The organism is Bdellovibrio bacteriovorus, assembly GCF_001592745.1.
In the GTDB taxonomy this organism is placed as follows: Bacteria; Bdellovibrionota; Bdellovibrionia; order Bdellovibrionales; family Bdellovibrionaceae; genus Bdellovibrio; species Bdellovibrio bacteriovorus_B.
The window spans coordinates 472,409-530,079 of sequence record NZ_LUKD01000008.1; the positions used below are offsets into that span (position 1 = coordinate 472,409).

Genomic DNA, 57,671 nt, shown 5'->3' on the forward strand with positions numbered 1-57,671 from the left:
AGAACTCTTTGGATGTTCTAGATCCGAAGTCGACGATCTTAGATGAAGTTCATGCGCGTATGCCAAACGCAGGATTAGGTTTTGTTAGAAGTCTGTTGGGCGCGTTCAAATTTTCGGGTGAAGAGGCTGAAAAGAAAATCTCCATTCTTTCAGGTGGTGAAAAGTCACGCGTTGTTCTGGCGACAATCTTAGCTCAGCCCGTGAATCTTTTGATTCTGGATGAGCCGACGAATCACTTGGACATCAAGTCTCGTGAGGTTTTATTGGAAGCAATCAAGAACTTTCCGGGTACTGTGATGATCGTAAGCCATGATCGCCACTTCTTAAGAGAAATCACGACACGCGTTTTTGAAGTGGATAAAAACCAAATCCGTATCTACGAAGGTAATTACGAATATTACACTCGCAAAAAACAACAAGAGGCCCTGGCATAATGAAGGGCCGCATCCTGGATCTTCGCACATTTAAAATTCCACTGGGAAAGTTAGCTCCCTTGGAAACTTTTAAAACGCGACAGGGTGCCTCACTTTCCTATCGTATGTATCCTGCCTGGTGCGAGGACTTGATTGTTCTGTATCACGGTGTTGGAAGCGACAGTCGCTATATGTGCGTACTGGCTTCGGCTTTAGCGCAATCCGGTGTTGCGAATGTCGTGACTCCGGATTTTCGTGGGCATGGTGCGAGTCTGGGCATTTCCGATATTATTCCTGAAAATCAACTTGAGATCGATCTTGAAGAGTTGATCATTCACATGAAAATGCAACGGGCAATTTCGCGAATCACCTTGGCGGGTCATTCCCTCGGTGGCGGTTTTACGTTGCGAGTAGCGACTTCGGAGTTGCGTAAGCAGTTTGCTAAATTTGTAGCGTTGGCGCCACGTCTACCAGCTCATTTGCAGGCTTTCTATCCCAGTTACGGTGGTTGGATCACTCCGAATGAGGATGGAAGTTTTGTCGTCAATATGCCCGAAGCCATGCGCAGCGGTCAGGAAAAGATCACGTATTCAAAAGAATTTCTTAAAGCGGCATCGCCAGCTGATGACTTAATGGAAAAGCTAGTGAAGCTTTCTCCGCCGTTGAAGGTTTTTACCGGCGCAGATGATGAAGTCGATATTCCCGAAAGACATTTGGAGCTCTTTACTAAAGCAAATATTCCAGTTGAGATCCTCCCAGGCCTGAATCATCTTACTATCGTCTCAAAGCCAGACAGCTATCTATCGCGGTTTTAATTTTTCTTATTTTAGAGTTCCAAGATGAGGCGGGAAAATTAAAACTGTTTTTCTCTGCTTCCAGAATCAGGAACTCCCATCAAGCTTCACGAAAGTCCTGCCGAAGAGTTCTACAGAATAACCAAATTATTGAACGTAGGTGGTGGTTATGAATTCAGAGGTAGGGGCCTTTGCCCTGCGCCAGGTCTTAGCGTCGACCGCTGTGGTCGGCCCGATCTTGATTCTGATCGGGCTGTGTTATTATCTCTTTAAACAGGATAAAAGAAGCGTATTGCTTTATCTGTGCGCCGGAGTGGTTTGCACGGTGGTGGGCGCGATCTGCTTGTATTCGGAGTTCAGAGCCGAATCTGGTGCCGCTCCTGAGGTGCAGCGAGCGGCAAAATAGCAACCTACTGGGTTTTAATTTCCGTCCAGGCATCTTCAAAGAGTTTATTCTTCTCTCCGAGATCTTGGATGCGTTCCAGATTTTTCAAAGTAGCCGCTTTCGGGAAGAGGGCTTCGTTGTTTTGCAACTCTTTTGGAAGATCCGATTGAGTTTTGCTCAGAACGGGTCCTCCCAAAATCGTTTTTACCTTATTGATTTCTGCTTCATGACTTAAAAGAAAATCGATCAGCTTATGGGCTGCTTCAATGTGTTTTGCACCCTTGGCGATCACTAAATTGTCGATAGCCACGGTCGCACCTTCTGCCGGAATGATGTATTCAATTTTTCCTGGCGCGCGGGCAGCGGCTTGCAAAGCATCTGATGAGTACGCTTGGGCTGCCGCCACTTCTTTATTCCCTAAAATGTCTATCGTGTCGGACGAGAACATCTTTACGTTCTTCTTTGCCTCAAGCAAAGTGGCCTTGGCTTTGGCAATTTGTGAGGGATCAGTGGTGTTCACGCTGAAGCCATGAAGCTTAAGAGCGGCCCCCATGGTTTCGCGAACATCGTCCAACAACGCCATTTTACCTTTCAGCTGATTGTTCGTAAGAAGATCCTTCCAGCTATTCATCGGTCCTTTGTAAAGCTCACGGTTGACCGCAATGCCCACCGTCGTCCAAATGTAGGGTACGGAGAATTCGTTCTTAGGATCGAAATCCTGTTTTAAGAATTGTTCGGCGATAAGCGCTTTGTTGGGAAGAAGTTCCGCTTTTAAGGGCTCAAGCAGGTTCATCTTACGCATGATATCGACCATGTAGTCGGAGGGAACGGCCACATCAATCCCTGATGAACCCATTTGCATCTTTGCTAAAAGCTCCTCATTTGAGGAATAGTTGGAAATGTTGATCTTGATACCGGTTTGTTGTTCAAACTGCGCCTGCATTTCCGGAGAAAGATAGTTGCCCCAAATTGAGAGGTTCACCACTTTGCTTGAAGTGTCTTGAGCCTCTTTTTTCGTACAACCCGCCAGCAAAGCGAAAAGAACAGAGATCGCGATCAATATTCTCGACATTTTTTTAAATCCTTCTTATTGTTAAAACAATGTTAGAGCTTCTGAATATCGGTAAAAGTTTTTCCAGTCAAACGGCGTTAAAGGGAATCAACCTTTCCATCGCAGAAGGAGAGTTTTTCTCTTTGTTGGGGCCGAGTGGTTGTGGAAAAACGACTCTCTTACGAATCATCGCCGGACTTGAGAAAGCCACGTCCGGGCACATTCTTTTGGATGGCCAGCGCGTTGATACACTTCCGGCTCAGAAACGCCCCTTCAACATGGTTTTTCAACGACATGCTTTATTTCCGCATCTTTCCGTGAGTGAAAACATCGCTTTCGGACTGAAGCTGAAAGGGCTGAGTAAAGACCTTATCGAAAGCAAAGTCGCCGAAGTTCTAGCTCTGGTTGATATGACGTCGTTTCGGGATCGGAAGCCCGAAACTCTTTCCGGCGGGCAAAGTCAGCGCGTGGCGGTGGCGCGGGCTCTGGTGAACGAACCGCGAGTCTTGTTGCTGGATGAACCTCTGTCAGCGTTAGATCTAAAAATGCGCGAGCACATGCAAAAAGAACTTCGAGCCTTGCAAAGAAAGCTGGGATTGACCTTTATCTGCGTCACCCACGATCAGGAAGAGGCGCTGGCCCTTTCGGATCGCATCGGCATTATGAACCACGGGGTTTTAGAGCAAGTCAGTTCGCCACGTGAAATCTATGAAAATCCAGAAAGCATTTTTGCTTCTCACTTTATTGAGTCTACTAGCTGCCTCAAAGGGGAGCTCATCGAAGTCAGCCAGGACTTGGCGACGATTCGTTTGGGTGATGGCAGTCTTATTAAAAGCAAAATCGGTGTGCCACCGGATCAACTGCGCGTCGGCATGAACCTAGACGCCTACGTGCGAAAGGCCATGGTGTTTGGAGAACGAAGCAAATGAGGCTTCGCGATTTTTTTCTTCTTCCGGCACTTTTGTGGTTCCTTACTTTTATTCTAGCTCCTCTGATGATTGTCGCTGTTGTCAGTTTTGCCACTCGCGGGACTTACGGGGGCATTGAGTGGACTTGGACGCTTCAGAACTATGCGCGCATTTTCAACGGTCCTTACTTGGGAATCTTTTTTGAAAGTGTGGTGCTGGCGTCGCTGACGACCTTACTGTGTCTGGTCTTAGGAATGCTTGTCGCTTGGGCCATGGCGACGTCACCGGCTCCTCTTCGTTCGCTTTATGTGATGGCGATGGCTCTGCCTTTCTTAACCAATCTGGTGATTCGTATTTATGCGATTCGCTTGTTTGTAGGGGTGGAAGGACCTTTGCAAAGTGCGCTGATTTTTTTCGGCGTTCCGTTTGATCCTTATGCTTTGACCCAGAATAAATTTTTAGTCCTTTACGGCATGGTGACCACTTATCTGCCTTTTATGGTTCTGCCTCTTTATGGCGCTTTTGAAAAATTGGATTTCACTTTGGTGGAGGCTTCTGAAGACTTAGGAGCGGGGCCGTGGCGCACGCTTTTTCAGGTGATTCTTCCGAACTTAAAGAAAGCTTTGTGGAGCGGGTCCCTTCTGGTGTTTATTCCTTCGCTCGGAGAGTATGTCATTCCTGATCTTTTAGGTGGGGCAAAGAACATGCTCTTCGGAAATCTTATCACCGAGCAGTTTTTAAAATCCCGGGATTGGCCTTTTGGTTCAGCTCTTTCTGTGCTGCTGATGATTCTTTTGCTTGGAGTCGTTTTCGTTGTTCAAAGAAAAGGAAGGGCGCGTGAGTAAAGAAGGAGCTCGCCCTGCGGCGCCGGTCTTGGCAAAAGTAGTTTTGGGACTCGTGCTGGCGGCGCTTTATATTCCGATTGTGGTGATGCTGTTCAGTGCTTTTTTAGATAAAACAGCAGACGAAGTTCATTTCACTGTCCGCTGGTTTAGAGAGGTGCTTCAGGATGCCGCTTTGATGCAGGCTTTGATGAACAGTCTTCTGATAGGTGTCGCTTCAAGTTGTGTGGCGACCGTTCTGGGAACTTTAGGCGCTTTGGGATTACGTCGTAATCAAAAATCCTGGCGTCACAGTGTGGAAGCTCTTTCGGTGGTTTCCCTGATCTTTCCAGAGATCGTATTTGCGCTGTCATTGCTTTCTTGGTTTTTCGTTTTGCAGTTGGAGCTGGGCAGAACCACGGTGATTTTAGCTCACGTGAGTTTTTCAATTTCCTATGTGATGATGACGGTGAATGCGCGTTTAGTTAATTTGGAGGCGTCTTTAGAAGATGCTGCCCGCGACTTAGGGGCGAGTTCCTGGCAAATCCAACGGCGTGTCCTATTGCCGCTTTTAAAGCCTGCAATCTTGGGTGGTTTTATTTTAAGCTTCTTGCTTTCGTTTGATGATTTTCTTATCACTTATTTTGTGAACGGTGTCGGGCAAGACACTTTGCCGGTGAAGCTTTATACGGCCATGAAAATGGGCGTCTCGCCCAAGCTCAATGCTTTATCCAGCATTATGTTTTTAATGACTTTGTCAGTGCTGATTTTCTTCTTCCGTTCTGCTTCTTTCCGTGTTCTCTTTGAAGAAAGCCGGGGGAAGAATGGATCAAACTCAGAAGAAAAAAATCTTTAGCTGGGCGCTTTATGACTGGGCCAACAGTGCTTATTCCACGACGGTCATGGCCGGTTTTTTTCCGATCTTTTTTAAGTCTTACTGGAGTCATGGCACCGACGCCGTCGTTACAACCGCACGTTTAGGCACGGCCATCTCAGTTTCAAGTTTGGCGATTGCTTTATTGAGCCCCACATTGGGCGTGATCGCCGATCTGAAAGGCTTTAAGAAACTGTTCTGTATGATCTTTACGGTTGTCGGGGTGCTTTCCTGTGCTGCGATGGGCTTTATTCCCATGGGCGATTGGTTAGCTGCGATAATCGCTTATGGCGTGGCGATGGCAGCATTCAACGCAGCCAGCGTCTTCTATGATTCGCTTCTTCCCTATGTCGCCCAAGGGCGCACGATGGATTATGCTTCTTCGTTAGGTTATGCGATGGGATACCTAGGGGGAGGAGTTCTCTTCCTCGTCAACGTGCTCATGTATCTTTTTCCAGCCACGTTCGGAATCCCTGACGGTGTGACAGCCGTGAAAATCTCTTTTGTGATGGTGGCAGTGTGGTGGCTTGTTTTCTCGTTGCCATTAGCTAAGAATGTCCCTGAGCCGCATGTGCAGATTTCTCCGCACAATATATGGCGTCTGACTCAGGAAAGTATAAAAACTCTACGTCGAACCTTTAAAGCACTCTTGCACGAAAAAAATCTTCTTATTTTCATGATTGCTTACTGGCTTTATATCGACGGTGTTTACACGGTGATGACCATGGCCGTGGATTATGGAATTTCAATCGGATTTGAAGCTAAAGACCTGATTGCCGCTTTGTTGATCACACAGTTTATTGGATTTCCATGTGCGTATTTCTTTGGGACTTTCACGAAGCGCTGGGGAACGAAAGCTCCGATTCTGGCGTGTATTGTGATTTACGCCTTTACGGTGATCGCTGCGACTTGGATGTCCCAAGCATGGCATTTCTATTTGCTTGCGACGGTGATTGGAATGGTTCAAGGGGGTGTGCAATCGCTCAGCCGTTCGATGTTTGGTCGAATGATCAAACCTGAAGAAAGTGGAGAATACTTTGGCCTCTTCAATCTCGTGGGCCGTTTTGCCTCCATCCTGGGGCCATTAGTGGTGGCTGTCGGCGTGACCGTGACGGGGAATTCTCGTATGGGCATGATGGGGCTTTTGGTGCTATTCGTTCTTGGTGGAGGCCTTCTCGCATTAGTGCGGGAACCAGCTCGCGAAAGTGCCTAAAAGAGTGAATCTTTTTTAAGCCGAAGAGCCAAAGTTAGCATGCTTCCAAGAAGTGATAGACTTTGGCCTTTGAAAGCCCGATAAACCTCCGATATGACTTACAATCCTCGCGATCACTATTTCAAAAAAGCCAAGCAAGAAAACTTCGCGGCACGTTCCGTATTTAAACTGGAAGAGATCGACAAGAAATACAAAATCTTTAAGCCCGGCCAAACCGTTTTGGATTTAGGTGCGTCGCCGGGCTCTTGGTCTCAATACGCTTCCAAGATGGTCGGCGAAAAAGGCAAAGTCTTGGGCGTGGATTTAAGCCCGGTCACGGTGAAACTTAAAAACGCCGTTTTTATTCAAGCTGACCTTCGCGATTTGAACCTGGAGGATATTTTTAAAGAGCATGGCTTCGAACCTCCGTTCGATTTAGTGATGTCGGATATGGCTCCCAAAACAACCGGCATTCGCATGACAGATCAGGCCCGCTCGATGGAGCTTTGCGAACTTGCGTTGGATGTGGCTCGACGTTTTCTTAAAAAAGACGGCCATTTTATTTGCAAACTCTTTCACAGTGATGACTTCACCAAACTTCGTGACGAAATAAAAAAATCTTTCGTGAAGTGTGAAGCGGTGAAACCGGACTCTACGCGAAAGATTTCTAAAGAGATCTTTCTTGTCGGTATCAGTAAAAAATGATTCACATTATTTTTGAGAACGAAAATTTCGTTGTCTGTGACAAAGAAAGCGGAGTGCTCACGACTCCCAGCCGCTTTGAAGAAGACGATGAACGTCTTTGCCTTGGAACGGCCCTGCAAAAAAAGTTAGACAAACAGATTTTTCCTATACACCGATTGGATTTTGAAGTTTCAGGTCTTGTTATGTACGCGAAAAATCCAGAGGCTCATCGCAAAGCCAACGCATGGTTTGAGCAAAAACAAGTGCAGAAAACATATCGTGCGCTTACAAGTAAGCAAGGGTTTGAACATATTCCTGCAAATGTTCCGAACAGCCGTGAGTGCTTTCAAATCCGACCGGGGCAGAGGTTTGAATGGAAATCACGTATACTTCGTGGCAAGCGTCGAGCTTTTGAGAGCCCTCAAGGGAAGCCAAGTTTGACAATCGCCATTTTTCTAGACGAGACCGCAAATGCCCACCTGGCTTGGGATTTAAGCCCGGTTACGGGGCGTTCCCATCAGCTTCGTTTTGATTTAAGTCGTCACGGATTCCCCATATTAGGGGATTCACTCTACGGTTCGACGGTTTTTTTTGGCGAAAATAAAATTGCACTTCGCTCATATAAAATCGATTTTTCGAGTGCAAAAGGCGCATCAATGCTCGGACTTCCTAGGGTCATCGAAGTGTCATCGTTGTGAGTTTTCGCGGACTTTGCAAAACGTCATATATGTGCACTCATATAAAATAAGTTTGATTATTAAATATGAGTCTCGTTAAATGAACTCATGAACAATGCACCGCTGTCGTCGTATCATTCTGAAGTTGCTGAAGTCATGGATTGTATACGCTTTATTTTTAAAGCTTTAAGGGTCGCTTCTAGCCAATCAGAAAAAGATCTTGGACTAAGTGCTGCCCAAATTTTTGTTCTAAAAAAACTCCAAGCTGAACCTGGTCTTTCCATCAATGATCTTGCGTCTCGCACTACCACTCATCAAAGTTCTGTTTCTGTCGTAGTAAAAAAATTAGAAGAACAAGGTTTCGTGTCTCGTACAACCTCCAAAGAGGATTCTCGTCGTGTGGTGGTGTCATTGACTCCTGCGGGAGAGCAGAAACTGCGTGAGGTGCCTCGCACAGTTCAAGAAGAGATGATTGAATGTCTTCACAAAATGGGTCCTGAGAAAACAAAGCAACTAGCCTCTTTGATGAAGGAATTTGTCAAAGCTGCTGGTTTTGTCGAGGGCGGCTACACTCCCATGATTGGTGAAAAGTAAGAACACACTTCCTGCTTATATCTCTCTTTTAATTTGTTCTAAGTAAGTTTTGATGAAGGCGATGCGATGTTCGCCTTCTTTTTTGGCGGTCGGTGTATTCAAGTGATCGACTAATTTAAAAAGCTTTTGGAAGAAGTGATCAATGCCGTAGCTTTTGTCATCCAAACTGCGGGATTCAGCCCAGGGATCTTCTTCTGCATAAAAGGGTCTGCTCATCATCGTCGAGGTGGCAAAGCATCTAGCAATGCCAATGGCCCCTAAGCTGTCCAGTCTGTCTGCATCCTGAACAATCTGCGCTTCTAATGTTGTCGCCTTGATATTTGCGCTATAGCTGTGGGCTTCAATGGCATGGCGAATGGCTTCATAATACTTCTCTGGATATCCGACGGACTTCAAGTACTCGATGGCTGCTTCAGCGGAAAGCTGTGAAGCATAGGGGCGGCGAGGATCGCCCTTAGGGACATTGATATAGTCATGAAAGAAAGCCGCTGGTAAAACCACGTTCCAGTCCGCTTTTTCATGAAGGCATAAGTTCTTCGCGGTGTTCACCACGCGCATGATATGAAGGTAATCGTGAGCAGGATCCGTGGGAGGATACAAGACTCGCGCCTTATTGCTAAAGAGCTGAAACCATTTTTTTTCGTCGTGAACGGTGGGGGTGTGGTTTTCCATGACTCCCATCTTAAACCGCTCACTCTGCTTCTGGCAAATTGATCAAAGTCTCTTTGTGATGAGCGGGTTCCCAGAGTTCAATCCTATTCCCTTCAGGGTCATAGACCCAGGCAAAAAGCCCATGCTCGGTTTCTTCTATGCGATCATCAATGCGCACGCCGTTTTCTGCCATGGAGGTCAGAAGAGCGGCCAGATTGTCGACCTGGAAATTAAAGAGGTTGCGGGTGTTGGAAGGAGAGAAATAGCTGGTGTCGTAAGGAAAAAAGCTGACCGGCTCGGAGTTCGCTAAAAGACGCTCACTCGGAATGACGAAGGCTCCGTCAGAGTCCTGCATCAGGCCTAGGTTTTGTTGATACCAAGAATAAAGGTTTTGGGGGACGCCATTGATTCTCATGGGCCCATTTTGCTTTGGTCTCCTAGGAAATCAAGAAATCCCCGGAACTGTGCAAGGAATCAGTGATTGGCCGGCTGACGCAGAACCTTGCACCAATCGGGATGTTTTTTCGTTCCACCGTCATAAGTGTAGGCCAGGTTGTTCTTTAGCAGAATCTCTTTCAGGGAACGACCATCTACTATGACATCCGCCAGAATGCGAAAGTACTTATCGCGCTGGACATTGTGCAGTTCAACGGTCTTGGCATTTCTTAAAGTACTAGCCACCAAATTGCGGGCAATCTTACCTGCCTCTTTTTCGCAGCCATTTTTTGTTTTTACCTCGGGCGTATCGATTCCCGAAACGCGAACTGAAATGTTTTTACCGATCAATGCCGGCACGTTTGGAATATTCACCGTCAAGGTATCACCATCGTAGTTCTTTAAAACCTTCACACAGCGAAAGGTGGTGTCATCATGTTGGCACACTTGAGCCTGGAGGGTGAAGGGAAGGGACGTGATGGCAAAACAGAAGATAAGTCGAAGGTGAAATCTCATGATTTAAGCTTATCTTCTGTTTTGTTGCTCGTCAAACTAAGGGGTGCTGTGCAAAGACGCCAAGCTTGATATACGGGATTGAGTTCGAATTTTCTTAGTCAGCATGCGGTCCTTCGTCGCACTTTGCTCCAGATACCTTTTTATATCTTCGGGGCGCAGAGATTTCTCTGAGCGTGCCAGTAAAGAAGCCACCAGGCCGCTCACCCACGCTGTTGCTTGTGAAGTCCCCGTCATAAATCCATAGCGGCCGCCGGGGAGGGATGAAAAAACGTTCTTACCTGGCGCCGCTATGTCGACAGACTTGGAACCATAGTTACTGCTCGCTAAAAGACGCTTACGAGAATCGACGGCGGCAACAGAAATAATGTTGCTTAATCGGTAGCCCGCTGGATAGTAGCCGACGCGGTCGGTGTCGCGCCCTTCATTGCCGGCCGCCGCTACAAAAACGATTCCCTGTTTTTGAGCGTCACGAATAGCAGCTTCTTCCAGCGGGCTTCTTGAGTCGCCACCACCTGAATAGTTAATAATGTCCGCTTTCATTTTCGTTGCATACCGAATGGCTTTCACCGTCGCTAGCAAGTTGTCATCCCCTGACTGAAGCGGGTCGTAGTATTTCAGAATCATGAATTTCACTTTTTGAGTTTTCGCTTTTTGCAGGATAATTCCCGCGACGTGGGTGCCGTGCCCGTGATTGTCTGAGATATCACTATTGTTTGAAACAAAGTTCCATCCATGGAGGTCATCGGCATATCCATTGCCATCATCATCTAAAGTATTTTTCTGATCGTTCGGATTCACCCACAAGTGATCCCGAATAAGGGGATGATTTATGTCGACCCCAGTATCAATGATCGCTACGACAATGTCGCGATCCTTAGGTGCAGTCGTGTCTGCTTGCGCTTGAACAGCGAGGTTTGCAAAAAGAAGAAGCACTAAAAGTTTCTTTGGAAGTGTTGTCGTCATCATGACTGACGTACAAAGCAAAGTGAAAGCCAACTCTGCGTGCGTTGATTTCGATTTCGTTTTGAAATTCGCTGCGAGTGTTTAGATTTTTCAGAACACCCCGAAATTTACGGCGTGTGATCAGAAAATTCCAGTCACCAGAATTCTCTGGGCAACTGTCTAAAGTTTGGACAGGGATTCTTGAGTCTTTTTAAGAAGCTAGGCGGGGAGGGAAAAAGAAAAGGATCCTTGCGGATCCTTTTTAGTCTCAGTTAGATTCCTTATTATGCGACCCGTTTCATTCCGGGGGCTTTTGCTAACGAGTATTTGTTGCGGCCTGTTTGCTTGGATTCGTACAGGGCTTCATCGGCACGCTTGTACCAGCTATCCGCCGATTCTCCCGCGGTGATTTCTGCAATCCCCATAGAGATGGTGAAACGAATCTCAAGTTTATCTTGCACAAAGACTTCTTTGCGGATGCGGTTCATGGCCTCTTCTGCCATCTTGATCGCGGCTTCCGTATTACAACCCGGAAGAATCACGGCGAACTCTTCACCGCCTAGACGGGCGATAAAATCTTCTTCGCGAGAAAAGCTTTCTTGCAGCAGGCGAACGCATTCTTTTAGCACGAAATCGCCAATATCGTGTCCGTAGGCATCGTTGATCTTTTTAAAGAAGTCGATGTCCAAAAGAATCAGTGTCATCGGGTCTTTGTCGATGTCATGCAATTGCAGATAGCGGCGTACTTGCTCATCGTAACTGCGACGGTTGTGAGCTCCCGTCATGTGATCCCGGCGCATGGTCTGATTGGCTTCCATCAATTGCTTTTTGACCGTGGTTAGATTCTTTTTAATGGATTCCATGCGTTTAGAGCGGCGTTCGTTCGTTGAATTCTGATGCTTCAAATAGAAGTTAATGAATTCTCTGGAGCGCGCGCGCAGCTCTTCAATAGAGTTTGATTCAACGGCTTCACGCAAGCCCTCAAGGCTTTGATTGATATCTGCTTGCGAAGCATCTTCGACTTGGGCTTCTTCGCTTAAGTGATCCGCGAAATCCCAGATGATGCGTTTAAAATCGTCAAACGTGTTTTGCACGTAAGTGTATTCATCAATGCGGTAGCTAGAGATAAACTGACGAAGGCGGAACAGAGTTTTTTCTGTTGCTTCTGTATCGGCTTGTACTAGCTCTTTAGCGAACGTATCCAATTTCGCGCGCACCTTGCGCACCGAATGATTTTGAATTTCAAAGAGGTGCTTGTTGTAAACATCAAGGATGTAGAGCAACGTTGCGCGATCCTCGGTCAAAGAGGGACCTGCAGAGGCCGCTCCTTTTTCGTGGGATGAAGTGCCCCAGTCCATATCAAACTGCTCAACAAGTTTTTTCATCCATTGTTTCAAACGTAGCCTCCTGGCGACTAAACAACCACCTTTCTCATCGGAATTATAGGGTCTTGATTGAAGGTCCCCCGCCGATTTTTAATCGAGAGTCCTGTTTCAGACTGAGACAATCAACACAATTGCCACTCCTCAAGAGTGATTTTCAGAACGCATTGTTGTTTTTATGCACAACTTCCTGACACTGCCTGCGACGCCTTCTGAATGGGACTATCATCGAAGTCATCAAGGAGATTTGTCATGGCTGTAAGTGCAAAAGTCAGCGGACCAGATTTCTCTAAGGGAGTTTCTGAAGAAATACTTAAAGACAATGAAAGCCTGCTTGGTCATATCGGTGATGAACCGGTTCTTTTAGTTCGTCACGAAGGCGATTATTTCGCGGTGGGTGCAAAGTGCTCTCACTATGGAGGCCCCTTAGAGGCCGGCATCGTGACAGGTGATAAAGTCATGTGTCCGTGGCATCACTCTTGTTTTGATTTAAGAACGGGGGAAGCTTTAAAAGCGCCGGCTTTAAGTCCCATTCCAGCTTGGCATGTTGAAGTCCGCGATAACAAAGTTTACGTCACCGATAAGAAAAGCCCTGTGATAACTCCACGTAAAGGCACAGAAACTCAACAGTATGTCATTGTCGGCGCCGGGGCTGCGGGGACTGCGGCTGCTGTGATGTTAAGAAGAAAAGGTTTCTTGGGAAGCATCACGCTGATCGGTGAAGACAAAGAACTTCCGTATGACCGTCCTAATCTTTCAAAAGATTTTTTGGCGGGGAATGCCCCTGAAGAATGGATTCCTCTTTTTACCGAAGATTTTTACAAACAAAATCGCATTCGTCTTGAATTGGGTGTCAAAGTTGAAAAAATTGATACGCATAGAAACTCTGTATTTATCTCGAATGGAAAATCTTTGAAATATGATCGCTGTTTACTCGCGACCGGAGGGACTCCTCGAAAGCCGCGCATTCCTGGAATTGATAAAGGGCATGTGTATTTGCTGCGAACATTGAAAGACAGTCGGCGCATTATCGCGCGCACGTCGTGGGCCTCTAGGGTCGTTATCATCGGGGCGGGTTTTATTGGGCTCGAAGTCGCGGCCTCTTTGCGCTTACGAGGGATGGAAGTTCATGTTGTGGCTCCAGAGGAAATGCCACTGATGAATGTCGTGGGCGTTCACGTCGGAAGTTATCTTAAAAAATTGCATGAACAGCATGGAGTGAAATTTCATCTAGGACACGGAATTAAGGAAATTCGCGATCGCAGCGTGGTGTTAGATAACAAGCAAAGCATTGATGCTGACTTCGTTGTAGTAGGAGCCGGAATACAACCAAACACGGAACTAGCCGAACAAGCGGGCTGCTTTACAGACAACGGAATTTTAGTAAATGAATATCTAGAAACCAGTATGCCCGGCATATTTGCTGCCGGAGATATCGCCCGTTGGCCCGATCCTCGCAGTCAAAGGCCGATTCGAGTCGAACACTGGGAGGTCGCTGAGCGCCAAGGGCAAGTGGCAGCGCTAAATATGATGGGTGATAAAGTGCGCTTCCAAGATGTGCCGTTCTTCTGGACAACACATTATGGACTGACCTTGTGTTACATTGGACATTCGGATCGTTTTGATCGCATGGATGTTTTGGGCGACATGGAGCAAGTGGATTTTGCCGTCGCCTATTACGAAGATCGAAGAATTGCGGCCTTGCTTACGGTGGGGCGTGATCAGGAAAATCTGAAAGTGGAAGAAGCGCTTTCGCATTTAGATGATGAAAAGGTACACGAAATCTTGGCTGAGTACGAACATCGTTTTGAACGGATTCAATCTTCGCCCGGGTTTATGGAGCCCTCACCCTGATGCGAGACTTCACGGGTGACTTTGTTAATCCACGTATTCGGGAAAAAACTTGAATAGGTCAGTTCTTTATTACAGACATCTGTCGCGGCGACCAGGGGTTGCCAATCTTCAGTATTTTCGTAACGAACGGGCACGTAAAGATCGACTTGAACAATAGAGACATCCTTCTTCGTCCAGCTGCAAATATTTTGCGCCAAACGCCAATACACCATCGCATCACACTTCGTGCGGGTGATAAGCCAAGGCGGTTGAAGTGGCATTTCTTCTTTTTCCTTATTCTTTTTCCATAATGTCAGATAAGGCTGACACTGAGTCCGACCGTCATACATGATCATAGCGTACATGCGTCCTTCGCCGGTGAGGGCAGCATCACCGGGAATTAAGTACTGCGGAATCTGCAAAAGAATAAAGAATGTGGTTAAAAGTTTAGCTTCTGCTGAAGAGAAAACTCTTTGGAATGTTTCTTTAAAACCCAGGGCCGGGGCCGTGGATCGAACAACTAACAAAATCCCCAACAATGTCAGCATCACCGTCGGATAAAAGAAGCGAGTGAGATGCCAAGAATAAAGATGGAATAAAACCAACTGAGCAAAAATAAAATAGAACCAGCGATTCTTTTTACTGAATAAGAAGAAAATGAAAGCAAGTTCAAGGACTAAGACATACCATACGCCGATTTTATTGATGATCGGAGGCAGCAGTCGCTCGTTGATGGCTTCCGCGTTGAGCCATGTTGGATTCAGTTTTAAAAGTCCCGCTGTAAAATAAATAACGAAAAAACTAAATGTCAGGGCGTACGGTCGACCGGGAATAAGTAAAAAACAGACCGTTATAAGAGTCGGAAGATAATGGTAGTTTCCGGTCAGGCGATAGTCTTGAAGAATGATCAGGCACTTAATCGCAACCAGCACCCAAAGAGCGATAATGCCCCAACGAAAATTCTTGCGCAGCCAGAAGTACATCGCCACTAAAGCTGTAAGACCGTAGATGGCTAAAATAATTCCTAAGACGACGGAAGACGGTTTAAAGTCAGCACACGCCGAAAAAAGCGGCCAGCACACCGAGGGGTTCGAGGGAGAAAGAACCCATTGCACGGGCCTTTCTGTGAGCCAGAAAAATAAAGTGAGCAGATGTTCGAAGCTTAAAATCACTCCGACAAAAAGCAACTGAGGATAGGTTTTTAATTCTTGAAGTAACGACCTCATAGCTGCTCTTTCATACCCAATGCCAAGGCCGTTTCATGAGAGAAGGGGAGCCGCGTATTTTTATCGAACAAAGCGCCGTCCAGTTGAGCCCCATAAAGCAAGGCTTGAGAAAGATCTGTGCCGAGAAGTTTACTTCCGCGCAAATCTGCAAAACTTAAGTGAGCTTTAGAAAGATTTCGATTCGAAAGATTGGCTTCACGCAAGCTGACAAAAGGAGCATACAGACGCTCTTGCAAAATAACTTCCGAAGCAGGGAAGAGGGGTTGCACCCCGGGATTTAAAATAGGAAAAGCAGGAGTGAATACCTGCTCTTCTGATGGAAAATAAAGTCTATTTACTTTGGGAGGAGGGAACATGCGCTGACCTAAATAGGTCAGCTGCAAAAGTCCCACGAAGGTGATTAATCCTGAGTAGTAAAAAGCCAGGCGTTTCATTAGAAACCGTCGCCATCTCCGTCGCAGGAGCTTGGAACTGAGAATGTTCCCACCGTCACTGTACTACCGTTCACACATTGAGAAATTGTCGCGCTACTACAGCTGCTGGATCCGACCCAGGCTCTTCCGTGCAGATTTCCACCACAGGAAGCATAACCCGCATTTACCGCTACGTTATTGACGGCTGTAATGCGTCCGTAAGAATCGACATAGAATTGCGGAACGTAAGAACCGTTACCATACCAACCTGCACCGACACCTGTATTATTGAGTCCGATGGAAACACCACCAGAGGAGCCGCCGCCCCACATGCCTGGGCCTACGCTTACGCTCGTGATAGTACCACCAGAGTTATTATCTGCTTGCGGAACCCATTGTCCGCCGTCCCACTTCAGCACTTGGCCTACGCCCGGATTGACGTTAGCAACCCAACGACCTTGTACACGCTGAACTGTCGTACCGCTCTGACCACCGACGACGTCACCGGCTAAAGCGCCATAGAACCCAGCAGCGTTACCAGGAATATTTCCAGTTACTTTTGAGCCCGAGACAGAAGCTATTTTTGCGTCAGTGACATTTCCGTCAGCGATCTTCGCTGTCGTCACGTTGGCATCGGCAATTTTTGCCGTCGTCACGTTGCCATCAGCGATCTTCGCCGTAGTTACAGCGGAGTTTGCAATTTTAGCTGTCGTTACATTGCTATCAGCAATTTTTGCCGTCGTTACATTTTGATCAGCAATTTTATCTGTGGTGACATTTCCATCTGCAATTTTAGCGGTGGTCACGTTCTGATCAGCGATTTTCGCCGTCGTAATATTACTATCCGCAATCTTCGCTGTTGTCACCGCACTGTTTGCTAAATCGGCTGTCGCAATACTTCCATCCAAGATTTTTGCAGAGTTCACAGCACCATCAACGATTTTGATTGTACTGATAGCACCGTTTGCAATTTTATTAAATGTAATCGCACCGTCGGCGATTTTACCGTTCGTTACCGAGTTATTCATTAGTTTATCACTGGTAACGGCTTCGTCCGCCAGCTTATCGGTTGTCACGGCGTTATTTAAGATTTTTCCGCCAGAGATCGCATTATCAGCAATGTCTGCGGCTCCCACAGAACCGTCTTCGATATTGCTTGAGCCGACTCCCGTGTTTCCAGTCACCACATTTTGCCAAGTTCCTCCAATAGAAACTTGAACTGTCTGCGTGGCTTCATCGTAGCGCATAAGACCGTCACGCACGGGCGCTGTCGCTGTACCATCAGAAGATGGAATACCGATAGAGCCTGTTGTCGGAGAGCTTGCACTTGGATTTAAAAGCGCAAGAAGTCCGTCGAAGTTAGCAGGTAATAAAAGAGTCTCAACACGATTTTGCGTCACGTTGGCGGAAGCTTGAATAAAGTCAGCGGCTTTCTTTCCTTCTAACGCCACGGCATTTTCAGATTCCATAGCATAAGGAACCGAGCGCAAATCAAAGTCCGGAGACAGAGCAACGGTTTCAGAACCCACCGTAAATGTTACGCGCACTTTTCTAGAGTCACCGGCATTGGGTGCATAACTGGTCTGACCACCAGCGCAGCTTGCAAGACCGGCAATCGTTCCTGAGTTTTTAAGAATTTTATGAAGTGGCAAAGTATGGCCCGAAGGTACTACTGTCGCACCAGCCTCACCAGCTCCGATAGCAAAGTTGATAACACCTTTACTATTCGTCATGTTGACGACCCGGTTTTCTTCAAACAGCACGCAGGCTTCTGCGCCCGGTGAAAGAACCTTGATGTTGAAGTGGACGTTAGAGTCTTCTAATGGAAGACCATCCGGCTGAATTATGCGACCTTGAATTGTCAGGCCTTGAGGAACCTCTGACACAGACATCTGTGCCCAAGCGGGTACCGCTAGTAGAAGTGCCGAAGTTATTTCCAGAGTGCTTCTAATCGAGAGCATACCAAATTCCTTGTTAAAGTTACGTACAGAACAAAGAACAACAAATTATCTCGTTACCAAAACATATCGGATAAACTGGCCGAAAAGATAAGTGGACTCTTAGAAAATTACAAAATTTTATCGGAATCGTTTTAAACTGAGACACTTATTTGCGCGAAGACTCTTTTATATTAGCCTGGCAGCTTTGCGAAAGCTCATTGAACTTGGCTTTCAAACAAGAAAAGTAGCGACGTTGCTCAGAACAGAACTTTTGAATATCTGAGGAGCAGTCTGCTCTAAATTTATCTTGAACAGCACCGACCTGATTGGCGCAAGCGCGCGATATCTTTTCTTTATTAGATCGCAAACACGCTAATGGATGTTCCGCCATAAAACGATTGCCGGTGCAAAGCTCTTTATAGTCCTCTTCGCAAGCAGGTGTTTTCTTTAAGAGTGTTTTCACCACATCGTCGGGACGAAGTGGTTTGCGCGAGTCATAATTTGGATCGAACTCTTTCGGAGGTATAAGGGCCTCCATACCCAGAGATGTCTGAGTATCATTGCCAGCTAATTTCGCCGCAGGCACGGGAGTTGGCGTCACAGGAGGCGGTGGTGGCGGAACTTGAGCCGTAGGTGACAGCTTGATCATGGTCGAAGTTGGGGCCACGGCCCCTTGTTCTGCACTTTGTTCAACTGGTTTGGGATTTGAAGACGCAAGATTCGGTTGAACCATGCGCACGGTTACTAGAGCCGTTGTCACAGAAACAACCACAGTTCCCAATATAATAAGGAGGACGTTCCGGATATTCATATCATTATAATACTTCGGCTGATCTTCAGAAGAACTAAAGTCGCATATAGAAGAGTTGAAAATCTGTCATTTAAGAAATCCCGGACCGGGGCCGATAATAATATATAGATATTTTGGAGGCAGGTATGGTTTGGTACGTCTTGACGCCTTTACTTACGCTTCTGCTCACAGGTTGCGGAATCGAAGCCAGTCTGGAAAATCTTGCGGGACTCAGTGGTCCAAAACTTCCACCAGGCATCGTATTGCCGGAACGTCCTATTGCGGGCGTTATCACGGATCCATCAAAAGCCGATTTTGAAAATACCGAGGTCTTAGTGGGCTCACATGGTATTTCTGACGGAAGCTCTCAGCTGCTAGTTGTTGTGCGTTTAATGAACTCAGACAACACCGTGGTGCAAGGGTATCGCCCTGATTATTCCGTGACCAAAGGTACTGGCGTTGTGAAAGCAGACTGTAGTTTGAGTGATAGTTATGGAGTTTCTATCTGCGCGATCAAAGCCACAGACTCTGGCGTAAAATCCATTCGCTACGAAAACCTGGCCGATTTCCATCCCGAAAAGGATGTTGTGTTTAATGCTCCCGCAAAAGAAACAACAACCGTCGGCGTTGGTGGCGGTGGGGGCGGCGGAACTCATGAAGCCTCTAACCCCAAAGGCTGGCGTATGACAGCCACAGTGGGAGCACAATACGACAAAGTGATAGCTCAGAAAAACGGCTATAAACTTTTAATGGGACCTGTGGGCGCAACGGTTGAGTAAGCCGCGCCTTAGTTTTTAAGGACCAAGAGTCCGTCTTTTCCTGATGTTGAAATGAAAAGATGGTTTTTGAAATAGACGGGAGAGCCAGAAAACGGGCTCTCCATTTTTATTTCTTGTAAAACCTTCCCCGAATGAAGGTCATGCACGCATAACGCTTTTTCTTCACAAAGAAAGACGGCCACTTCCTGTTGAGTATAACTGATAACAAGAGGACTTGATTGTGCGCGCGATTTGAGTCCCTTGATTTCAGAGGACCAAACGATCTTCCCTGAAGGACCATGTACGACGAAGTTTTTATTAAAACCCGTGACTGCAATCAGAGTTCCGTCTTTATTTATAGAAGGGCAGCTCATCGCCGAGCCGTCTAAAGGCAAACGATATTGCAGAAGACCTGTTGTAGTATTAAGCGAATACAAAAAACCATCCCAGGACGTAAAGTAAGCACTTCCTCCATGAATGGCTGCGGCACATTTAATATCGTCATTGGTTGCAAAAGACCATTTTGGTTTTCCATTTTTTAGGTCATAGGCAACCATCGCGCCGGTGTTAGATCCCATCAAAATCTGAGCGTTAGGAACATCCAGGGTCGGAGATGAATGCGGATGATTTCCAATTAACGGAGACGTCCAAGTCCATTTTCCAGTTTTTGCCTCGAGAGCGAGTAAAAATCCTTCGGGTTCTGGAAGTTCGATCCCCACATAAAGAATTCCATTATGCATAAACGGTGAAGATCCGACGGTTGTGCCTGCCTTTGTGATCCAGCGAAGTTTTCCATTTTCTTTGTTCAGGGCATAGACGTAACCAGCATAATCTCCGATATAGACACTGTCTTTATCCGTCAATGGAGTGGAGTGCATGCCGCGAGGACTGACTCCACTATAAAACTGCCAGCGCAGTCGTCCCTGCCAATCATAAGTTCTTAAAAAACCTGTATCATCAGCAACATAAAATCCCTGTTCATCTGCCGCCGGAGAACTTTTGCTCGCGCGATGAATGCCATTATTAACTTCGGCGACTTGCCACAGAATTTGAAACGGAGTGAAGCCCGAAGCATCCACCTCGTGATGGCCTGACCGGCGGTTGTCGCGGCGATAGGTTGATAAACTTTCTTTTTTGTCTTCTGTACTTAAATCATACTGAAGGACCTCTGCTTGCTTCGGCTCTTTCGACTTCTGAAGGCGAAGACCGCTATCAAGCATCGACCAGGTTTTAAGTTCAGCCCGTGCTAAAAGAACCAGAACGACGATACTGTAAATAGCGAAAACATATTTCATCATAAGATTTCCGCCCAAAGAATTTCAGCTCTGGATTTAGAGCAAACGTCAGGAATGAAAAGGCGTGTTTTAAAAACATCTCCCGTAGTTCTTCTTGAGGAAAGCCAGAAGTCCATTTTTTCCGAGCGGTCTTTACAGACGAGTTGAATCTGCGACAGGAACACCAAAGGATCACACTGCGTTCGTGTTGATGGCGCTTTTACAAAAGGATCGTAAGTTTCCTCTGAAAAGGGGGCGTGGCGAATCAAGAGCGTGTCGCATTCCATTCGGGCATCAAGCATATTTAGCGAAAGAATTCGAGGTGCTCCGCTGGCGGCGGGGTCTCCCGCTAAAAGGCTCGGGACGATTTGCAGAAGCGCCAAAATTAAAATAGGAATCAGCGTGCTCTTTTTTTGCCAAAGACGGGAATCAATAACGGCTTGCCATCTCTCTTTATAAAGAGGGATTAATATGAAAATTCCTAAAAGCAAGAACATGGTCAAGGGATAGAAGTACCCGACGATATGCCATGAAAAGGCATGAAAAAGAATAAATTGGAAAAGGATAAGCCCTCGAATCCATCTTTTTTTGCTAAAAAATCCAAATACAAAAATGCACTCTAAGATAACGGCATAAATAAGACTGATATGTTCAATTGATGACGGAAGAAAGCTAGGCGTGATGAGGGCGGTTCCACTGAGCCATTCCGGATCAAACTTCAAAATGCCGGCACCCCAATAGAAGATCCCAATGAAAAAGGGGATGGTGATGTTTTTTGTCGGAAGAAACAAAAAGGCAAGATGGGTGAAGAATACCATATAGTGATAGTTGCCCATCAAGCCATAAGATAAGCTTGTGAAGTAGACCTTTAAAGCCAGTAACCCCATCAATCCAAAATACGCATATTTCAATCGGCGGAATAAGAAAAGTCCGGCGACTCCCAGTGAAGCCACTGCATACACTTCTAAAAATAAAGAAGCCTGCGCGGTCGAAGAAAAACGTATCACATCGCAAGCAGGGAAAAACGGCCAGCATAATGAAGCTGAAATCGGGGAGGCCTTCGTGACCAGATCCAAAGATCGGTCCATCCAAAAGTACGCGCTCAATAGATGAGTCAGCGCTAATAAAGCACCATAGACTTGCAAGGCGCGGGAGCTTTTTATTTCTTCAAGTTGAGACTGAAAATACCTCATGGGGTCTCCTTCACTTGAAGCTTCCATTTTTGCAGTTTTTCTAAAGAAAGGTGTTTTGCTGTTTCAGAATCCACGGTGCAATTTTGAAATGAACTTGCGACGAAATCGACGCGTCGAAGATCACTTTTAACAAAATGAGTATTAATAAAGACGGCACCTAAAAAGTGTGCTCCATCCATTTTTACATTTTCGAAAGTGACATTCTTTAGGCTGCAGTGGTTGCATTTAAACCCCGAAAGATCCGAGTGCCTAAAGTCCACGTTTTCGAACTCAACCTTCGTAGATCGAGTGCCGGCTAAATTTGTATCTTTCCAAGTCACGTTTTTAAAAGAAACTTGATACCAATTATTGAGAAGAAAAGAGCTGTTGGTAAATTGGGCGTTGATCACTTGAGCCAGACTTAAAGGCTTTTCGCTATAGTCGAAGCTGGGATGAGTTTTTCCACTGAGGGGCGACGCACTCAATGTTAGTCCAGAACTAGATTGCACAGCTGTTAGACTGAAAATGAAGACGGTCCAGAAATTGCGCCAATGTCTCATCATGGAACAATGATACCGATTTTTTAACCAGAAACAATGGAGAATTTTCAGTAGTATCCGATACGTATATATATGCATCATCTGGAACGTCTTGTTTTGCTACTAACAGTACCGCTGTTTCTGGCGAGTTGTATGAACGCCAGTCTAGAGGCTTTTAGTTCTCAGTTGAGAGCGACGGGCACTTTGCAACCTGCGTATAAACCTTCAGACATCGTTCCGATTCGCTGGGCCACGGCTCATGGCACCATGGAACCTGACTACCTAACATTAGAAATGTCCTCCGACGGTGGTTCTACTTGGACCATGATTGAATCGCGACTTGAAAACGACGGGGAATATGACTGGAACATTTCGACACTGACTCCCACAGTTTATAGCGTTCGTTTAACGGCCGTGATTCGCGCGTCGCAAGACATCGTTGAAGTCGGAAGTTTTCTTCTCGACAACCAAGTTCCTGTTGTTGGTGCCGATCAAACAATTGTGGTGACGGAAGATACACCTCAAAGCTTCACTTTGAATGCCCCGACTGAAAACGATCAGTACCGTATTGTCTTTGTCTCTAGTCCCACGCGCGGAACCTTGACGGGCTGTGTGGCAAATTCGAATGTACTCAACTGCCTCTATTCTCCTAATCTCAATAATGAGATTGATGATAGCTTTACATATAAAATAGTCGATCGTGCCGGCAACGAATCGGCCGTAGCGACAGTCACCCTCGATGTAACGCCGGTTAATGATATTCCGGTCATTCAAACTTTGGCTTGTCCAACGACGATTGGCGAAAACTACAACTATTCGTGCACGATCGCGGCGACGGATGTGGATCTTCCAAGTCCTTTGACGCTTACTTATCATCTGGATGGAACAACGACCTGCGGAGGTTGGTTGTCCATTGATGCCAACACGGGCGAAGTCAGTGGAACTCCAGGGGCTGCCGAAGTGGGAACGAACTGTCAGGTTGATGTTTACGCCGAGGACAACGTTGCCGGACAGAGCACTCGTTTCTCATGGAATATTTCGGTCACGAACTCGGCACCTATCATCAATGTTACTGGCGGACCTTACAGTCTTTTAGAAGACGCCGCTTTTGCCGTGATTATTCCAGGGGCAAATGTCTCTTCGATTGAAGAAAGTGGAAGCACTTACAGTTTAGTGACGCCGACGGCTTCTGGCGATCATTGCGTTGATCATGTGGCTTCTCCCGCAGCGTCTAATCTGACGATTGACGCCTCTACGGGCGAAGTGTCTTTCAGACCAGCTCCCGACTATCAAGGTGTCTGTTATATTCGTATTGCCTTAACGGACAGCTTTCCTTCCACGGGTTACACGGAAGTCGCGTTGACAGTAACAAATGTTCAGGATGCGCCGGTCGTTGCTACAAATCTAACTCCATGTTCGGCGTCTGCGACTGAAGACGTGGCTTATTCTTGTACGGTTGCGATCACGGATCCTGATCCAGAAAATCTCACAGTGATTCGTGATGGCTCCGACGATTGCGTTTGGTTGACTGAAACTCCGTCCTCGGATGGCCGAACAGTCACTATCTCGGGAACGCCCGATAATAGCAACGTCGGAGGATGTCAGTTAGAAATACGCGCTACCGATCCGAATGCGGCTTCACATATGCAGTCCTTGGCAATCACTGTTGCGAACGCAGCGCCCACATTGACGATTGCGACACCCGATGTTCTGACCGAAGATGATGCAAGTTTTGCCAGCAGTGTTGTTGAAGTGCTTTCCGATGCTGACGTAAGTTCTTTGGATGAAGGACAAGGCGTATACTCTTTAGTTTATACAGGCCTTTCGGGTACAGCATGTAATGACACCAGTGTCGTTGCAACTCCGGCGTCAGATATTCTGATCAACACCACCACGGGCGCGGTGAGTATCAAACCTCGCGCACATTACTTCGGATCTTGTTTTGCAAAAATTCGCTTTAACGATGGCAACGGTGCTGGAAATTCCATCGTAGATCAAGAAATCGAGATCATTGTGAATCCGGTGAACGATGCTCCGACAATCACGAGTGTTCCCACAACGTGGGAAATTTTACTAGATCCTTCCGGCAATAAAGTCGAAAACGTCCCATTGACTCTCTCAGTGGGGCCGGCAAATGAGAGCGCCCAAACGGCCTCGCTTATTTGTACAAATTCAAATCCGACAAGACTTAACGTGAATTGTTCTGCAACGCGCGTGGGTGACGGCAGTGTCAATATCGTATTAACAGCGACTCCTGGTGTGGATTCATCTGCCGTTGTGACGGTGAAAGTAAAAGATGATGCGGGTGGCACGGATGAATCTACGGTCGCAACAATCAACGTTTCCTTGACCGATGCTGTCGTTCTTGCGCCGATTGCGGTAGATACACTGAACTATGATATTTGGTCCAAAGCCTCCACAGAATATAGTACGGCAGTTGCCAACTCCAGTCGTACTTTCGTTGTGCGTGTGAATCCTGGCGTTAAAGTTTATAGTAATGATCCTCAATATGCTGCAATGGTAACTGGAACTTCTTCAGGTGCATTATCGACGACAGCGCGTGTTCGACTCATCAATCAAGGAAGTATTATTGGCGCTAGTGGTGCAGGCGGTGCATCGGCGGCTTCCGGTGATCCGGGGCCCCTTCGTCAAGGACAAGACGGCGGCACAGCTTTCCAAGTTTACGCTCTTCACGCCAATGTTACGATCATCAACGAAGGCTTCATCTTCGGTGGCGGCGGCGGCGGTGGTCGCGGAGGAACTGATAACAACGACGGTGCTCAAGGACAAGGCGGCGCCGGTGAAGGACCCCTTGCTGCGGCTGTCGCAGGAAGTGCCGGAGCTTCAAGTGGAGGCGTCGGTGGTGGAGCTGCAACCGCAGTCGCTGTTGGGGTTACAGTTCATGACTACATTCCTTCAAATGGTGCTGCGCAAATCAATGCTTCCGCTGGCCAAGGTGGAAGCAGCTGTTTGATCGGATCTGCGTTAGGTAATGACCCGGGGCAGGCTAAATTCGGTCGTGGCGGTTTCGGTGCCGGCTTCGGTGGTGGCGCGGGAACATGTTCTCTCTCATACGGCGGCGGCGGCGGTGGTGGTTACTTCGGTGGCGGCGGTGGATCCGGTGGTCTTTCCGATGTCAGCGACGGGGCAAACGTGAACACCGACGTGAACGGTTATAACGGTGGTAATGGTGGTGCGGCGATTCAAGTGCCGAACTCGGTCGTGAATCCTGGCGACGTGAATATCGTGATTCTTCCTGAAGCAGGATCGCAGATCGCAGGTTGCGTGTGGAATGATATTTCTCAAAGATATCTGACGGGCGTAACAGGGGATAGTGATGTCAACACACGAACACTGACGTTTTCTTCAACCGCTGCACAAAGCGTGAATGCTCCAAGCAGTGTCCGTGTTTGGAATAACGGCCGCGGTAAAGCCTACCGCTAATAAAGCGAATTATAAGTTCAGTTTTCCTAAAGCCTGATCTAAGTTTTTAAAGGTCAGGCTCAATGCTTCTTCGTAAGCCTTCGTGACATCGGCACTTAACTTAAATCCAAAGGGATGTTTCATCTCAAAGCAGCTTGCTGCTTCGGCATTGAGTTTTGCCTTTTGGGGAATCGTCAAATGACTGACGATTTTCACACAGCCTTCTTTAAATTGACCGGTAGAGTAATCTTGGATTGTCAGCACTAAAGAATTAGCACCCGAAGTTTGAACTTTAATATTTTCTCGAGCTAAAGCATCCGTCACGGCACGAGCGACTTCAGCACGTAACTCTGTAGATTGAGTTTTCATTTCTTCAGCGCGGGCATCAATCACGCTGAGCGAAACGGTTCTTTTTGCAAGTCCGCTCATAGGGGACACTTGAATGTTCTCGGCCTTGATTGCCGGAACGTCCTTGATGGTTTTACCCGTCATGGCACAAGAGCTAAGAAATAAACAACCTAAAACAGCTAGGGAAAGTCTCATGATGAATTCCTTCTTTTAGGAATTATTATCGATTAAGACTTTCCCCGAAAGCAACGGAAGATTCTGCGCTTTAACAAAAAAATTACGTCGTAGCGCTGGCACCTCTTTGCGACGAGCGGAACTCGACATCCAAAGTGATGTTCGCTTTTAAAAGTTTCGAAACAGGACAACCGGATTTAGCTTCTTCCGCAATCGTTTGAAACGTCTTAGAATCAATGTCTGGAACTTCGGCGATAAGTTTTAATTTTGAAGAGGTGATTGTGAAACCTTCGCCTTCTTTTTGCACGGTCACAACCGCAGAAGTTTCCAGGCGATCCGCCGTGAACCCCTTTTTCATCAGGGCGCCACTTAAAGCCATTGTGAAACAACCAGCATGGGCCGCCCCAATCAATTCCTCAGGGTTCGTTCCCAACTCGGAGCCGAAACGAGTGTTGAACGTGTAGGGTGTGTTTCTTAACGCCCCACTTTCTGTCGTCAATTCGCCTTTTCCATTTTGAATATTGCCCTTCCATACTGCCGTGGCTTTTCTATCCATAAATTCCTCCTGGTTTTGTCGTATTCTATGTGCCCAATTTCCGGGCGTGAAGACTGTCGTCAAAATACAAAACAGCTTTAATACTTGGAGAAATTCCAAAGTTTTGATCCAATGAAGGCATGAGTCTTGATAAGTTCTTCCAGGGGTTGATACAAAAAGTCGAAGAGTCCGAAGATGTCGTGACGAATGCAGGAAAGGACGCTGAAGGGTTTTACAAGCCCACGCGCACGATTCTGCTTCGCCATTTGAACCTATTAAAGGACTTGCATGCTAAACCCTTGGCAAAGCCGATGGTTCTGGCTTCTTGGAAATATGCAGTTGAACATCTTCCGCCCGAGTGGCTGGTTCCAGATCCCGAAGATCGTGAGGCCCTCAAGAATCTTTTAGGCAGCGGTTGAGCCCGCTGGGAATATGTGTTGAAGCGCAAGTCGTTTGATGACATTCTTCTTTCGTGAATATGCAAAACATCCAAAAAATTTCTGTCGTCGGAAACGCAGGCGGAGGTAAGACCGCGCTCAGTCGTCGTCTTTCAGAAATTCATCATTTGCCTTTAACTCACGTGGACAGCATCCAATTTGTTGCAGGAATGAATATACGTCCGCACAAAGAATCTATTTTATTGCTGACGGAAGTTCAAAATAAAGACTCGTGGATCATCGATGGGTACGGACCATTGGATATCATCGAAAAACGATTTCGCGCTTCAGATCGTGTGATTTTTATCGATTTCCCGATATGGCGTCATTATTGGTGGTGCACGAAACGCCAAATTCAAAATCTTTGGTCGCGCCGAGAGGAATTGCCAGAAGGATGTAACGAAGCGACTTGGGCGCATACAAAAAAACTTTATAAAACCTTGTGGCAAGTGCACACCAAGATGCGGCCCGAGCTTTTAAGAATTTTTGCACGAGAGAATTTAAAAGAAAAAGTGATCTACGTCAGGACTCTCCGTGAGTGGAATGAGATCTTCACCCACGGAGTTTCTTAAGAATTAATCTTCGGAATTGTAAGTCACAGGTACAACCTGAGACTGAGAGTCTTCAAGAACAGTGTCACGAACCGCTCTGTTTTGAGGAGCGTAAAGAACCAGGCTTTCAGCGCCATAACCTTTGACCAAAGAAAGGCTTTGGCTTGTACCGCCAGCAAGTTCGATTTCCTCTGGCAGTTCTGCATAAGCTTGCGCCAAAGAGTTGACAGAAACTTTCTGCCATTTTGTATCTTGGTTTTCCAAATAGTCATCGTACTCGATCACGCCATTATCTTGGTGAGTGGTTGAGACTTTAATATTCAACTCTCCGGTTTCAGCTAAAGCGAGTGCGGAAACATCAGCTTCAATAATCGCTAACGTCGAGTTATCAAACACATACATCGCTTGCTGATCTAAAACCGCTGATGAGTAGTCTTCTTTCGCTTTCTCTGGATTTGCTGCAAAGTCGGCTTCAAACTTTTTACGAAGTTCGCGGGCTTGTGCGCCATCAAGAAGCAAAGTCGCAAATTGCTCGCCAGTCAGACCTGGAACGTCTTCGGCAGGAAGACCTGCAAGCTCCTGATCTGTGACGCCGTCTCCGTCAGCGTCGATTTGCACGTTCACTTCGCAGGTGTTCCAAGTCGTCATGCCTTCAAAAAGCTTGATCGCCACTTGCAATTTTTTGACACCGTCTTTTTCGATAATGCGGTATCCAGCTGATTGCATGTCACAGTTGCGGTTGTGAGCTAAATCGGGCTTTGGATCTTTCTTGCGTGAGTCGGAACCCAACAAGTTAAATAGGTAAGCATAACCTGTGTTGACGCCCTTATTCAGAATTTCAAGCGTCGCCACGCTGCCGGCAGCATCTGCCGCTGAAGTTGCGTGCACCGTCAAAGATTTTACGCTCACTTGCGAAATTTGACGAACCACTGCCAACGCTGGAAGTTTTAACGCCACAGTTTCTGAAGTTTTGAATTTCAAGAAGCCGTCCAATTCATCTGTTTGATTTTGCATCAAAGAGCCGATGATTTTTGCCGTCACAGTGATAGTTTTAGATTCACCCGCAGCCAACGTCACAGAAGGCGCACTCACTTTTAAAGCAGCAGATCCTGACCACTCTGGAGTCAAAGTCAAAGCCGCGTCGCTGATGTTTTTCAAAGTGATCTGACGGCTTAAAGTTTTTTGCTTTTCAACGTCCGTAATTCCCAAAGAAACCGTCGCGGGAATTGAAACCACTTGGGCTTTCAAAGACTCAGCTACTTGCACACGGCCGGCACCTTGGCGGCTGATTGTGTAGGTCTTTTTATTAGCATCAGAAATCACTTTCCCATGACCCAAAAGAACAGATTTCAATTCCGCCGGAGTCAAAGTGTTAAACTTCTGCTTTAGAAGAGCCATCACACCCGCCACATGAGGAGCGGCCATGGATGTTCCCGAGTTTGCAACGCCTTTCGCGCCTAAGCCCATGTCTGCGGAAATAATGTTTGAACCTGGCGATGAGATTTCAGGTTTAATTAGGCCATCTTCAGAACGGGGACCGCGAGAAGAAAACGGGGATGCGGTATCCGCCAACCACGGTTTTTCAATGATAGCTCCAGATTTTAAATCAACGATCACAGAGCCTTTTGCCATTTCGGCTTTTACTGCCGTTGCGCTTTTCTTCGTGATCATAATTCCAGGGATGTCGTAAGAGCCCTCGCCGCCCATAACGATCATCTCGCCATCGGCGTTGTTTGCTACGATCACGGCAATGGCGCCAGCACCGTGAGCTCTTTTGATTTTGTCAGCAAATGCGACAACACCACGATCGATGAGCGCGACTTTGCCTTTGATTTGTGCTTTCGTCGCTTCGTCGAAGTCTTTATCGGCCACGCCTAGAAAGATCAACTCTCCTTTAAGCGCTGGTACATCTGCCAAGGGCTTTGTGATCGCGCCTTCTAGGAATTCTTCTTTCAAAACTCCGCTGGAAGTCGTGAAGGCCGCTGCTGGAAATTGAACGTTTTGATTGGAATCATCAATCACGGAAGCCACGGAGATCGCATCATCAGAAACGCCAGGGGCGCCTACGATGTAGCTCTTATCTCCGTTGTTACCTGCTGCTGCGACTACAACTGTGCCACCAAGAACCGTATTTTTGATCGCATGATTGTACATGATGTGGGGGTTGCCATAACCGCTTCCCAAAGAAAGGTTCACAACGTCCAATTGATCATCGAAATTCAAATCTCCGTTAGGATCAACAGAGTATTCCAAAGCCGCAATGACGACTTCATCGCTGGTTGAACCTTTCGCTCCGAAAACTTTGATCGCATAAAGGTCCGCTTCAGGAGCAACGCCACTGTAAGTGTTTACATTATCACCGATCCCCGCGACAGTTCCCGCAACATGGGTTCCGTGACCACCTTCATCCAACGGATTGACGTCGGGACGAGGAATGCGTTTTTCATAGTTAGGAGAGCCAGAGTTGTATTCCGTTCCGACAAGGTCGATGCCGCCGACAACTTTTTTATTTGGGAATCCGGCATTGGCCACGGAAGGATTGTTTGCTTTATAGGCTTCTTCTGTTCCTTCACCCAAGAACATAGCGTGAGTATAGTCGATGCCGGTGTCAATGATGCCGACCTTCATGCCTTGACCGCGAATGTTCAGCGCGTGAGCGGCTTCACTGCCAATGAATTTAACAGAAGTGTTCGTTCCCAAGCGGCCCGCGACCTCAGTGGCTTGAATAATAGGACGAGAAAAATGACCTGATTTTTCCGTCATGACGACGTTAGGCAAAGACTTGATCGCATCAAAGGCTTTCGCAGGTGCCCAGATCGCAACACCGTTTAAAACAAGTCGGTAGCGAATAAGAACTCGAATGTCTGGAGAAATTGCGGCAAGTTCTTCGATAGTCGCTTTCTGTTCGGCTTCAATGGCCGCCAAAAGTCTTTTGTCAATTTGCAGTTTTCCATCCTTACGCTGAGCGGATTCAAGAAGCGCAGGATTTTGGAGTTTTAGGATGGCAATAAAAGGCTCTTCCACTTGTGGGCGAGTTGAGTAAAGTCCATCCAAAAATCCGTTATTAGAAATTTCTCCCGGAGCCGTTTTGGAGGCCGTACAACCCGCAATCCCCAATGAAAGAAGAAGCGTGATTAAAGACGATCTAGCTGCAAATGACTGAAGTTTCATGATTTCCCCCTGGCGACCGAAGGGCCATTTCGACCCCAAAAGGGCGGCATTCGGTCAGCCAAGCGGATATATCCAATAACCGTGCCGAAAGATACAAAAAAGCGAACCCGATTTTGAGGTCAGAACGGCTCTGGTTTCTAGAAATGATTGTTCCATACCTGGAACAATCTGTCCTTATTGTGTCCCGAACCCACAGTCAGTGAGGAGTGCTATATTGTACGTTAACGAAAGGATGTCCTTATGAAAAAACTTCTCTTCTCTCAGACTACAGAACAGCGTCATTGGGTGGGTGATGGATTTCCGGTTCGTTCAATCTTCTCCTACAATGACCGCGCAAAAGAAATGTCACCATTTCTTTTGATGGACTATGCAGGCCCTGCAAATTTTCCGGCATCTTCCAGTAAAGAACGTCGCGGTGTCGGCGAACACCCTCATCGCGGTTTTGAAACGGTCACAATAGTTTACGACGGTCAGGTGGAACATCGTGATTCAGCAGGTGGCGGCGGAATTATCGGCCCCGGCGATGTGCAATGGATGACAGCGGCTTCTGGATTGGTGCATGAAGAATTTCATGGTCCCGACTTCGCGAAACAAGGTGGACGCTTTGAAATGGTTCAGCTTTGGGTGAACCTGCCTCGTGCTTACAAAATGTCTTCTCCTCGTTACCAAGGAATTGTCTCAAAAAACATTCCTTCGGTGGAGTTGGCGGATGGGGCCGGGGTTGCGCGAATCATCGCTGGAAATTTTGACGGGCATAAAGGCCCTGCTATGACGTTTACATCGATCAATCTTTGGGATCTTAGATTGAAAGCAGGGCATACGACAGAATTCAAAGTGCCTGCAGGACACACGGCTTCGGTCTTTGTCCTTAGCGGGAAAGTGCGTTTAGGAACAGGTGAGGTTTTGCAAGAAGCCTCGCTAGCCGCTCTTGATCCGGTTGGAGATGTTTTCTCTTTAGCCGTGGAAAGTGACGCGAAGGTTCTTTTCATGGGTGGTGAAGCCATTCATGAACCCGTTGTCGGTTACGGACCTTTTGTGATGAACTCGAAAGCCGAGATCATGCAAGCTATCACCGATTATCAACTAGGTCGCATGGGTCAGTTGGCTCAAGAAGTTGTACGATAAATTTATATAGAGCGTTTCAGGGAACGTTTTGGACGGCCCGAGGATTCTTTGAGTCCTCGGGTTTTTTCTTTTAAGCGCATTGGTTGAGTTTGAAGCTCCGGACAGTGTCGAAAGATTTTACGCCGGGTCACCTTTTTCTAAGATAAAAACCCATGCTAGAGCTCTCGCGGGTTTGCGGGTAAAGTCCCTCTACCTATTGGGGGCTCTATGCGTAACTTCGCGATATTTGTTTTTCTTCTTATAGCATCATCATCGGCCTTTGCAGATTTGGCGGAAAGTTTTGAAAAGATCAAGTCTCATGCGCGCCATTATCGTGATCCCGGTGCTGTGTGTGAAGAAGTGGCGCAAATCGAATTCTCAGAGCTTTATCCTGTGCCTCAATACGAAGTGATTGTCGGTGTTGCTTACAACGTCAAAGGCCGCACGGTGGGCGAGCTTGATATGGTTTTGATGGATAAGAACACGCAGAAAGTGGCGATGGTCGGTGAAGTGAAATGCTACACGGATCTCAAAAACGGTCTTAAGAAAGCCAAGCAACAAAGAAAACGCTTCTTGACGGTGTTAGGCTCGGGGCAAAAAATCGACTTCGTGAATACTTCGAGTGGAGAAAAATACGATTACGAACAATTCCAGTACGTGACTCAATTTATTTCTGTCTCTCAAAAAGGCGGTAAAGCTGTCGGTTTTGATTACGAGCTTGAGCACACTTTGGACGAAATGTCTCAGTTGCGCGATCAAGTGATTCACTGTCAAAAAGACGGTCTTTGCCCTCGTCCTCAATAAAATTATTTAAGCTTTTGAAACTCACTTGTCAGTACGTCTCTAAACCATTGCTTCAGAGGATCCTTGTGCGTGATACCATGCCAGATCATTTGAAGCGTGATTTTAGGCATCTCCACAGGTGGTTTTTGAATGTGGATCGGAAAGTATTCTTTGTATTTTTCTAATAACACTGTGGGCGCCGTGAGTACGATGTCTGTGTTTGCTAGCGTCCATGCGAGTCCGGTAAAACTGTACGAACCCAGGACTATGTTTCGTTCTTGAATTTTAGTGCCGACTTTTCTTTTCAATCCGTCTTTAAAATCCCCCTGAAGAGTGATCAAAGCATGATCGCATTGATAAAACTGAGACGGCGAAAGCTCTCCGCGAATAAATCCGTGGCCTTTTCTGAAGGCTGTTGAAAATCCGCCTTCCCAGAGTTTTTTTTGATAAAAGCCTTCGGGCAGATCTTTATAAAATCCAGCAATGGCAAAGTCGTAAGTCCCTCTTTCCAAATCTTTGACGGGGAGTTCTCCGCCGGTGGGCCTGATGGAGATTTGCAGGAGGGGAGCTTCTTTTTTCAAGCGTTTCAACAAAGCAGGCATGATCATCACCTCTACGAGGTCCGTTGTGGCGATGGTGATGCGTCCTTTCGCTTTGACAGGATCAAAGCGTTCTAATTTTTGCGAAAGATCCCGAGCTTGTTTTACGAATTCCTCGACGGACGGCCGTAATTTTTTTGCTGTCTCGGTTGCTGCCATGCCTTTAGAGACTCTAACGAACAAAGCGTCATCAAAATGGGCGCGAAGTCTTGCAAGCGCGTGACTGACGGCAGACTGACTCATATGAAGTTCTTTAGCTGTTTGTGAAACATTCAGCGTTCGGTAAAGGCTTTCGGCAATAAAGAACAAATTGGTGTCTAGGTTTGGTTTCATAAAACTCCCTAGTATGAATATATCAGATAGCTAATATGAAAGCTATGAATTGGATTTATATAGAGTCTGAAGGCATTATATGTGTATCGGAGGCTTTATGAGCTATATCGCTTTACTTGCATTCATTTTTAATTTTCAGACAGCAGAGGCTGCCACAAAAGGAGACGCCGTTATGAAAAAGGCTCTTATCGTTATTACGAATCATGATCAAAAAGGTGACACGAAACAACAAACCGGATGGTTTCTATCAGAGGTAACACATATTTATTATCCCCTGGTGGCAGCGGGATATAAAGTCGATTTCGCAAGTCCTCGAGGTGGTGTCGCCCCTATGGATGAATCAAGCCGCGACCTCAAAGATGCAGATAACAAACGCTTCGTTGAAAACAAAGAGCTGATGGCTCAAACACAGAATACACTGGCATTAGCCAACGTAAATCCTAAGGACTATCAAATCGTTCACTTTGCCGGGGGCCATGGTGCTATGTGGGATTTCCCTGGAAACGAGGCGGTCAATAAGGTGGCAGCGGGAGTTTATGACAACGGCGGGATTGTCGCAGCAGTCTGCCATGGGCCTGCAGCTTTAGTGGATGTCAAGTTGGCGAATGGGAAGTACCTCGTGGAGGGAAAAGATGTCAGTGCCTTTACGGATGCGGAAGAAGCCGAAGTGGGGCTAGCGAAAACGGTTCCGTTTTTACTTGAGTCGAAGCTGCGCAGTCGTGGGGCGAAGATGCATCCCGCGAAGAACTGGTCGGATCAAAGCAGTGTTTCTGAAAGATTGGTAACCGGTCAGAATCCTCAGTCTGGTCACAGTGTTGCTAAGAAGATTGTCGAATTAGCAAAAACTCTGAAGTAAGAAAAAAAAGCCCGCCTAAAAAGCGGGCTTTTTAATTTACTATTTTTGTAAAAGTTCTTCTAACTTATCAAAAGATCCTGTCCAGCCCATGGTCATACTTGGTTTGTGCTGAACAAAGATGGCTATCTCTTCCGGAGTGGCGTTCTGCGGTTCCCACGTTACTGTCACACGAGTTTCCTCAGGTCCCTCTTCCGCCAACTGAATTGTCGTAAGCATGATTTGTGGCCATACCGGCAAAGCGGGGTGGTGAGATCTATTTTCTTTTTCATCCACAAAAGCTGTCGTGTAAACGATGCGATGAGGTTTCTCGATCTCAAGATACTTGATGTGGTTGTACATCTTGATATCTCCATTGGTCATCATGCTAAAAGTTGTAGAGCCCGGCTTGATTTCTGATCGAATGTACTCCATCGAAAATCCTGTCGGCGCCAACCATTTTGAAAAGTGTTGAGGATTCGTCCACATCTCAAACATGGTGTTGATGTCGGTTTCGAACGTGCGATTGATAACGAACTTTTCTTTGTGATCGATCTCGTCAGAAAGATATTCTGCCAAGCGGTCCCAAGTGGAATTTCCGCTCGCCTGTTTAATAAACTTGCGAGTTTGCTCTGCCGCTTCTGGTGTAGGCAGTGTCATCGTCATATCCATTTTCGTCTTGCCATTATTCAGTTCTGAAAAAAGAACGGTCACGCGAAAGAGGGGAGGGCGATCATCATTGCCTCCATGGTCATAAACGAGCTTCGCGTGTTTTTCCACCTCGTGATAGAGGGTTTTATTTTCCCAGTTCGTGCCATCAGGTCCGTGCATGGTGTAGGCCCAGTGCCCGCCCGGTTTTAAATCTTTACTGTGTGTCGTGATCGTGAAGCCTCGAGGGCCCCACCATTTCGCGACTTTTTTGGGATCTGTCCATGCATCCCACACCAATTTTACGGGAGCGTCATAGATGCGGATGATTTTAAGTTCGTTGGATTTATTTTTTGCGCCCATTTTTCTTTCCTTTCGATTTCTTTTTAGCCGTTACCGATTTTAAGTATTCATCTAAGCGATCAAAACTTTCTTCCCAGAAGACACGGTACTGTTCCATCCAGTCGGAGGCGGTCTTCAAGGCTTCGCCATTCAATTTGCAAGGGCGGTACTGAGCCTCTTTGGATTTTGTGATCAGACCTGCTTTTTCTAAAACCTTTAAGTGCTTCGTGATCGCAGGCAGACTCATCTCTTTTAAAAAAGGTTCTGCGAGATCGGATACGTTCGCTTCGCCTTTTGATAGACGAGCAAGCATCGCTCGCCGTGTGGGATCCGCAAGGGCCGAGAATGTTTGACTGAGTTGATCTTGCATAATTTACCTTTCGGTTAATTAACTAATAAGTTAAATATAATCGCAACATAATACTTTGTCAATGGGGGCCTAAGCATTCGAAATAAAACGGAATTTCATGGATTAACAGCATTGTAACGAAGTCCCGAACTGGCGCGTGCTCTTTCAAGATTCGGTCAAAGAAATCGCGAGTCGCTCTTCAGTTCGATAAAAACTGTGTCGAGAAGTAGGGGGTTCTAAACAACTAACAAGGTGAACATATGATGAAATGCGGTACGTTTAGTGTCATAGCGGTTTCTCTATTAACAGCTTTTTTAGTCGGCTGTAATGCGCCTGAAAGTGACGACAGTGGTTCAACGGCTCCAGACCTCAGTGTCTCTTGGCTATCTGGAAAAGCCTTTGAAACAGCCTGCTTAGCCGGGAACGACCCCGTGACGGGCGCAGATCATTATCAAGCGCAGATTGAATTTGATGGGACAGATTTTAATTATACCGAGCTTTGGTATACGGGTACGTGTACAGGTGCTAACTACACCGTCGTGTACTTAACGGGAGGAACCGTTGCTATTTCGGGATCGGGAACTACACGCAATATCGACTTCCAACTTGATGATCTCTTTATCATGCCTATGGTGACGGCAGCGCAGACAGCTTACAATAGTGACTGTGGAGGATCCAGTCCCTGGGCTGGCAATGCTGCTAACGGCAACAACGGTGTCGCGGAATCCGCCTTCATGATGACGTGTATGAACAAAGACTTTCCAAGTCTCGCGAACAAAACAGTGTCTAACATTATCAGTTTATCAGGCACGAGTCTGACTGTGGGCTTGGGCGATTCAGGAATGCCGGGAGTTCTTTCCGGTGGAACTGTTCCCGCATCAGCGACGGTGCAGTTGGTTCTTCAGTAAATAGTTTCAATCCATTTTAAATTCCGAATAACCACTGAATAGGTTTGAAAAAGTGGTGTTGTTCGTGGATGCAGTAAACCAAAAGCCGCTAGAGATAGCGGTTTTTTTTGTATCAGTTCACTGCCACGGTGGCAGTGAAGCAATCAATAGTTCAGGCTTATTCTGCTTTTTCGGCGCCTGCAGGCTCTTAGTAAGTAAAGCGGCCCACTGTCATTGAAAAAGATGGGCAGTTTCGTCTTCATTCGAAGGCCAAGGCATAGCAAAAATGATTTAAGTATTACGGAACGCAAAAATCTTCTCTGAAGGCGACCTTACGTACGGAACTTAAGGGAATATCCACGACTCCTTCGAGTACGGGTTCTCCCGCACTTGTAGAGTTTAGGACTGATTTCGGACGCAGGCTGTAATAGATACGAAGGCTGGTCTCTGGATTGACTGCGGAGTTTCCACAGGCAGACCCAATACATGAAAATGAAGTGACCGCTTCATACTCACAATTTTTTTTACAGTAACGTCCTGTAGTATCGTAGACTCTTTTGCCACTGATGAGGACATCCCGTTCATCATACAGTGAAAAGGGCTTTATAACATTCGGAGCGCAGTTCTTTTTACCGCAAACACAGTGAGCAATCGCCTTATTTAAACGCACAGATCTAAAAAGAGACCTAGCATTAGCTGCGTTGGACACGACGATTTTTTCGAGGCCTCGTATATGTTCAATTTTGGAACTTCCCTGAGCGAAACCTGGGATCACAAACATCGTCGTCAATAAAAGTTTTTGAAAGAGGCTGATTCGGATCATTTCAACTTATCGGAGAATATGTCCAAATCTTAATGTCACTTCAAAAATAGGTGTTCTGAAGAATGTAGAACGACGAGCTAATCGGAAAGACTGACAGTCTCGACCTTTTTAGTCATGGGAGTGAATCCGATGTTAAGAACGTACACCTCGTCTTTCGGAACGTTGAGGCGGCTTAAATACTCGTGACATTCCTGTACGAATTCGACGGCCTTGGTTTGTATGTAATCCATGTCTTCGCTAGAGCAGGCAATGACCATATTGCTCCAAAAGCGCTCATGTGGAGGCCGCTTTGTGAAAGAGTCTTGGGCTTTCTGTAAATACTCTGTAGCCGTCTTTATCATGATAGTGCGGCTTGTTTCGTCGGCGACTTTAATACAGTTTTTATTTGTAGAGATGATTTTGTTGAACTGATTTCTCTTAAGCTCATTAATGTTAAGAAGGTCGTTCAGGGCTTTTTGCGCTTCCTCCGGCGATATTCCTATGCGTGCGGAGATCCACTCGGCATTATCATTAAAATCTTCTGTCGAGGTTAATTCGAGAATAACATAGTGATACCACGAAGAAGCTATGGACGTCAGCTCGTTCGTGGCCACGCAAAAATTAGAGAAGGGTGGCAGCGGGCTTTCTAATATCTCCAAAAAATCAGCATCGCCTTCAAGGGCGATCTTTAGTTTCGCGATCGTCTTTTTGGAAAGTTTTCTTTTGCCACGCAACGTCTCGTTGAGTGTCGATGCCGACAATCCTATTTTAGTGGCAAAGGCCCGTTGTGAAAATCGTGGATTTTTTTTCTTTTTGTTTTCGATGACCTGAACCAGATATTCTTTGATGTCGTACTGCAAGAGTTGTTTCCACTTACTCATTCTGTGTCTCCCAAGATGCCCACACCAAAATTCTTATAGCTTTTCAGGGTGATTTTCCAGAGACGACGGGCAGTAATTGTTCTGCCTTTTTTTTTAAATAGAGAACGCTAAAAATCTATAATTGCGCAGAACCTTCTTCTTCAATTGAAAACCGACAGCGTTTTTAATGCCGCTGCTTTTTTCTCGGGATCAATCTTTCGCATGTCTTTTGGAGGTGCTTCTAGGGGAGCGGATTGGCTCACCGAAGCAGATGCTTCCTGGGACGTAAAGGTGGAGGCTGAAGTTGAAGACTGTGTTCTGGCTTCAGGTCCTTTATTGGGCTCTGGCACGTGAGACTGAGGCTGAGACGACTTCAATTCCTCAACATCTGGCAGAACCGCAGTTTCTGCCGTGACACTTGTTGATTTTTCTTTCAGGTGTTTTGCGATCACCAAGAAAACCGCCAGACTCAAGGTGAGAATAACGAATTTGTTTTTCATACGGATGCCTTCATTTATTTTTTCTTTGGTGGATTATCGCGAAAATATGAAAACCACACATCAAACATCAAGTGATAGTTGCCGTCCGTTGTTTTGACAACGGACTTCAATGTGGTTTCATTGCCATATTTGTCCACCTCTTTAAAGTTTGGATCTGCATTAAGATCGATAACTTCCACCTTCATCTGCTTGAGTGTGAACAGTTCGTGCTTCTGGGCGACGCCGTCAAAGTTTTCATCGTGCCACAGGCGAAGTTTGTGATAAATGGGATCTTCAATAGTGATATAAGTATCTGCGGGACCAAGGAGCGTTTTCGCATCGACGCTTGTTCCGTCATACTTCGCTAAGGCCTTATATCCGTCTTTGGCAAATTTGCCGTCGGGTCCTAATGTATTGTCTCCGAAGAGTTCATCAATACCGCGCACTTCACCCGCGTTATTGGGTTTCACTAGGAAATAATATTGAGGCGATCGGTACCAGGAAATTCGTTTCGGAGAGTAAGGTGGTGATGAGTTCATTCCAAGTATGTCGAAGGTGATTCCATCTTCGTGCGATGTAAATACAAGTGGCTCTGCCTTCTGTACATTCGAACCAAATTGCACCATGAGCGGTGATCCTGCTTCGTAGCAATAGCGGTAAGAAAATCCGGCGCCTGGTCCCGTTAATTGTCCGTTGGTGCAAGTTGCAGGCGCTGAAGAGGCGACGCCACAACGAGGGGCTCCGTAAAGTTCGACAGTTTCTCCGTCTTCCAGCGCATAACCACCGACGACGCAAGGTTGCGGCGGCGCCGTTCGACATTGTGTAGCCCCATAGGAACCTGTCAGAACTCCGTTAATACATGTTCTAGTTTCACTTTGGCAGTTTTGTCCAAAAGGCACGGTTTCAGATGCATAAAGCGTGATGCTTTGGCCGTCACTCAGCGTTTGGCCATTCAAAGAACAAAGCGCTCCCGGCGAAGCAATAGGATGCGGAGATGGTTTTCCAGATATGATGATGCCACCTTCTCCGCCAGAACCGGGACCATTTCCGCCTCCGTTGCCACCAGTGTTTAAGAAAATGGTAGACCCATTGCTGCCCGCAGGACCGCGCGGACCTTGGGCTCCGGTGGCACCTCGAGCCCCCATGGCTCCTTGAGGGCCCGTAGGCCCGGTGAATGCGATCAGAGGAAGACATCCAGTTGAATCCGCTGTGAATGTCTTTCCGTCGCCATCAGTGACGGAGTTTTTAAAACCTACAAAGACCTTTCCCGCTTTTGCGCAAGTGGCTGTTGGTGAAAGGTTGTCACCGAGGTTTGTTCTTGCTCTTGGCAGGACGTTAAAGGCATTTAAATTAATTTGTTCGGGACCGCCGTATTTGAAATTGATTTCAATTTTTTCTTCTGGATATTGGCATGTTGTCGCCGAAGTACAATGTACGGACCAGATAATTTCCGCCTGATAAAGACAGGATGTGTTGGGCGTTCCGAAGTTGTCACAAACAGAGCCGTCCGGATTAAAACCTTGTTGTTGTTTCCCTGGGTCGGTCAGTCTAAGGCCGTCACCGTTAACTAAAATGATTTTAGCTTTCGTGTCATTGGCGCAGCTCGCCGGATAAGTTTGAATACATGCCATTGCGGGATTTTGCGCAATTGTTTTATCCCAAGAATACTGCTGACTAATCGTCGACATTAAGTTTGCTGAAATGGTACTGAAAGCTGATTTTCTAGCATTCAAAATCGACATCTTTTGAAAATGTGTCGCCGCTACCATAGAAGCACTGACGATGGCCCCTAATGCACCCAGAGCCACTAAAGTTTCGACCACAGTAAAGCCTTTTGTATTCGAACCTGGTGTCGTCATATAAGACCTCGAATCTTGGTAGTGTAACTTACGGACAATACGCATCCGCCCCATTGTAACCTTGAGGGCCCATCATGCCGGTGGCTCCCATCGGCCCCGTGGGACCTGTCGGACCTTGAGGCCCGCGAGGTCCCAGGAACGCAGCATAGGATATGCAACCTTCGCCATCGGAGGTTTGTCCGTTAAATACATTTTTTTCGCCAATGAAAATCATGCCTTTGCGGGCACAGATAAGAACAGGGGAGTCGTTTCCGCCAAATTGTCCACGGCTTTGTTCCACGACGTTGTAGTTAGCAGGATTGAAGGGGAACTTATTCTCTTTTGAGTGCGGGGTGTATACAAAGTGTATACTGATGTAGTCTTCAAAAGAAGAGCAGGTGCTGTTTGCGCACTGAGCTCGCCACTTTAAAGAGACGTGCAGAGGACATGAGTCATCGCCCGCCGAAGAGTAAGTGTCACATCGTGTTCCATCCATGCGATATCCTGCAGAAGGAATAGCGCTATCATATATAATCGTTCCTTCCGCATCATATAAAGCGATATTCAAGCGCTCTGTTTCGCCTGGCGTGCAGAATTTCTGAGAAGACGAAACGCATTTCATTTGCGCATTCTTTGCCCGGGTCATCATCCAGGATGAGTCAGAGGTGATCGCTGACAATAGGGAATTGCGAATGTGAAGGACGTTGTCCTTGAAGCGCACTTCCTTCTGAACAGCTTGTTGATTCAACAGTGTTGTCACTGTCGCCATTCCCGAAATACTCAAGATGGTGCCCACCAAAAGCACACTGATGATGCTAAAACCTTTTTGATTCGAGAGAGCTGAAATGAAGTTCATACCAATATATCGGTGGTAAAAAATGCAGTCTTTAGAAATCCTCACAACGAAGTGTTCTATCTTTTTAGAACAAGCAGGTCTGCGCTTGTCGAAGAGTTCACTCGTTCTAAAAATACCAGAACACATAGTCGAGTTTTCCAGTTTATTCGCAAGAATCAAGAGCCGATAAGTCCACACATTCCAAAGGGGGAATAATGAAACCATTGAATATGGGTAGGTATCTCGTCGGAGTTACGGTGGGCAGTTTATGTGTGCTCGCCTTTCAAAACTGCGTGCCACAATCTGGATTTCAAACGGATCAAGGTACTTTCAGTTCCCAGTCAAGCATGGGAAGTAGTAACGGAAGTAACAATCTCGGTAGAACTGGAATCGTGCAAACATCTGGGACGGATACCTCCAATAGTGGTGGTTTGTATGCCCCTCCCAAGCAACTTTTTTTTACAGACCTTTCAGTCGGTGACGGCTCGACGATTCAAAGAGTGAAGCAAACATTGATCGGCGTCGGGGGACCCAACCTGCGTGGTTGCACCGCTTTACTTTCGGAATCACATATTTATTGTGTGAAGGACACTGACTATCGCCTTGTAGGTGGAGCGGGTGACAAGCAGTGGAGTTATAATGCAGGAACGGATACTTACTCTGCTGATTTCACCGTCTCCGGATGGCCTCATGCTGACTATATCACACGCTACATTTTACCTGATGGCACACGCTCTGAGGTCCGCTTTAGACCGATTCTTTTTAGAGATTCGTCTTCAGGTAACGGCTCTTACTTAACTCGCGTGGTGCAAGTCTTAAGTGGTGTGGGGGGTGCAGGATTGCGTGGATGTACGGCGCTTATGTCAAATTATAATGTTTATTGTTTAAAAGACTCCGAGTTCCGTGTTGTTGGCGGCAGTGATGATAAACAGTGGTCTTACAATCCTTCCACAGACACTTACTCGGCAAACTTTGATGTCACTAATTGGGGCTGGCCACATCAAGAATACTTTACTCGTTACATTCTCCCTAACGGAAATCGGTTGGAAATTCGTTTCTATCCTGGGCGCACTTACACGGCCGGCCCGGCGCCTTATTCGGGACCTAAATGGGTGATGACCGTAGAAAAAGCATGTCTTGGTCCTACGCCGGCACCGGCTCCGATTGGTCAAGCTTGTTCTGTACGAGGTCAAACTCTAAGTAATGCTTGTGGTACGGCGACTTGCCAATAGAAACTTCGAGGGGGATGTTATGAACTTATGTAAAATTAAAATAGCGTCAGTCGGCACAATCTGTACTTCCTTTTTAGTTTTGGGTTTTCAAAACTGTTCGGGCACGCAATTTACGGCTGCAGAGACCGAAGCTTTAAATCTGAAAAGAGTGAGTTCGACGGAAATGAATTCTTCCGAGCCAACTTCATCGTCGGCCAAGATTGATTTGGTGACTCCGCGAATCGTGTTATCAGATCAATATGACGGAGAAGCAAAGCCCTCTTTTTCTCCTAAAAAAATCGTCTATGGAACTGTTTACGGTTTAAGCGATAAAAACGTGCATGTGTGCATGGGAAGCTATTATGGTTGTGAGTATTGGCCGGGATATCGACAGGCGATGTCCACGGTCGCGCATTACAGTAAACCTGTAGAACAACTTCCCAACTGGCGGTATCAGGTTTCGGATAGGACGTGGAGATTCACATTAGATTACAGTGAGGTCGGCGACGTCCTTGACAAGGTCGTTGTGCATGAAATGGTTCCGGATTCAGAAACAGACTTTGTTTTCTTCAATGGTCCTAGTGCCGGAGTTCGCCTAAGACTTGAAGCTATGATTTCAGTTCGTTCCGAACTGCACGATGCGGGAATTTACTTCAATGCTTGGGGGCGTGATACGGTTTCTTCGATCACGCAAGATTCTTACGGCAGTAAGATCTTCACGCGAAATTCGGGATTGAGTTCATTAAATCAGACCTTCTCGCACATTGCGGGGCTTGGTCCTAACGTGGGCGTCTGTCATGAAAAAGTGGGGAGTGGTCGTTGCAGCTCTGTGAACAACTACATGCCTGCTCAGAATCTGGGCCGCTATAGCACGGTTCGAGGTCTTTGGCAGATCAACAACTCAGGTTTGAAACTGGATTCGTTGGGCGCAGTGGGTGGCAAATATGCTATGTATGCCAGGGACGCCTCAACCGGAACCACAGTGAGCAGTGAATTCTATCTGAATCCACCGTCAATTCGTTGTTACTATGCTTCAACGACGCCAGTTCTGGGGCCTTGTTCGGATCCAGAAACAAGTCAGAATCAATGCACGCAGTCCAACGTAGGTCAAACACTGCAGGGAACGGGAAGTTGCAAAGCGAAGTACACTTGCGCTTGCACAAGCTCGTAAAAGAAAAAACAAATAGAAAAAGAAAAAGCCTCGGTAAGAACCGGGGCTTTTTTTATTGTCTGTAGTACCTAAAAGTCTTGTTCTAGAATAACCAGAACGGAAACTCTGTAAAATATTAAAGGCCATATTGAGAGCACAACGTGCAACGCCGAATAGTTCATCAAACATTAGGAGTTGTAAATGCTTTCACGTCTGTTGTTAAATCATCTCCTTTATCTTTTTTTATCCGCAGTGGTATTGCCTGCCTACGCTGTCGGTCCCGTAGCTTCAACCGGTTCCTTGACTTATCAAGGTCGTATTCTTCGTTCTGACGGAACGCCGTTTGAAAATAAAAATGTCTCTTTCGTGTTTCAGATTCTCGATCCCGGTGGGCAATGTGTGATTTATCAAGAGCAAGTGAACGGCATTAACATGGAAAACTCAAAAGGTGTTTTTGATGTTCCTATTGGTACCGGATCCGTTCAATACATCACGGGTCTTGGTGCCTCCACCGTGGTTGATATTTTCAATAATGATTCCGGAATGGGATATTTCTGTGGAGCCTGTTCTAGTTCGGGAAGTTCCTATAATTGTTCTGCAACGACAACACCTTATCATCCAATAGCTACGGCCGGCCGTTTATTGCGAGTGGCTTTTTATGACGGCACGGGATGGAAGACGGTGACACCCGATAATGAAATCCGCACGGTGCCTTATGCGGGTTATGCGACATCGGCTCAAAAGCTCGGAAAAAATTCCGTGAATGATTTCGTTCTAAAAAATGAAATCAATAACTCCGGAGCGGGAAGTGTGAACTGCGATAGTGGCAGCTTTTTGACTTGGGATGCAAATACCATGAAGTTCGGCTGTGGCAGTGTCTCGGGTGCTTCCGGCGGTACGGTAACGAGTGTCCTGACTGGAGCTGGATTAACCGGAGGGCCAATCACTGATAGTGGAACAATCTCACTAAGCACCTCTGGAGTGACCGCCGGCACTTATGGTTCGGCAATACATATGCCCGTCATTGAAGTGGATTCTTATGGTCGTGTGATCAACGCCAGTCAAACTTCTATCACCGGTTTTGTTCCGTACTCGAGTTTGCCAGCGTGCAATTCAGCGGCGCATACACTTTCATTTATTTCTCCCATTGGAGGTTTTAGTTGTACACCTATTTCCATCACTCTTTCGGGCGATGTCAGTGGGTCGCAAGGCACGGCCGTAGTGGAAGGGTTGCAAGGAACGCCGGTGGCTTCCTCGGCTCCCACCAACAATCAAGTTTTACAATTTGATGGAGCTCAGTGGAAGCCCACCACTCTTTCATTAGCGGCTTCAGATTTAACTTCTTTGTCGGGAACCGGGATTGTGAAGCGAACTGGGGCTTCTGCTTTTACGACACTCGGAGTGAGTGCTCCGCTTGTTGATTTAGGAACTAGCATCGGTCTTTCTCTCAGCACAGGTTTAAAGTTGAATTCCAACAGTCTTGCGGTGGATGTGGGTACGGGGGCTAATCAGATTCCACAACTTGATGGTTCAGGAAAAATCAGCACGTCGGTGATTCCCTCCGGTGTAAGCTCACAGTGGATGACTTCGGGTTCGAACGTCTCTTATAGTGGAGGCAATGTGGCCGTAGGAACTCCCAGTCCCACACGCCGTTTTGAAGTGTATGCGGCGAATAGCTCGTTCCGTCCTTTTGGACTAAGAACAAGTGACTATGTTTCTGGTACTAGCGGAACTGGTTTTGACGTCGATTTCGGGGCCGCCTCTGGAAATACTTATGTGCAATTGAACGCCATTCACACAGGCGGAACAGCTGCGACAAATCTAGTTCTTCAACCGACAGCGGGAAATGTGGGAATTGGTACCATTTATCCTGCAAGCTCATTGCACGTCAAATCCTCGGGGCAAGTAGTAACCACCTTCGAATCGACCGATGCCAATTATATGGGGATTCACCTGAAGTCAGGTTCTACAACAAATCCACCTTCGATCTATGCGAGTGGCAATGGCATGTCCTTGTATACCATGGGTACGGAGCGAGTGGGTCTGCATTCTAACGGTAACGTCATTCTTGCAACGGCGGCAGGAAGCGTCGGTATAGGCACACCAAACCCTCAAGGGACGCTGCATGTTGCTTCAGGCAATGTTTATTTTGGCGATGCTCTTACGCCGACACCCAGTGTGCAAACGAAGATGACGGTTGTTGATTCAAATCCTATCATCACTGTGGCGGCCAGCAATGCGGCGGGCTCTGCCGGCATCGAGTTTCAACCCAAGGGAACGGGGTTATTAGGGGGGCAGTACAAGATTTTTGGTTCACCTTCAGCAGGACCTTACGGGAACGGATTGATTTTCGAACTTGGCAATTTAGGTACGATGGGTGGTGGCCAATTCGTCATGCGGCTTGACTCCAACGGCTACTTGTCTTTAGGACAAGGCTTAGCAATGGAGTCGGCGGCGGCAAGGCTCCATGTTAAAGGAATTGGCGCCTTAGTTGATCCTTCGCCTTTTGGTTCTAATCCGTCAGGAACTGTTCAGCGAATCGAAGGCACTAATACTGTCCTTGATGCAGGTTTCTCGACAACTGAAAATCCATGGCTTCAGGCTCGCACTAAAACTGATTATTCTCTTAGCAAGGCTCTTTTATTAAATCCTGCAGGTGGAAACGTGGGAATTGGAACGGTAGCCCCTGCTTATGCGCTTCATGTTGCCGGCGCTTCCGGGGCCACCGTAGGATTTTTCACAGACGGCACTGCAAGTTGTTCGATCCGTCCTGCCACGGCCGGAAGTGTGAGCTGTTCTTCTGACGAAAGGCTTAAGAAGAACGTCACAGGCTTTTCAGATGCCACATCATTAGAGAATATTTTAAAACTGAACACAGTTACATACGAATGGAGAAGTGTGAATAATGGTCGTCACACGGGGTATATCGCACAGGAAGTGGAAAAAATTGCTCCTGAATTCGTGACAACAGGAAATGACGGCTACAAGCAAGTCAGTTACTCAGGCTTTATTCCTTGGATTACCGGAGCTATTAAAGAGCTTAATAAAAAACTTATGCTTGGAATGGCTTCTAAGGCCGACAAAGAGATGGTAGAAAATAAAATCCAAACACTGGAGCTAGAGGTTCTGGCAAAAGATCTTAAGATAAAAATGCTTGAAGAAGAAAATCTTCAGATCAAAGCGCGCCTTGAGAAAATTGAAAAGGCTCTTGGCGCGAGATAACCTATTTCTCTAAAAGGATTTTTTTAATCTGAGCGTACTTCTGACGAGTCAATGCCGACGTCGAAAGAATATAAGAAGAGTAATAACGAACATTTTCCGAAGACGAGATATTCGGGGTGATTTGCAAAGCTCGCTTGTAAACGACTTCGTGAATTAGTAGCGCGACCCTATCGGCTAGACTGAGTTGAATCCATAGCGGCTTAGAAATGAAGTAACTCGAATCATTCTTAAACTGCGAAACATGCTGCACGGCCAGTTGTTTCAGCTCACAACCTTGCGGGATAAATCCAATGCCGGCGTCCGTTGTCGGGAAAAGTTCTCCATCAATAAACTGCGCCTCCGTTACAAAACGGTGCAGAAGTCTTTCAAGTTCGGTCACAAAGACAGGATCAAAAGGTTTGACCCTTTGGAGGCTTTCAAGTGCCAGGTCGATGCTTTTTGATAAACAAGGAACAAGGATTTCCCACCCTTCCACTTCTGGAATATGGCAGACAGAGAGATTCATGTCCTTTAAGTACGGAATAAGCATATAACGCTGAACAGATTCATAAGTGTCATAGAACTGAACGGTCTTTGCTGCTGGGCACACGATTCCTTTTCCGCCATTTCCGAATTCTGTAGAGCGAGCCGCACTGAATGAAAGGAAGAAGAATGTTGTTAAAAATAGAAATGATTTCATCAATGATTCCTTGAATGAGTCAAAGGATAGATCTGCAAACAGATACTGTAGACTTCAGTTTTTTCACCTTGCTCTAGAATTTCATTAGCTTGACGGCGGAATTCACGAGCTAGCATTTTAACCTTATAAATATTTTTCGGATTCGACGGAATAACGATCGACGTGATATCGCGTACGTCAATAGGATCGCGGATAAGTGACTCACGTGCCTTATCGATCAATTGGTGGTGCATGTTCTTTAGAGCCTCAGAAGGTATATCACTCGTCGAAGTTAAATTTGTGTAAGTGGGACGGAGGCCTTGTGGTGTTTCGTGAATCAGTCCGGCTTGAAGAAGCTTTGCGTAAGAGTCTTTGACTAATTCAGGAGAGAGATTCAGGCGTTCTGCTACCACATCAGGATCGCTGTCGAAGTGAAGGGTGTCCATGGCATTTAGAATGGCAAAATGATACCACTCGCGAATGAAAAAAATCTCGCTTTCTTGAAGCTGGTGCGCGCGTCGAGTGTCCTTCTTTTGGTGTTTCGATTTTTGTACTAAGTAGGCTAAATAAGCGGCTTCGTTTTTATTGAGCTTCAACGCGACTTCAATTCTCTGAATAACTCTTTTACCTGGTAGAACTTTGCCGCGCATAATGTTAGAGACGCGACTCGGAGAAACACCTAAATCACGAGCTAAAGCACGCATTGAGTATTGAGGATTTCTAAAGCGTCTTTCCTCTAATACTTTTGTTATAAGATCAGCGACTTCCCGGTATTTCATTCGCGGAAAACTACGGAGAATTGACGAATTTATCAAGAGCTTCAAGAATCATTTTGAAAAGTTCTCCGCAGGTCTATTCACAAACTGTTCTGAAAAAAACAGAATATCGCGAGTGCTGTTCGGAAGCGTGCGGAGAAATGTCGTACGCATTTTGCAGGCGAAACAACGCTGGTGTCATTCTGTCGAATTTGTTCTAAAAAAAGCAGAACGAATAATGGTTGAGATGGTGTGATGTTGATACAGAACGCAACACGGATGCCGTTAAAATTAGGATTGGCAATTCAAAGTGCTGGAAGAATTTGGGGGAATATTGGAAAGCCTTTTCGATTTACATGAAGTGGATGTTAGAGAGTGCCTTAAAAAACTTATCGATATTAAGAAAAACCGAAACAGACGTTTCTCGCAGAGGGCATTCGCTATTCAATTAGGGTTTACTTCTTCAACGTTCAATGAAATTTTGACGGGTAAGCGCAACCTCTCTAAAAAAAGCATTAATAAAATCAAACTGGGCCTAGGAAAAGATCCGGACATAAAAAAATATCTGTATGAAAGTGCGAAAGTTTCTTTGTCACAGCGCTGGTACTATGATGCTTTTCTTGAACTGGTTGCGACGGAAGGTTTTGAAGAAATCCCATCATGGATTGCCGGCAGATTGGGAATCAGTGAAGAACAGGCCCGATTCGGACTTGAAGAACTTGAGCAAAATGGAACGCTCACCAGAAATACGTCCGGCTGTCTAGTACACGCAGAAGGCTTGCGCCGCCGGGCGCACTTGCGACTTGTTAAAAATCCGCAAACCGAAGATCTTGCGAAATTATCTCAAGCTGTTACGGCCCCACAGTCGAATGAGCAGTTCTATGGAACTCTTGTGATGGCTATTGATCCGAATGATTTTGAATACATTCGTGCTCGGGTCATGGATGTCATGAAGGAGCACAGCGATTTCTTGTGTCGCGATGGAGTTAAAAAACAAGAAGTCTATCTTCTTAGTTTTGGATGTATGCCGTTAACCAAAAAAGTTTCTTCTTCGAAGTAATAAAAGGCCAGATAGACGAGTATAGGAGGCCGCAAATTTCAGAAATTTTTCGGAGCAATCAAATCGTTAATTCGGGAACGGTCCCACTGAAACCGGCGCTAGACGGAATGGTTTCTTGTTCGTACCTAATTGACCTTGGGTATCTGCACCAGAGCAGTACCAATTCGTACCTACTTTACCGCAAGATCCATAGCCATTTCTGATATCAAAATCTGTGACCGTACCATAAGCGTTCAGCGTTGTCAGAAGGGTCGGCGATAAGTGATATTCATTGGTCAAGTAATCATTATTTCCGTGCTGGTCAAAGCGATTGTATCCCCAGCAGGAAACTGCGCCATTAGCGATGACACAATGATTTGTATATCCGCTCACCAATTTATTGATATTTGTAAATGTATGTTCTACCGGAGCAGCTACGGCATTTCCGGTGCTGCCATTTCCTGATTGCTGACCGAAGCATCTCACTGTCGACGTTCCAAAGCGTGCACATGTTCCGTAACTCGACATCGCTAATTCATCTGCATTTAAGAACGCAGGAACTTGCACCAAGCCTGGTCTTAACGTCGTATCACCCAATCCAAGCTGGCCTTGAGCATTGTAGCCTGAGCACCAAACGGATTTGTCGGTTTTGATTACGCATGCGTGAAAGCGACCGAAAACAATTTTACTGTTATCACTTCCTGCTGATGTGATCTCAACTGGGTTTGTATAAAGTCCCATAGCCATGTCAAAAATCTCGGAAGTTGCTAAATTACCCCAACAGAAAAGTTTTCCACCTTTAATCGCACAGGCAAAATCATTGCCCATCGAAATGGCGAAGTCAGTCACACCTGATGTCAGACCTGCCGGTGTATTCGGATTTCCCGAAGTCGAAGTACTGGCTCGAATATACGAGCGTCCCCAGCATTTCAGAACACCTAGTTGAATCGCACAACCACCGCTAGGCGCTGTCATCATTTTACCAATATTACTTTCCAGCGTTTTGATAGAAGTTGGAACTAGATACATTCGATCTGCTAAAATATTTCCGGCTTTGTTATGGATGTTGTCGCCCATGCATTTGACCCCGCCACCATAAACACCGCAGGCATGTTCGTCGAAAATAGAAATAGCGCTGGCACCTACAAAGTCAGGACTCAGATAAAAACCATTTGATTGCAGAACTTGCTGATCTCCCAACTGACCGAAACCTGAAAAACCAGTGCAATAGATTTGACCAGATCGTATGAAACAAGTGTGGGCCCCCGGGCTGCCTGCGATAGCCGTCACATTCGCGGATCCACCGACGACCGGCGAAAGTGGAATGATAGAAGTTCCCGTGGGTTGATTAATACCGCCTTCACCGAAGTAGTTGCGACCGCGGCAGTGAGCCTGTCCGCCCATCACAACGCAAGTTTGCACACCAATCGTCATATCTGTGAGATTGACGTACTCGCTCATCAGAGTAGGGGTCGGCACATCAGCACTTAAGCCAGTGACAATCTGGTAGTCGCCGTTGTTACCCCAACAATAAACTTGATTGGATGAGTTCTTAGCGCAGGTGCCATAATAGCCCGTCCAGAAGTCTGTCACAGTGCCAAGGCCAGGAACTGCAGAAATACTCCAGCTAGGATTGAAGTGGCCTAAGCCCAATTCTCCATTCGTATTTACGCCCCAGCAATAAAGGGCTCCGGTTTTCAATGCGCAGGCATGTGTCCAGCCCATCATGACTTTACCAACTCCGGAAGTAAGACCCGCAATACTCACCGGAACTGCCGATGACGAAGCCGTCGACGGATCTCCCAATATTCCAAAATCTTTAGCACCCCAGCAATAAACTCCTCCGTCTTTGACGGCACAAGAGTTCATATAACCTATACTCACCGAAGTGACTCCAGAAGACATTCCTGTTACTAAAGTTGCGGTTGAGCGAGTTGTAAGACTTCCGTTACCCAAAAGGCCGGCCCCCGGGTAGTTGTTATGAGCTCCCACGCCTGCACAGTAAAGGGCTCCTGCATTCGTGATGGCGCAGGTGATGGATGAGCGAGTCGATATTTTAACTGCGGGCGCGGGGAGAGTGAATTCCACAGGTGTCGATGAAGCGATGTAATTGCCTCGGCCCAGTTGGCCTGAATTATTAATACCCCAGCAATAGACTTTTCCACTGCTAGTCCGTGCACAAGTGTGATTGTCGGCAGCGTGAACTTCGACAGCGTCTTTTCCGGCAGGTGAGTCGTTGTCATTGATGATAATGTCTGCATTTGAAATATACGAAGTACCACCAGTGATACCGGTAATTTTGATAGGAACACGCTTAAAGAGTTCATCAACGGCATTGTCTAAACTTGTCAGACTTCCAAATGATATCGTCGTCGCGCCTGATGGAATGGAAGCCGTGCCTGACGTGGTGGCCATTGTATAATCGGTGCCCGCTGCCGCGCAGTCGACTCCTGTACACGTGTCGCGAGTCCAATTAATGGCAACCGCCCCCTTGTCCGTTGGATGTGATAGTGTCGCGATCAAACTTGTTGTTGCGCCCTCAGTAACATAAACGTCTTGGATCGTGACTAAAGGTGGTTCTTCGTCATCCGTGATTGTCACGGTGTGAACTGTGTTAGTTCCCAAAGAGCCACCGACAGGCGAACTTAAGGTCATTTTGAAAGTTTCGTCATTTTCTTCCGTACTGTTATCTAAAATCGGAATAGAAATATTTACGGAAGTGCTTCCAGCAGCAATCGTCGCTGTCCCGTTTGTCGCGGTGTAATCGCTCCCCATCGTCGCCGTGGGCGCTGAACCGTTAGAGTAAGTGTAGCTGACACTGACAGCGATATCGACCGCTGCAGGAATGCTGACGGCGACAGTGTGCGTGGGATCGTTGTATTCAGAAATACTGGAGGTCGTACTTGTAAATTGAATCGCTGGCGAATTTTTTGTCCACGTCGCTGTCGTTGCCGCCGCATAGGTCTGCCAATTTCCAGCGGCATCTTTGCCGACAACGCAAAGTTTTACACTGCCGTTTGCATAAGCTGAAATATTATCTGTGATATTTGTCGTGTGTACGACTTCCGAAGCCGAATAACCGGCAGCCACCGTGCAATCTGTCGAAGCGGCAGGACCTATTTTATATTTGTATCCAACGACGCCGCTTCCATTGACGTCGATATTAAGTGCATATTTCGCGCTGGAGCCGGTAGGTTGCCCCGAAAGAGTTGCCGTCGGAGGAGTGTTATCAAAAACGATAGAGGCGGAACTCGCCATGGCGCTGACGTTTCCAGCCGCATCTTTCACCCAGGCATAAAGTGTTTTTGATTCATTCACGGTGCTGACCGTAAACGTCGCAGGTAAAGTCGTTCCTGCCGTCCATGTGCAGGAAGCCACCGCCGTATTATTTTCCATAATACAATAAGATGCCGGCGAGCCACTGACAGAAGATGTAATAGCAAAGCTTGTGCTGTTCGTCGGAGACGCATTTGTCACCGTGAAAGCAGTGATACCAGGAGCCGTCGTATCGATGACGATGTTTTTATTTGTTCCTAAAGATCCCGCCGCCGCAGTTCCTGGCAATGTTAATGTTGCATTGTTAGAAGCAGCGTCTCGAATAGTTGCAGAACTAATGGTCAAAGAGTTCGTTGCTGTATAGTTCAGATCAGCGACCGTATCAGTGGCTTGAACTGTGTAGTTAAAGATCAATGTATTCGTTCCCGTACCTGACGCATAAGAGGCAGAGCGAGCGGGCGTTGTGTTCAGAGCGAGCAGTGGAGTTCCGGTGACATTCACGTTTTCAGAGAAAGTAACACGAACATCAATAACGTCACCAACGGTGTAAGCGCCGTTTGCTTTATTAGATGTGACATTGGTGATCGTAGGAACCGCCGTGTCTATCACTAAGGCACTGGAACAAGCCGACGTGACGGAATTCCCCGCAGAGTCTAGTGAAATGACTTGATAAGAGTAAGTCGTGCCATTTGCGCCTGTGAAGCTCGAAGTTGTAGCCGTACTTGTTTCGGTATTTTCTGTGCCCGTATAAGTATTGCAAGTAGCTCCTGTATAAAGACGCACTTTCTGTGAAGCCACGTCCGTGCTTGTCGACTTCGTCCATTGCGCTACGATAGCCGTGGTATTAGTTGGAGTCGTCTGCTGCCATGTAAGTGAAGAGGCGCTTACTGGAGCCGTGATATCGTAAGTTACAGTCGCGTCCGTGAAAGTGGAGGCGTTATTGGTATTTCCTGCCGGATCACTGATTTTTCCTGCTGTAAGAGATGGAATCAAAGTTCCAGCTGTCGTGATCGCTGTTGCTTGCAAAGTCCAAGTCACGTTATCTGACGTAGCTAAACTCCAGGTGATGCCTGACGCTGTTCCGCCTTGAGTGATATCCGATATAGCGAAAGTGCTTGGATTGATAGCTTCCGTAAATACAATCGTGAATTCGACAGGCAAAGTGTTCGTAGGATCGTCTTGTCCTGCTTTTTGATTGATAGTCAATGAAGGCTTCGTTGTCTCATAGGTGATTTGATTATCCGTGCTCGTGCTTGCCGTATTGTTGTTGCCAGCAACATCGGTAAGCTTATTCGCCGTGATAGAAGGAATTAAAGTTCCCGCGCCGGTGATTGCAGTCGCTTTTAAAGACCACGTGATGTTGTCTGAAGTTGTTAGACTCCAGGTAATTCCCGTTGCTGTGCCGGACTGAGTGATATCCGCAACGACAAAGTTAGTGATGGCTTCGCTTGCAACAATAGTGAATTCAACAGGCAAAGTATTCGTTGGATCTGCTTGCCCTGATTTTTGATTGATGGTCAGAGTAGGGGACGTCAGATCTTGAGTCCAAGTGACACTCGTAGCAGAGGTCAGAGCTTGTTCAACACTCGCAGAGTTTTTACCAAGGACACAGACCTTGATATCCGTATTGCCTAGCCCACTGACCGAGTCTGTGATGTTTGTCGCGACAGGAATGTCAGCCGAATACCCCGTTGCGACGGCACAGTTCGTAGAAGCAGCGGCACCCACTTTGTAGCGATAAGTCTGAACATCTGCGCCTGCAACATCAATGTTCAAGGTCGTCTGATTTGTTTTTCCAGTAGGCTGGCCCGTGATCGTGGCGATAACGGCCGATGTATTGACGTTGAAAATAAAATCGTTGTTCGTCGCGGTTATGGTATTTCCGACCGCATCGCGCGAAGAAACTCGAACTGTGTACTGAGTGCCGTTGTTTAAAGTGCAACCTGTAAATGTCGAAGAGGTTCCCGCAACAGTTTGTGCCGCACACACTGTTGCTGAGGCATCACTGTTTCTAATTTCAACGACATAGTCAGCACTTCCTGCAGACGTTTCCCAATGAGCTGTTGCCGTAGAACCATTTGTCAGCCATTCATCTTCAGTCGTGTCGGTGCCGCCAGTAACACCGCTGATAGCGAAAGCCCCTGGTGCCTGCGTATCAATCACAAGTGCCTTATTGGCGCCTAATGAACCTGTTGAACCAGGTGCAGGCAAACTCAAGACCATGTCGTTTCCGAAGCTGTCCTTGATGGCGGCTCCCGCTAAAGACAAAGCATTGATAGATTCATAATCAAGATCGCTGGAGTTGTCTCCGGCTTGAACGGTGTATTGGAAGATCAGGGTGTTGGTTCCTGAACCGCTCAAATAGGTCGCTGCTTGATCCGTCGAGCCCGTCTCTACTAAAAGTTCAGGCGTTCCGCCAGTCACAGTGACGTTTTCAGAAAACTGCACTGAAATTGGAATCACTTGACCTGCTTTATAAGATCCATTTGCCAGGGACGAAGTGACGGATAGAACCGAACCGGGAAGATCCAAAGTATATTGAACGGTAGCGGCCGTCGGTAAAGGATTAGCAGCTAAATCCGTTAAAGAAGTTTTTGCGGTCAGTGTACAAACTTCGCCGTTGGCCGGAGGAGTTGTCACCGTCAAATTCACAACGGCCGAAGTCGCACTCGAAAGTGAGGCACCAGCGATAGAAACGTTGGCACCGGCCGAACATGTGATACTCCAGTTTGAAGTAGTCTCAATTGCAGTTTGTGACATCGCTTCACTGAACTGAACCGTGATGGAGGCGGGAAGACTTGAGCGAACACTGGTTGCAGGATTGAACGAAGCCACAGTCGGAGCCGTACGGTCCATGGTCAGTGCCGTAGAGCAAGCAGAGACCGACACATTTCCGGAAGTATCGATGACAGTGATATTATACGAGTAAGTGTCTCCGTCAGTTCCCGTGAAGGAGCGATTGACAGCGGACGTGGCCAAAGAAATTGCCGAGCCTTCCAAGGTTAGACATGAAGAGTCCTTATAAAACTGGATCTTTTGTTCGGCGATATCTGTTGCATCAGAAAGCGCCCATGTCGCCGATACGGGAGAGGCTTTAGTTGGTGAGGTTTGCAACCAAGACAAACTTGTCGGTAAAGAAGGAGCGTTGGTATCGTAAGTCACCTGGCTATCGGAACTCGTTGATACGGTATTTAAGTTTCCGGCTAGGTCTGAAAATTTATCTGCGTTGATAACCGGTTGAATCACACCATTATTATCAACACCTGAAACCGTCAGTTCATAATGAGTGGAATCAATCTTCGTCAGTGTGTACGTATTCACCAAAGCGGAACCCGAAAAACTGACATCCGAATCAGTCAAAGAACTTTCGGCAAGGGCCTCACTAAATACCAAAGTAAATCGCACTGGCAAGGTGTTCGTAGGATCTGCTTGGCCGGCCTTCTGGCTGATGACGACAGAAGGTTTTAATGTGTCATAGTTCCAAGTGTAGTTTGTCGAAGCCGAGTAGGGTTGCCAGAAGTTGTTAGTGTCTTTTCCAATCACGCAGATCTTTAAATTTTGATTCGCCAGCGAAAGAAGAGAATCCGTGATCTTCGTTCCCACCGCAATTTCACTCGAGTATCCCGAAGAAACAGCACAGTCTGTGCTGCCTTGGACACCCAGTTTATAACGATAGTGCGTGATGTTTGTCCCTGAAACAGTGATATCTAGATCGTCAACATTGCTCGGATTGGCGGGACGTCCACCCAATACAGCTGCGACTTCAACCCCGATGCCTGACATATTCAAAGAACCGCTATCGGCGATATCGGGATTGGTGTAATTCCAAGAGAGAGTTTGTGCATGAGTGTTCACTTCCGTCGGAGAATACGTAAGGACGAGTGTACAGGAAGAGTGACCGTTAAGAGTTCCTGTACAAGTTCCCCCAGTCCCCGGAAAGGAACCCCCTTTAAAAGCAAATGGCGCGGACAAAGAGCTTAAGTTTAAATTTTCTGCCGGCGCATCTTCGCTATTTTGCAAAGTCACCGATCTTTCAATCACGGAGTCTTTAAGCTGAGCCCCGAAATCCAAAGTCGCAGCCGTCGCCGTCACTTTCGCGCGTGTTGTTTTGTCCTTTACGACGAAGGAAATGAAATTCGCGTCGAGGTCAGAAAAGCGCTCTCCGGTGAAACGAAGTTGAAACGTCTCATCACTTTCAATTTTTGTGTCCCGAGTTGGCTTGATGATAAAACTAATGGAACTGACGCCAGGATGAACAATCAAAGTTCCATTGGAAGCCTCAAAGTCCCCATCGGCATCGTTCAACGTCCAGCCCAGGTCTTCGGCCTGCAAAGTCATGCCCGAGACATTGGGAGTTTCAATGCTTAATGTGATTTGATGGCCAATGCCTTCTTCAAGGACGACAGCAGTGCCGGATTCAACTGTGATCTTTCTTAAAATTTCATTTTCGCTAAATAAAGGAGTCAGTGAGGCGTTCATACTACAACTTGTCAGTAGTAGGGCCACGCAAAGGGCTGAGCTGTATTTTAGGAACGTTCCGGCATTGAACATCTTTGTTCTTTTCGGTTTTTTTAAAGATGAAATAAAGGCCTTTCAAAGAAGAAAAAGTCCAGTCTTTGTAGAGATTTACACGCATTATGAATGTGAAATATTGTTCGGAGCTGAACGGGGATTCTCACTTTCAGACGAGTTAAACAACAGCCTGGTCCCTGGCACTCGAAGGCTTTACATCTGGACGAAGATGCGATTTTAACTTACTTTCGACT

50 protein-coding genes (1 of these 50 cut by a window edge) are annotated in these 57,671 nt (G+C 46.7%); 23 read left to right on the forward strand and 27 right to left on the reverse strand.

Features of this window, described 5'->3' with window-relative positions; all coding sequences use genetic code 11:
• From AZI87_RS16835 to AZI87_RS16845, 3 genes are all read left to right on the forward strand, one after another.
• Positions 1-434, forward strand: partial view of an ABC-F family ATP-binding cassette domain-containing protein gene (locus AZI87_RS16835; protein ID WP_063209404.1) — the end only. The gene continues 1,198 nt to the left of window position 1, outside the view; 434 of the gene's 1,632 nt are visible here — the last part of the coding sequence; its start codon lies beyond the left edge, outside the window; its stop codon occupies positions 432-434.
• Entirely contained in the window at positions 434-1,228 is a 795-nt protein-coding gene (locus tag AZI87_RS16840; RefSeq protein WP_063209406.1) for an alpha/beta hydrolase, read from the forward strand. The genes AZI87_RS16835 and AZI87_RS16840 overlap by 1 nt, the downstream gene beginning before the upstream one ends.
• 148 nt (positions 1,229-1,376) lie before the next feature.
• The gene (locus AZI87_RS16845) at positions 1,377-1,613 is read left to right on the forward strand and encodes a hypothetical protein (RefSeq protein ID WP_063209408.1); all 237 of its coding nucleotides are present in this window, start codon (positions 1,377-1,379) and stop codon (positions 1,611-1,613) included.
• A 4-nt stretch (positions 1,614-1,617) separates the two neighbouring features.
• Here the strand turns inward: AZI87_RS16845 and AZI87_RS16850 are convergent, their stop codons facing one another.
• Positions 1,618-2,664 (reverse strand): ABC transporter substrate-binding protein, encoded by a 1,047-nt coding sequence (locus tag AZI87_RS16850; protein WP_081112263.1) that lies wholly within the window; start codon positions 2,662-2,664, stop codon positions 1,618-1,620.
• A gap of 29 nt (positions 2,665-2,693) precedes the next feature.
• Here AZI87_RS16850 and AZI87_RS16855 point away from each other — a divergent pair, with 29 nt between their 5' ends.
• The 7 genes from AZI87_RS16855 to AZI87_RS16885 all read left to right on the forward strand — a co-directional run bounded on the left by AZI87_RS16855 (position 2,694) and on the right by AZI87_RS16885 (position 8,393).
• Positions 2,694-3,572: an ABC transporter ATP-binding protein gene (locus tag AZI87_RS16855; protein ID WP_063209410.1), complete on the forward strand. Its 879-nt coding sequence runs from the start codon at positions 2,694-2,696 to the stop codon at positions 3,570-3,572.
• The gene (locus AZI87_RS16860; protein ID WP_063209412.1) at positions 3,569-4,396 is read left to right on the forward strand and encodes an ABC transporter permease; all 828 of its coding nucleotides are present in this window, start codon (positions 3,569-3,571) and stop codon (positions 4,394-4,396) included. Before AZI87_RS16855 ends, AZI87_RS16860 begins: the two co-directional genes overlap by 4 nt.
• Positions 4,389-5,228, forward strand: coding sequence for an ABC transporter permease (locus AZI87_RS16865; RefSeq protein WP_063209414.1), 840 nt, complete (start codon positions 4,389-4,391; stop codon positions 5,226-5,228). The genes AZI87_RS16860 and AZI87_RS16865 overlap by 8 nt, the downstream gene beginning before the upstream one ends.
• Complete coding sequence (locus AZI87_RS16870; RefSeq protein ID WP_081112264.1) at positions 5,197-6,459, forward strand: MFS transporter; 1,263 nt, start codon at positions 5,197-5,199, stop codon at positions 6,457-6,459. Before AZI87_RS16865 ends, AZI87_RS16870 begins: the two co-directional genes overlap by 32 nt.
• A gap of 93 nt (positions 6,460-6,552) precedes the next feature.
• Entirely contained in the window at positions 6,553-7,143 is a 591-nt protein-coding gene (locus AZI87_RS16875) for an RlmE family RNA methyltransferase (protein ID WP_063209416.1), read from the forward strand.
• Entirely contained in the window at positions 7,140-7,820 is a 681-nt protein-coding gene (locus tag AZI87_RS16880) for an RluA family pseudouridine synthase (RefSeq protein ID WP_063209418.1), read from the forward strand. The genes AZI87_RS16875 and AZI87_RS16880 overlap by 4 nt, the downstream gene beginning before the upstream one ends.
• Positions 7,821-7,907: 87 nt before the next feature.
• Complete coding sequence (locus AZI87_RS16885) at positions 7,908-8,393, forward strand: MarR family winged helix-turn-helix transcriptional regulator (RefSeq protein WP_253696958.1); 486 nt, start codon at positions 7,908-7,910, stop codon at positions 8,391-8,393.
• Positions 8,394-8,408: 15 nt separating this feature from the next.
• On the opposite strand, the gene AZI87_RS16890 is transcribed toward AZI87_RS16885, so the two are convergent.
• The 5 genes from AZI87_RS16890 to AZI87_RS16910 all read right to left on the reverse strand — a co-directional run bounded on the left by AZI87_RS16890 (position 8,409) and on the right by AZI87_RS16910 (position 12,334).
• Positions 8,409-9,065 carry an HD domain-containing protein gene (locus AZI87_RS16890; RefSeq protein WP_063209651.1) on the reverse strand — a complete coding sequence of 219 codons (657 nt, stop codon included), beginning with the start codon at positions 9,063-9,065 and terminating at the stop codon, positions 8,409-8,411.
• Positions 9,066-9,084: 19 nt separating this feature from the next.
• Complete coding sequence (locus AZI87_RS16895) at positions 9,085-9,459, reverse strand: VOC family protein (protein WP_063209421.1); 375 nt, start codon at positions 9,457-9,459, stop codon at positions 9,085-9,087.
• Positions 9,460-9,518: 59 nt separating this feature from the next.
• Positions 9,519-9,995: a thermonuclease family protein gene (locus tag AZI87_RS16900; RefSeq protein WP_155722605.1), complete on the reverse strand. Its 477-nt coding sequence runs from the start codon at positions 9,993-9,995 to the stop codon at positions 9,519-9,521.
• 36 nt (positions 9,996-10,031) lie between these two features.
• Positions 10,032-10,961, reverse strand: coding sequence for a S8 family peptidase (locus tag AZI87_RS16905; RefSeq protein ID WP_253696959.1), 930 nt, complete (start codon positions 10,959-10,961; stop codon positions 10,032-10,034).
• 260 nt (positions 10,962-11,221) lie between these two features.
• Positions 11,222-12,334: a GGDEF domain-containing protein gene (locus AZI87_RS16910; RefSeq protein WP_063209425.1), complete on the reverse strand. Its 1,113-nt coding sequence runs from the start codon at positions 12,332-12,334 to the stop codon at positions 11,222-11,224.
• Between the two features lie 237 nt (positions 12,335-12,571).
• Between AZI87_RS16910 and AZI87_RS16915 the strand changes: the two genes are divergently transcribed.
• Positions 12,572-14,173, forward strand: coding sequence for an FAD-dependent oxidoreductase (locus tag AZI87_RS16915; protein ID WP_063209427.1), 1,602 nt, complete (start codon positions 12,572-12,574; stop codon positions 14,171-14,173).
• On the opposite strand, the gene AZI87_RS16920 is transcribed toward AZI87_RS16915, so the two are convergent.
• From AZI87_RS16920 to AZI87_RS16935, 4 genes are all read right to left on the reverse strand, one after another.
• Entirely contained in the window at positions 14,137-15,378 is a 1,242-nt protein-coding gene (locus AZI87_RS16920; RefSeq protein WP_063209429.1) for a hypothetical protein, read from the reverse strand. The genes AZI87_RS16915 and AZI87_RS16920 overlap by 37 nt on opposite strands.
• Positions 15,375-15,812, reverse strand: coding sequence for a pentapeptide repeat-containing protein (locus AZI87_RS16925; protein ID WP_063209431.1), 438 nt, complete (start codon positions 15,810-15,812; stop codon positions 15,375-15,377). The genes AZI87_RS16920 and AZI87_RS16925 overlap by 4 nt, the downstream gene beginning before the upstream one ends.
• A complete protein-coding gene (locus AZI87_RS16930) occupies positions 15,812-17,752 on the reverse strand; it encodes a hypothetical protein (RefSeq protein WP_063209433.1) in 1,941 nt (646 codons plus the stop codon). Before AZI87_RS16930 ends, AZI87_RS16925 begins: the two co-directional genes overlap by 1 nt.
• Positions 17,753-17,897: 145 nt before the next feature.
• Positions 17,898-18,542, reverse strand: coding sequence for a hypothetical protein (locus tag AZI87_RS16935; RefSeq protein ID WP_063209435.1), 645 nt, complete (start codon positions 18,540-18,542; stop codon positions 17,898-17,900).
• 125 nt (positions 18,543-18,667) lie between these two features.
• On the opposite strand from AZI87_RS16935, the gene AZI87_RS16940 reads away from it, so the two are divergent.
• Positions 18,668-19,300, forward strand: coding sequence for a hypothetical protein (locus AZI87_RS16940; protein WP_063209437.1), 633 nt, complete (start codon positions 18,668-18,670; stop codon positions 19,298-19,300).
• 8 nt (positions 19,301-19,308) lie between these two features.
• Here AZI87_RS16940 and AZI87_RS16945 read toward each other — a convergent pair whose 3' ends face one another.
• From AZI87_RS16945 to AZI87_RS16955, 3 genes are read right to left on the reverse strand one after another with little or no spacing between them, the layout of a single operon-like run.
• A complete protein-coding gene (locus AZI87_RS16945) occupies positions 19,309-20,577 on the reverse strand; it encodes an outer membrane protein assembly factor BamB family protein (protein ID WP_063209439.1) in 1,269 nt (422 codons plus the stop codon).
• Positions 20,574-21,746, reverse strand: coding sequence for a hypothetical protein (locus tag AZI87_RS16950; RefSeq protein ID WP_063209441.1), 1,173 nt, complete (start codon positions 21,744-21,746; stop codon positions 20,574-20,576). Before AZI87_RS16950 ends, AZI87_RS16945 begins: the two co-directional genes overlap by 4 nt.
• A complete protein-coding gene (locus AZI87_RS16955) occupies positions 21,743-22,288 on the reverse strand; it encodes a pentapeptide repeat-containing protein (protein WP_081112265.1) in 546 nt (181 codons plus the stop codon). The genes AZI87_RS16950 and AZI87_RS16955 overlap by 4 nt, the downstream gene beginning before the upstream one ends.
• A gap of 129 nt (positions 22,289-22,417) precedes the next feature.
• On the opposite strand from AZI87_RS16955, the gene AZI87_RS16960 reads away from it, so the two are divergent.
• Entirely contained in the window at positions 22,418-25,708 is a 3,291-nt protein-coding gene (locus AZI87_RS16960) for an Ig-like domain-containing protein (protein ID WP_155722606.1), read from the forward strand.
• Positions 25,709-25,717: 9 nt separating this feature from the next.
• Here the strand turns inward: AZI87_RS16960 and AZI87_RS16965 are convergent, their stop codons facing one another.
• The gene (locus AZI87_RS16965; protein WP_063209447.1) at positions 25,718-26,230 is read right to left on the reverse strand and encodes a hypothetical protein; all 513 of its coding nucleotides are present in this window, start codon (positions 26,228-26,230) and stop codon (positions 25,718-25,720) included.
• Positions 26,231-26,312: 82 nt separating this feature from the next.
• Positions 26,313-26,765: an OsmC family protein gene (locus tag AZI87_RS16970; protein ID WP_063209449.1), complete on the reverse strand. Its 453-nt coding sequence runs from the start codon at positions 26,763-26,765 to the stop codon at positions 26,313-26,315.
• A 119-nt stretch (positions 26,766-26,884) separates the two neighbouring features.
• On the opposite strand from AZI87_RS16970, the gene AZI87_RS16975 reads away from it, so the two are divergent.
• Both AZI87_RS16975 and AZI87_RS16980 read left to right on the forward strand, forming a co-directional pair.
• The gene (locus AZI87_RS16975; protein ID WP_063209451.1) at positions 26,885-27,163 is read left to right on the forward strand and encodes a hypothetical protein; all 279 of its coding nucleotides are present in this window, start codon (positions 26,885-26,887) and stop codon (positions 27,161-27,163) included.
• 53 nt (positions 27,164-27,216) lie between these two features.
• Positions 27,217-27,753 (forward strand): hypothetical protein, encoded by a 537-nt coding sequence (locus tag AZI87_RS16980; protein ID WP_155722607.1) that lies wholly within the window; start codon positions 27,217-27,219, stop codon positions 27,751-27,753.
• 3 nt (positions 27,754-27,756) lie between these two features.
• Here AZI87_RS16980 and AZI87_RS16985 read toward each other — a convergent pair whose 3' ends face one another.
• On the reverse strand, positions 27,757-30,903 hold the full coding sequence (locus AZI87_RS16985; RefSeq protein WP_063209455.1) for a S8 family serine peptidase: 3,147 nt from the start codon (positions 30,901-30,903) through the stop codon (positions 27,757-27,759).
• A gap of 240 nt (positions 30,904-31,143) precedes the next feature.
• Here AZI87_RS16985 and AZI87_RS16990 point away from each other — a divergent pair, with 240 nt between their 5' ends.
• A complete protein-coding gene (locus AZI87_RS16990) occupies positions 31,144-32,028 on the forward strand; it encodes a pirin family protein (protein ID WP_063209457.1) in 885 nt (294 codons plus the stop codon).
• A 207-nt stretch (positions 32,029-32,235) separates the two neighbouring features.
• Complete coding sequence (locus tag AZI87_RS16995; protein ID WP_063209458.1) at positions 32,236-32,811, forward strand: hypothetical protein; 576 nt, start codon at positions 32,236-32,238, stop codon at positions 32,809-32,811.
• A gap of 2 nt (positions 32,812-32,813) precedes the next feature.
• Here AZI87_RS16995 and AZI87_RS17000 read toward each other — a convergent pair whose 3' ends face one another.
• Entirely contained in the window at positions 32,814-33,722 is a 909-nt protein-coding gene (locus AZI87_RS17000; protein ID WP_063209460.1) for a LysR family transcriptional regulator, read from the reverse strand.
• Between the two features lie 172 nt (positions 33,723-33,894).
• Here AZI87_RS17000 and AZI87_RS17005 point away from each other — a divergent pair, with 172 nt between their 5' ends.
• A complete protein-coding gene (locus AZI87_RS17005) occupies positions 33,895-34,578 on the forward strand; it encodes a type 1 glutamine amidotransferase domain-containing protein (protein WP_063209655.1) in 684 nt (227 codons plus the stop codon).
• Between the two features lie 39 nt (positions 34,579-34,617).
• Here AZI87_RS17005 and AZI87_RS17010 read toward each other — a convergent pair whose 3' ends face one another.
• Both AZI87_RS17010 and AZI87_RS17015 read right to left on the reverse strand, forming a co-directional pair.
• Positions 34,618-35,565: an SRPBCC family protein gene (locus AZI87_RS17010; protein ID WP_063209463.1), complete on the reverse strand. Its 948-nt coding sequence runs from the start codon at positions 35,563-35,565 to the stop codon at positions 34,618-34,620.
• A complete protein-coding gene (locus tag AZI87_RS17015) occupies positions 35,549-35,914 on the reverse strand; it encodes an ArsR/SmtB family transcription factor (RefSeq protein ID WP_063209465.1) in 366 nt (121 codons plus the stop codon). Before AZI87_RS17015 ends, AZI87_RS17010 begins: the two co-directional genes overlap by 17 nt.
• Positions 35,915-36,153: 239 nt before the next feature.
• Here AZI87_RS17015 and AZI87_RS17020 point away from each other — a divergent pair, with 239 nt between their 5' ends.
• Positions 36,154-36,801: a hypothetical protein gene (locus AZI87_RS17020; RefSeq protein WP_063209467.1), complete on the forward strand. Its 648-nt coding sequence runs from the start codon at positions 36,154-36,156 to the stop codon at positions 36,799-36,801.
• A 277-nt stretch (positions 36,802-37,078) separates the two neighbouring features.
• Here AZI87_RS17020 and AZI87_RS17025 read toward each other — a convergent pair whose 3' ends face one another.
• From AZI87_RS17025 to AZI87_RS17045, 5 genes are all read right to left on the reverse strand, one after another.
• Positions 37,079-37,603 carry a hypothetical protein gene (locus AZI87_RS17025; protein ID WP_063209469.1) on the reverse strand — a complete coding sequence of 175 codons (525 nt, stop codon included), beginning with the start codon at positions 37,601-37,603 and terminating at the stop codon, positions 37,079-37,081.
• Between the two features lie 77 nt (positions 37,604-37,680).
• Positions 37,681-38,463 carry a TIGR02147 family protein gene (locus tag AZI87_RS17030; protein ID WP_063209471.1) on the reverse strand — a complete coding sequence of 261 codons (783 nt, stop codon included), beginning with the start codon at positions 38,461-38,463 and terminating at the stop codon, positions 37,681-37,683.
• A gap of 140 nt (positions 38,464-38,603) precedes the next feature.
• Complete coding sequence (locus AZI87_RS17035; RefSeq protein ID WP_063209473.1) at positions 38,604-38,942, reverse strand: hypothetical protein; 339 nt, start codon at positions 38,940-38,942, stop codon at positions 38,604-38,606.
• A 14-nt stretch (positions 38,943-38,956) separates the two neighbouring features.
• Positions 38,957-40,780, reverse strand: coding sequence for a collagen-like triple helix repeat-containing protein (locus tag AZI87_RS17040; RefSeq protein WP_063209475.1), 1,824 nt, complete (start codon positions 40,778-40,780; stop codon positions 38,957-38,959).
• A gap of 28 nt (positions 40,781-40,808) precedes the next feature.
• Entirely contained in the window at positions 40,809-41,615 is an 807-nt protein-coding gene (locus AZI87_RS17045; RefSeq protein WP_063209476.1) for a hypothetical protein, read from the reverse strand.
• Positions 41,616-41,809: 194 nt separating this feature from the next.
• On the opposite strand from AZI87_RS17045, the gene AZI87_RS17050 reads away from it, so the two are divergent.
• From AZI87_RS17050 to AZI87_RS17060, 3 genes are all read left to right on the forward strand, one after another.
• A complete protein-coding gene (locus AZI87_RS17050) occupies positions 41,810-42,826 on the forward strand; it encodes a hypothetical protein (protein ID WP_063209478.1) in 1,017 nt (338 codons plus the stop codon).
• 19 nt (positions 42,827-42,845) lie between these two features.
• On the forward strand, positions 42,846-43,976 hold the full coding sequence (locus tag AZI87_RS17055; protein WP_063209480.1) for a hypothetical protein: 1,131 nt from the start codon (positions 42,846-42,848) through the stop codon (positions 43,974-43,976).
• A 180-nt stretch (positions 43,977-44,156) separates the two neighbouring features.
• On the forward strand, positions 44,157-47,177 hold the full coding sequence (locus tag AZI87_RS17060; protein ID WP_063209482.1) for a tail fiber domain-containing protein: 3,021 nt from the start codon (positions 44,157-44,159) through the stop codon (positions 47,175-47,177).
• A gap of 1 nt (position 47,178) precedes the next feature.
• Here AZI87_RS17060 and AZI87_RS17065 read toward each other — a convergent pair whose 3' ends face one another.
• Positions 47,179-47,856 (reverse strand): hypothetical protein, encoded by a 678-nt coding sequence (locus AZI87_RS17065; RefSeq protein ID WP_063209484.1) that lies wholly within the window; start codon positions 47,854-47,856, stop codon positions 47,179-47,181.
• On the reverse strand, positions 47,856-48,614 hold the full coding sequence (locus tag AZI87_RS17070) for a TIGR02147 family protein (RefSeq protein WP_081112267.1): 759 nt from the start codon (positions 48,612-48,614) through the stop codon (positions 47,856-47,858). The genes AZI87_RS17065 and AZI87_RS17070 overlap by 1 nt, the downstream gene beginning before the upstream one ends.
• Before the next feature lie 310 nt (positions 48,615-48,924).
• On the opposite strand from AZI87_RS17070, the gene AZI87_RS17075 reads away from it, so the two are divergent.
• Positions 48,925-49,650, forward strand: a complete 726-nt coding sequence (locus tag AZI87_RS17075; RefSeq protein WP_063209488.1) for a DUF4423 domain-containing protein — start codon at positions 48,925-48,927, stop codon at positions 49,648-49,650.
• 66 nt (positions 49,651-49,716) lie between these two features.
• Here the strand turns inward: AZI87_RS17075 and AZI87_RS17080 are convergent, their stop codons facing one another.
• Positions 49,717-57,384, reverse strand: coding sequence for a Calx-beta domain-containing protein (locus AZI87_RS17080; RefSeq protein WP_253696960.1), 7,668 nt, complete (start codon positions 57,382-57,384; stop codon positions 49,717-49,719).
• Between the last annotated feature and the right edge of the window lie 287 nt (positions 57,385-57,671).

Bases quoted from the DNA above. Each gene is read 5' to 3' on its own strand.
- AZI87_RS16840 (WP_063209406.1), top strand. From the start codon at position 434: ATGAAGGGCCGCATCCTGGATCTTCGCACATTTAAAATTCCACTGGGA.
- AZI87_RS16845 (WP_063209408.1), top strand. From the start codon at position 1,377: ATGAATTCAGAGGTAGGGGCCTTTGCCCTGCGCCAGGTCTTAGCGTCG.
- AZI87_RS16850 (WP_081112263.1), bottom strand. From the start codon at position 2,664: ATGTCGAGAATATTGATCGCGATCTCTGTTCTTTTCGCTTTGCTGGCG.
- AZI87_RS16855 (WP_063209410.1), top strand. From the start codon at position 2,694: ATGTTAGAGCTTCTGAATATCGGTAAAAGTTTTTCCAGTCAAACGGCG.
- AZI87_RS16860 (WP_063209412.1), top strand. From the start codon at position 3,569: ATGAGGCTTCGCGATTTTTTTCTTCTTCCGGCACTTTTGTGGTTCCTT.
- AZI87_RS16870 (WP_081112264.1), top strand. From the start codon at position 5,197: ATGGATCAAACTCAGAAGAAAAAAATCTTTAGCTGGGCGCTTTATGAC.
- AZI87_RS16875 (WP_063209416.1), top strand. From the start codon at position 6,553: ATGACTTACAATCCTCGCGATCACTATTTCAAAAAAGCCAAGCAAGAA.
- AZI87_RS16880 (WP_063209418.1), top strand. From the start codon at position 7,140: ATGATTCACATTATTTTTGAGAACGAAAATTTCGTTGTCTGTGACAAA.
- AZI87_RS16885 (WP_253696958.1), top strand. From the start codon at position 7,908: ATGAACAATGCACCGCTGTCGTCGTATCATTCTGAAGTTGCTGAAGTC.
- AZI87_RS16890 (WP_063209651.1), bottom strand. From the start codon at position 9,065: ATGGAAAACCACACCCCCACCGTTCACGACGAAAAAAAATGGTTTCAG.
- AZI87_RS16895 (WP_063209421.1), bottom strand. From the start codon at position 9,459: ATGAGAATCAATGGCGTCCCCCAAAACCTTTATTCTTGGTATCAACAA.
- AZI87_RS16900 (WP_155722605.1), bottom strand. From the start codon at position 9,995: ATGAGATTTCACCTTCGACTTATCTTCTGTTTTGCCATCACGTCCCTT.
- AZI87_RS16905 (WP_253696959.1), bottom strand. From the start codon at position 10,961: ATGATGACGACAACACTTCCAAAGAAACTTTTAGTGCTTCTTCTTTTT.
- AZI87_RS16915 (WP_063209427.1), top strand. From the start codon at position 12,572: ATGGCTGTAAGTGCAAAAGTCAGCGGACCAGATTTCTCTAAGGGAGTT.
- AZI87_RS16920 (WP_063209429.1), bottom strand. From the start codon at position 15,378: ATGAGGTCGTTACTTCAAGAATTAAAAACCTATCCTCAGTTGCTTTTT.
- AZI87_RS16925 (WP_063209431.1), bottom strand. From the start codon at position 15,812: ATGAAACGCCTGGCTTTTTACTACTCAGGATTAATCACCTTCGTGGGA.
- AZI87_RS16930 (WP_063209433.1), bottom strand. From the start codon at position 17,752: ATGCTCTCGATTAGAAGCACTCTGGAAATAACTTCGGCACTTCTACTA.
- AZI87_RS16935 (WP_063209435.1), bottom strand. From the start codon at position 18,542: ATGAATATCCGGAACGTCCTCCTTATTATATTGGGAACTGTGGTTGTT.
- AZI87_RS16940 (WP_063209437.1), top strand. From the start codon at position 18,668: ATGGTTTGGTACGTCTTGACGCCTTTACTTACGCTTCTGCTCACAGGT.
- AZI87_RS16945 (WP_063209439.1), bottom strand. From the start codon at position 20,577: ATGATGAAATATGTTTTCGCTATTTACAGTATCGTCGTTCTGGTTCTT.
- AZI87_RS16950 (WP_063209441.1), bottom strand. From the start codon at position 21,746: ATGAGGTATTTTCAGTCTCAACTTGAAGAAATAAAAAGCTCCCGCGCC.
- AZI87_RS16955 (WP_081112265.1), bottom strand. From the start codon at position 22,288: ATGATGAGACATTGGCGCAATTTCTGGACCGTCTTCATTTTCAGTCTA.
- AZI87_RS16960 (WP_155722606.1), top strand. From the start codon at position 22,418: ATGAACGCCAGTCTAGAGGCTTTTAGTTCTCAGTTGAGAGCGACGGGC.
- AZI87_RS16965 (WP_063209447.1), bottom strand. From the start codon at position 26,230: ATGAGACTTTCCCTAGCTGTTTTAGGTTGTTTATTTCTTAGCTCTTGT.
- AZI87_RS16970 (WP_063209449.1), bottom strand. From the start codon at position 26,765: ATGGATAGAAAAGCCACGGCAGTATGGAAGGGCAATATTCAAAATGGA.
- AZI87_RS16975 (WP_063209451.1), top strand. From the start codon at position 26,885: ATGAGTCTTGATAAGTTCTTCCAGGGGTTGATACAAAAAGTCGAAGAG.
- AZI87_RS16985 (WP_063209455.1), bottom strand. From the start codon at position 30,903: ATGAAACTTCAGTCATTTGCAGCTAGATCGTCTTTAATCACGCTTCTT.
- AZI87_RS16990 (WP_063209457.1), top strand. From the start codon at position 31,144: ATGAAAAAACTTCTCTTCTCTCAGACTACAGAACAGCGTCATTGGGTG.
- AZI87_RS16995 (WP_063209458.1), top strand. From the start codon at position 32,236: ATGCGTAACTTCGCGATATTTGTTTTTCTTCTTATAGCATCATCATCG.
- AZI87_RS17000 (WP_063209460.1), bottom strand. From the start codon at position 33,722: ATGAAACCAAACCTAGACACCAATTTGTTCTTTATTGCCGAAAGCCTT.
- AZI87_RS17005 (WP_063209655.1), top strand. From the start codon at position 33,895: ATGAAAAAGGCTCTTATCGTTATTACGAATCATGATCAAAAAGGTGAC.
- AZI87_RS17010 (WP_063209463.1), bottom strand. From the start codon at position 35,565: ATGGGCGCAAAAAATAAATCCAACGAACTTAAAATCATCCGCATCTAT.
- AZI87_RS17015 (WP_063209465.1), bottom strand. From the start codon at position 35,914: ATGCAAGATCAACTCAGTCAAACATTCTCGGCCCTTGCGGATCCCACA.
- AZI87_RS17020 (WP_063209467.1), top strand. From the start codon at position 36,154: ATGATGAAATGCGGTACGTTTAGTGTCATAGCGGTTTCTCTATTAACA.
- AZI87_RS17025 (WP_063209469.1), bottom strand. From the start codon at position 37,603: ATGATCCGAATCAGCCTCTTTCAAAAACTTTTATTGACGACGATGTTT.
- AZI87_RS17030 (WP_063209471.1), bottom strand. From the start codon at position 38,463: ATGAGTAAGTGGAAACAACTCTTGCAGTACGACATCAAAGAATATCTG.
- AZI87_RS17035 (WP_063209473.1), bottom strand. From the start codon at position 38,942: ATGAAAAACAAATTCGTTATTCTCACCTTGAGTCTGGCGGTTTTCTTG.
- AZI87_RS17040 (WP_063209475.1), bottom strand. From the start codon at position 40,780: ATGACGACACCAGGTTCGAATACAAAAGGCTTTACTGTGGTCGAAACT.
- AZI87_RS17045 (WP_063209476.1), bottom strand. From the start codon at position 41,615: ATGAACTTCATTTCAGCTCTCTCGAATCAAAAAGGTTTTAGCATCATC.
- AZI87_RS17050 (WP_063209478.1), top strand. From the start codon at position 41,810: ATGAAACCATTGAATATGGGTAGGTATCTCGTCGGAGTTACGGTGGGC.
- AZI87_RS17055 (WP_063209480.1), top strand. From the start codon at position 42,846: ATGAACTTATGTAAAATTAAAATAGCGTCAGTCGGCACAATCTGTACT.
- AZI87_RS17060 (WP_063209482.1), top strand. From the start codon at position 44,157: ATGCTTTCACGTCTGTTGTTAAATCATCTCCTTTATCTTTTTTTATCC.
- AZI87_RS17065 (WP_063209484.1), bottom strand. From the start codon at position 47,856: ATGAAATCATTTCTATTTTTAACAACATTCTTCTTCCTTTCATTCAGT.
- AZI87_RS17070 (WP_081112267.1), bottom strand. From the start codon at position 48,614: ATGAAATACCGGGAAGTCGCTGATCTTATAACAAAAGTATTAGAGGAA.
- AZI87_RS17080 (WP_253696960.1), bottom strand. From the start codon at position 57,384: ATGAACGCCTCACTGACTCCTTTATTTAGCGAAAATGAAATTTTAAGA.